Annotated in this window: 49 protein-coding genes and 3 pseudogenes (1 of these 52 cut by a window edge); 21 read left to right on the forward strand and 31 right to left on the reverse strand. The window is 58.9% G+C overall.

The annotated features are described in order from the left end of the window. Positions 1–63: 63 nt before the first annotated feature. Both B2Y33_RS01365 and B2Y33_RS01370 read right to left on the reverse strand, forming a co-directional pair. The gene (locus B2Y33_RS01365; protein ID WP_023532708.1) at positions 64–687 is read right to left on the reverse strand and encodes a hypothetical protein; all 624 of its coding nucleotides are present in this window, start codon (positions 685–687) and stop codon (positions 64–66) included. 302 nt (positions 688–989) lie between these two features. Further along, positions 990–1,883, reverse strand: a complete 894-nt coding sequence (locus B2Y33_RS01370; RefSeq protein ID WP_104926636.1) for a LysR family transcriptional regulator — start codon at positions 1,881–1,883, stop codon at positions 990–992. 176 nt (positions 1,884–2,059) lie between these two features. Here B2Y33_RS01370 and B2Y33_RS01375 point away from each other — a divergent pair, with 176 nt between their 5' ends. From B2Y33_RS01375 to B2Y33_RS01385, 3 genes are read left to right on the forward strand one after another with little or no spacing between them, the layout of a single operon-like run. After that, positions 2,060–3,088: an alpha/beta hydrolase gene (locus B2Y33_RS01375; protein WP_110606498.1), complete on the forward strand. Its 1,029-nt coding sequence runs from the start codon at positions 2,060–2,062 to the stop codon at positions 3,086–3,088. Between the two features lie 13 nt (positions 3,089–3,101). Next, positions 3,102–4,313 carry an MFS transporter gene (locus B2Y33_RS01380; protein ID WP_104926634.1) on the forward strand — a complete coding sequence of 404 codons (1,212 nt, stop codon included), beginning with the start codon at positions 3,102–3,104 and terminating at the stop codon, positions 4,311–4,313. Next, complete coding sequence (locus B2Y33_RS01385; RefSeq protein WP_104926633.1) at positions 4,310–4,750, forward strand: cyclophilin-like fold protein; 441 nt, start codon at positions 4,310–4,312, stop codon at positions 4,748–4,750. Before B2Y33_RS01380 ends, B2Y33_RS01385 begins: the two co-directional genes overlap by 4 nt. Positions 4,751–4,926: 176 nt before the next feature. Here the strand turns inward: B2Y33_RS01385 and B2Y33_RS01390 are convergent, their stop codons facing one another. The 5 genes from B2Y33_RS01390 to B2Y33_RS01410 form a co-directional block, all read right to left on the reverse strand. Then, on the reverse strand, positions 4,927–7,458 hold the full coding sequence (locus B2Y33_RS01390; RefSeq protein WP_206405093.1) for an SIR2 family NAD-dependent protein deacylase: 2,532 nt from the start codon (positions 7,456–7,458) through the stop codon (positions 4,927–4,929). A gap of 319 nt (positions 7,459–7,777) precedes the next feature. Next, a complete protein-coding gene (locus B2Y33_RS01395) occupies positions 7,778–8,227 on the reverse strand; it encodes an antitoxin Xre-like helix-turn-helix domain-containing protein (RefSeq protein WP_225806662.1) in 450 nt (149 codons plus the stop codon). Between the two features lie 397 nt (positions 8,228–8,624). Beyond that, positions 8,625–10,082: an RES family NAD+ phosphorylase gene (locus tag B2Y33_RS01400; RefSeq protein WP_206405092.1), complete on the reverse strand. Its 1,458-nt coding sequence runs from the start codon at positions 10,080–10,082 to the stop codon at positions 8,625–8,627. 229 nt (positions 10,083–10,311) lie between these two features. Then, positions 10,312–12,726, reverse strand: coding sequence for a S8 family peptidase (locus B2Y33_RS01405; protein ID WP_023532820.1), 2,415 nt, complete (start codon positions 12,724–12,726; stop codon positions 10,312–10,314). Positions 12,727–12,750: 24 nt separating this feature from the next. Then, positions 12,751–13,734, reverse strand: a complete 984-nt coding sequence (locus B2Y33_RS01410; RefSeq protein ID WP_023532334.1) for an AAA family ATPase — start codon at positions 13,732–13,734, stop codon at positions 12,751–12,753. A 618-nt stretch (positions 13,735–14,352) separates the two neighbouring features. On the opposite strand from B2Y33_RS01410, the gene B2Y33_RS01415 reads away from it, so the two are divergent. Beyond that, on the forward strand, positions 14,353–14,541 hold the full coding sequence (locus B2Y33_RS01415) for an AbrB/MazE/SpoVT family DNA-binding domain-containing protein (RefSeq protein WP_023532662.1): 189 nt from the start codon (positions 14,353–14,355) through the stop codon (positions 14,539–14,541). Between the two features lie 245 nt (positions 14,542–14,786). Here B2Y33_RS01415 and B2Y33_RS01420 read toward each other — a convergent pair whose 3' ends face one another. Then, a complete protein-coding gene (locus B2Y33_RS01420) occupies positions 14,787–15,155 on the reverse strand; it encodes a histone-like nucleoid-structuring protein, MvaT/MvaU family (RefSeq protein ID WP_023532398.1) in 369 nt (122 codons plus the stop codon). Between the two features lie 34 nt (positions 15,156–15,189). Between B2Y33_RS01420 and B2Y33_RS01425 the strand changes: the two genes are divergently transcribed. Then, positions 15,190–15,486 carry a DUF2188 domain-containing protein gene (locus tag B2Y33_RS01425; protein ID WP_232097628.1) on the forward strand — a complete coding sequence of 99 codons (297 nt, stop codon included), beginning with the start codon at positions 15,190–15,192 and terminating at the stop codon, positions 15,484–15,486. 10 nt (positions 15,487–15,496) lie between these two features. On the opposite strand, the gene B2Y33_RS01430 is transcribed toward B2Y33_RS01425, so the two are convergent. The 5 genes and pseudogenes from B2Y33_RS01430 to B2Y33_RS01445 form a co-directional block, all read right to left on the reverse strand. Beyond that, positions 15,497–16,171, reverse strand: coding sequence for a hypothetical protein (locus B2Y33_RS01430; protein ID WP_225806726.1), 675 nt, complete (start codon positions 16,169–16,171; stop codon positions 15,497–15,499). 63 nt (positions 16,172–16,234) lie between these two features. Next, positions 16,235–16,657 (reverse strand): annotated as a pseudogene (locus tag B2Y33_RS23115) (TniQ family protein); the annotation flags it as partial. Next, positions 16,657–17,544 carry a TniB family NTP-binding protein gene (locus tag B2Y33_RS01435; RefSeq protein WP_241194851.1) on the reverse strand — a complete coding sequence of 296 codons (888 nt, stop codon included), beginning with the start codon at positions 17,542–17,544 and terminating at the stop codon, positions 16,657–16,659. The gene B2Y33_RS01435 and the pseudogene B2Y33_RS23115, both read right to left, overlap by 1 nt. A gap of 9 nt (positions 17,545–17,553) precedes the next feature. Next, positions 17,554–19,431 carry a Mu transposase C-terminal domain-containing protein gene (locus tag B2Y33_RS01440; protein WP_023532294.1) on the reverse strand — a complete coding sequence of 626 codons (1,878 nt, stop codon included), beginning with the start codon at positions 19,429–19,431 and terminating at the stop codon, positions 17,554–17,556. 2 nt (positions 19,432–19,433) lie between these two features. Next, positions 19,434–20,102: a TnsA endonuclease N-terminal domain-containing protein gene (locus tag B2Y33_RS01445; RefSeq protein ID WP_197873942.1), complete on the reverse strand. Its 669-nt coding sequence runs from the start codon at positions 20,100–20,102 to the stop codon at positions 19,434–19,436. Positions 20,103–20,160: 58 nt separating this feature from the next. On the opposite strand from B2Y33_RS01445, the pseudogene B2Y33_RS01450 reads away from it, so the two are divergent. The 6 genes and pseudogenes from B2Y33_RS01450 to B2Y33_RS01475 all read left to right on the forward strand — a co-directional run. Then, positions 20,161–20,808 (forward strand): annotated as a pseudogene (locus B2Y33_RS01450) (ATP-binding protein); the annotation flags it as partial. 212 nt (positions 20,809–21,020) lie between these two features. Next, a complete protein-coding gene (locus B2Y33_RS01455) occupies positions 21,021–21,488 on the forward strand; it encodes a helix-turn-helix domain-containing protein (protein WP_027913402.1) in 468 nt (155 codons plus the stop codon). Beyond that, positions 21,485–22,060, forward strand: a complete 576-nt coding sequence (locus B2Y33_RS01460; protein WP_027913401.1) for a PIN domain-containing protein — start codon at positions 21,485–21,487, stop codon at positions 22,058–22,060. The genes B2Y33_RS01455 and B2Y33_RS01460 overlap by 4 nt, the downstream gene beginning before the upstream one ends. A gap of 179 nt (positions 22,061–22,239) precedes the next feature. After that, the gene (locus B2Y33_RS01465; protein WP_027913400.1) at positions 22,240–23,016 is read left to right on the forward strand and encodes an alpha/beta fold hydrolase; all 777 of its coding nucleotides are present in this window, start codon (positions 22,240–22,242) and stop codon (positions 23,014–23,016) included. Then, entirely contained in the window at positions 23,016–23,813 is a 798-nt protein-coding gene (locus tag B2Y33_RS01470; protein WP_028686766.1) for an SDR family NAD(P)-dependent oxidoreductase, read from the forward strand. The genes B2Y33_RS01465 and B2Y33_RS01470 overlap by 1 nt, the downstream gene beginning before the upstream one ends. Positions 23,814–23,941: 128 nt before the next feature. Continuing rightward, a complete protein-coding gene (locus B2Y33_RS01475) occupies positions 23,942–24,853 on the forward strand; it encodes a LysR substrate-binding domain-containing protein (protein WP_206405091.1) in 912 nt (303 codons plus the stop codon). Positions 24,854–25,138: 285 nt separating this feature from the next. Here B2Y33_RS01475 and B2Y33_RS01480 read toward each other — a convergent pair whose 3' ends face one another. The 4 genes from B2Y33_RS01480 to ycaC all read right to left on the reverse strand — a co-directional run bounded on the left by B2Y33_RS01480 (position 25,139) and on the right by ycaC (position 29,217). Continuing rightward, on the reverse strand, positions 25,139–26,980 hold the full coding sequence (locus B2Y33_RS01480; RefSeq protein ID WP_049695298.1) for an amidohydrolase: 1,842 nt from the start codon (positions 26,978–26,980) through the stop codon (positions 25,139–25,141). 71 nt (positions 26,981–27,051) lie between these two features. Beyond that, positions 27,052–27,870: an alpha/beta fold hydrolase gene (locus B2Y33_RS01485; protein WP_027913397.1), complete on the reverse strand. Its 819-nt coding sequence runs from the start codon at positions 27,868–27,870 to the stop codon at positions 27,052–27,054. A 37-nt stretch (positions 27,871–27,907) separates the two neighbouring features. After that, the gene (locus B2Y33_RS01490; RefSeq protein WP_059183534.1) at positions 27,908–28,474 is read right to left on the reverse strand and encodes an antibiotic biosynthesis monooxygenase; all 567 of its coding nucleotides are present in this window, start codon (positions 28,472–28,474) and stop codon (positions 27,908–27,910) included. A gap of 113 nt (positions 28,475–28,587) precedes the next feature. Continuing rightward, entirely contained in the window at positions 28,588–29,217 is a 630-nt protein-coding gene (gene ycaC, locus B2Y33_RS01495) for an isochorismate family cysteine hydrolase YcaC (protein ID WP_027913395.1), read from the reverse strand. Between the two features lie 234 nt (positions 29,218–29,451). Between ycaC and B2Y33_RS01500 the strand changes: the two genes are divergently transcribed. Continuing rightward, positions 29,452–30,879: a mechanosensitive ion channel family protein gene (locus B2Y33_RS01500; RefSeq protein ID WP_206405090.1), complete on the forward strand. Its 1,428-nt coding sequence runs from the start codon at positions 29,452–29,454 to the stop codon at positions 30,877–30,879. Positions 30,880–30,908: 29 nt separating this feature from the next. Here the strand turns inward: B2Y33_RS01500 and B2Y33_RS01505 are convergent, their stop codons facing one another. Both B2Y33_RS01505 and B2Y33_RS01510 read right to left on the reverse strand, forming a co-directional pair. Further along, complete coding sequence (locus B2Y33_RS01505) at positions 30,909–32,195, reverse strand: NAD(P)/FAD-dependent oxidoreductase (RefSeq protein ID WP_206405089.1); 1,287 nt, start codon at positions 32,193–32,195, stop codon at positions 30,909–30,911. A gap of 159 nt (positions 32,196–32,354) precedes the next feature. Further along, entirely contained in the window at positions 32,355–33,845 is a 1,491-nt protein-coding gene (locus B2Y33_RS01510) for an aldehyde dehydrogenase family protein (protein ID WP_027913392.1), read from the reverse strand. A gap of 133 nt (positions 33,846–33,978) precedes the next feature. Between B2Y33_RS01510 and B2Y33_RS01515 the strand changes: the two genes are divergently transcribed. Continuing rightward, positions 33,979–34,869, forward strand: coding sequence for a LysR family transcriptional regulator (locus tag B2Y33_RS01515; RefSeq protein WP_049695297.1), 891 nt, complete (start codon positions 33,979–33,981; stop codon positions 34,867–34,869). A gap of 136 nt (positions 34,870–35,005) precedes the next feature. After that, positions 35,006–36,400, forward strand: a complete 1,395-nt coding sequence (hglS, locus tag B2Y33_RS01520; protein ID WP_206405088.1) for a 2-oxoadipate dioxygenase/decarboxylase HglS — start codon at positions 35,006–35,008, stop codon at positions 36,398–36,400. Positions 36,401–36,438: 38 nt separating this feature from the next. On the opposite strand, the pseudogene B2Y33_RS01525 reads toward hglS, so the two are convergent. Together B2Y33_RS01525 and B2Y33_RS01530 are read right to left on the reverse strand one after the other, a co-directional pair. Continuing rightward, positions 36,439–36,750: pseudogene (locus tag B2Y33_RS01525) on the reverse strand (methyl-accepting chemotaxis protein); the annotation flags it as partial. Positions 36,751–36,776: 26 nt separating this feature from the next. Beyond that, on the reverse strand, positions 36,777–37,703 hold the full coding sequence (locus B2Y33_RS01530) for a LysR substrate-binding domain-containing protein (protein WP_027913388.1): 927 nt from the start codon (positions 37,701–37,703) through the stop codon (positions 36,777–36,779). A 154-nt stretch (positions 37,704–37,857) separates the two neighbouring features. On the opposite strand from B2Y33_RS01530, the gene B2Y33_RS01535 reads away from it, so the two are divergent. After that, complete coding sequence (locus B2Y33_RS01535) at positions 37,858–39,246, forward strand: NorM family multidrug efflux MATE transporter (RefSeq protein ID WP_027913387.1); 1,389 nt, start codon at positions 37,858–37,860, stop codon at positions 39,244–39,246. A 50-nt stretch (positions 39,247–39,296) separates the two neighbouring features. Here B2Y33_RS01535 and B2Y33_RS01540 read toward each other — a convergent pair whose 3' ends face one another. Continuing rightward, positions 39,297–40,964, reverse strand: a complete 1,668-nt coding sequence (locus B2Y33_RS01540; protein ID WP_111475526.1) for a putative bifunctional diguanylate cyclase/phosphodiesterase — start codon at positions 40,962–40,964, stop codon at positions 39,297–39,299. A gap of 291 nt (positions 40,965–41,255) precedes the next feature. Between B2Y33_RS01540 and rep the strand changes: the two genes are divergently transcribed. After that, complete coding sequence (gene rep, locus B2Y33_RS01545; protein ID WP_027913385.1) at positions 41,256–43,265, forward strand: DNA helicase Rep; 2,010 nt, start codon at positions 41,256–41,258, stop codon at positions 43,263–43,265. Positions 43,266–43,327: 62 nt separating this feature from the next. Beyond that, positions 43,328–43,900, forward strand: a complete 573-nt coding sequence (gene xpt, locus B2Y33_RS01550; protein ID WP_023532789.1) for a xanthine phosphoribosyltransferase — start codon at positions 43,328–43,330, stop codon at positions 43,898–43,900. A 60-nt stretch (positions 43,901–43,960) separates the two neighbouring features. Here xpt and B2Y33_RS01555 read toward each other — a convergent pair whose 3' ends face one another. From B2Y33_RS01555 to dadA, 5 genes are all read right to left on the reverse strand, one after another. After that, positions 43,961–45,817 (reverse strand): acetyl-CoA hydrolase/transferase C-terminal domain-containing protein, encoded by a 1,857-nt coding sequence (locus tag B2Y33_RS01555; RefSeq protein ID WP_111475527.1) that lies wholly within the window; start codon positions 45,815–45,817, stop codon positions 43,961–43,963. Between the two features lie 263 nt (positions 45,818–46,080). Further along, the gene (locus B2Y33_RS01560; RefSeq protein WP_225806663.1) at positions 46,081–46,530 is read right to left on the reverse strand and encodes a c-type cytochrome; all 450 of its coding nucleotides are present in this window, start codon (positions 46,528–46,530) and stop codon (positions 46,081–46,083) included. 109 nt (positions 46,531–46,639) lie between these two features. Next, complete coding sequence (locus tag B2Y33_RS01565; RefSeq protein WP_023532512.1) at positions 46,640–47,188, reverse strand: cupin domain-containing protein; 549 nt, start codon at positions 47,186–47,188, stop codon at positions 46,640–46,642. Between the two features lie 94 nt (positions 47,189–47,282). Then, positions 47,283–48,356 (reverse strand): alanine racemase, encoded by a 1,074-nt coding sequence (gene alr / locus B2Y33_RS01570; RefSeq protein ID WP_206405087.1) that lies wholly within the window; start codon positions 48,354–48,356, stop codon positions 47,283–47,285. Positions 48,357–48,436: 80 nt separating this feature from the next. After that, positions 48,437–49,741: a D-amino acid dehydrogenase gene (gene dadA, locus B2Y33_RS01575; protein ID WP_206405086.1), complete on the reverse strand. Its 1,305-nt coding sequence runs from the start codon at positions 49,739–49,741 to the stop codon at positions 48,437–48,439. Between the two features lie 154 nt (positions 49,742–49,895). Here dadA and dadR point away from each other — a divergent pair, with 154 nt between their 5' ends. Beyond that, complete coding sequence (gene dadR, locus B2Y33_RS01580; protein WP_003258963.1) at positions 49,896–50,384, forward strand: transcriptional regulator DadR; 489 nt, start codon at positions 49,896–49,898, stop codon at positions 50,382–50,384. A gap of 22 nt (positions 50,385–50,406) precedes the next feature. On the opposite strand, the gene B2Y33_RS01585 is transcribed toward dadR, so the two are convergent. Next, the gene (locus B2Y33_RS01585; protein ID WP_027913380.1) at positions 50,407–50,760 is read right to left on the reverse strand and encodes a YkgJ family cysteine cluster protein; all 354 of its coding nucleotides are present in this window, start codon (positions 50,758–50,760) and stop codon (positions 50,407–50,409) included. 102 nt (positions 50,761–50,862) lie between these two features. On the opposite strand from B2Y33_RS01585, the gene B2Y33_RS01590 reads away from it, so the two are divergent. After that, positions 50,863–52,155, forward strand: coding sequence for an NAD(P)/FAD-dependent oxidoreductase (locus tag B2Y33_RS01590; RefSeq protein WP_027913379.1), 1,293 nt, complete (start codon positions 50,863–50,865; stop codon positions 52,153–52,155). A gap of 6 nt (positions 52,156–52,161) precedes the next feature. On the opposite strand, the gene B2Y33_RS01595 is transcribed toward B2Y33_RS01590, so the two are convergent. Continuing rightward, the gene (locus B2Y33_RS01595) at positions 52,162–52,392 is read right to left on the reverse strand and encodes a DUF1127 domain-containing protein (protein WP_027913378.1); all 231 of its coding nucleotides are present in this window, start codon (positions 52,390–52,392) and stop codon (positions 52,162–52,164) included. A gap of 176 nt (positions 52,393–52,568) precedes the next feature. Here B2Y33_RS01595 and B2Y33_RS01600 point away from each other — a divergent pair, with 176 nt between their 5' ends. Both B2Y33_RS01600 and B2Y33_RS01605 read left to right on the forward strand, forming a co-directional pair. Then, positions 52,569–53,999 carry a PLP-dependent aminotransferase family protein gene (locus B2Y33_RS01600; protein WP_042138954.1) on the forward strand — a complete coding sequence of 477 codons (1,431 nt, stop codon included), beginning with the start codon at positions 52,569–52,571 and terminating at the stop codon, positions 53,997–53,999. Between the two features lie 57 nt (positions 54,000–54,056). Further along, complete coding sequence (locus B2Y33_RS01605; RefSeq protein WP_027913376.1) at positions 54,057–55,610, forward strand: phospholipase D family protein; 1,554 nt, start codon at positions 54,057–54,059, stop codon at positions 55,608–55,610. Positions 55,611–55,620: 10 nt separating this feature from the next. Here B2Y33_RS01605 and B2Y33_RS01610 read toward each other — a convergent pair whose 3' ends face one another. Next, positions 55,621–56,760, reverse strand: coding sequence for an MFS transporter (locus B2Y33_RS01610; RefSeq protein WP_027913375.1), 1,140 nt, complete (start codon positions 56,758–56,760; stop codon positions 55,621–55,623). Positions 56,761–56,941: 181 nt separating this feature from the next. Then, on the reverse strand, positions 56,942–57,065 hold the end of the coding sequence (locus B2Y33_RS01615; protein WP_023532569.1) for an aldehyde dehydrogenase. 1,370 nt of this gene lie beyond the right edge of the window; the window shows 124 of its 1,494 coding nt (coding positions 1,371–1,494); its start codon lies beyond the right edge, outside the window; the stop codon is at positions 56,942–56,944.

Consider the following 57,065-nt stretch of genomic DNA (forward strand, 5'->3'; position numbering starts at 1 on the left):
GGAGGGGGGGGGGGGGAAGTGGTTAAATCTCTGATCGCCCCACAACACCGCCCTTATAAACGCTTACTGACTGATGAGAGCAAAAGTCGAAACGAGTGCTAAAAACGGCTCCGGTTTGTCCGCCGACCATATTTGATCCAATAAGTCATTCAGCGCGTGCTGCGTTGAAATCGATCGAAAGCCTCCCGTCGTGCTTTCGTAGACGTACACATAAAAACCTGCCTCAATCGCCCGGGAAACCTGGCGATGCCAATAGAATCTGCCGCCGCTAGGCATGTCGCCTTCCGCAAGGATGAGGTTGTAAAGCTGGGCTATGTAGCCAAAAAGCACTTTTTGGGTAATTTCGCGGAGGGGCAAGATGTGATTAACGTCGGCCGATCGCCAGATCTGATTACGCGCAGCCAGCCGATTACCAGCTTCCGGGATGCTCACGAGTGTGACTTTGTCGTAATACGCCACTGCTGATCGGACATCGTCTACCAACGCGATCTCGAATTCATTGCTGCCAACTGCACTCAACCGATCGTCAACGCGAATCAATCGGTATCCAGGATCCGCGCTGTACCCCACCTGCTCACTGATATCACGCCACCCCTGGGCCGCAACAAGAGAAGCGTAAAGAGCGGAATTATTTGCCGTGTGGGTGAGTCGCCCCCGCAGGTCAGCGCACGGTTCAGTGAAGGTCATGGCTGTACTCAATGAAAATGATTGCTCCATTGAACATCACACAATCGGATGCTTCAAGACCCTACAATAGTTCTCGACGAACAGAGTTTTGCTGACCGGGACAAGAAGCAAATGGCGTGTAAACCCAGTTTCTATGCGCGAGCGCACGCACCCCAAGGTTGTCTAACGTCCGCTATGGGTCGAAAGCGGCTGATCGTGACTGACCGCAATCGACCCAAAGCTGCCGTTCGTTTGAGGGAATATGTCGGCCATAAGCGGACATATCGGACAATGATGTGGAGCTGCTCCCGTCACTTACGCATCTACTTCGTCAAACGCAACGCCTCAAGTACAAGAGCGAAGGCCGGGGAAGGTTGTCTGCGGCTGGGGTAGTAGAGGTGATAGCCAGAATAAGGCTCGCACCAGTCCTCCAGTACCCGGATCAATCGGCCCTCTTCAAGGTAAGGGAAAAACTCGTCTTCGGGCAGGTAGGCGATGCCCAGGCCTCCGACTGCTGCGTCAGCGATATGGGTGGTGGTGTTGAACACCAGTTGCCCGTCAACCCTCACCCTCAATTTCTTGCCTTTGCGCTCGAACTCCCATGCCTCCACTCCCCCGTAGGTGGGAAAACGGATGTCGATACACCTATGCGAAGCAAGGTCGTTAGGATGCTTGGGTGTGGGATGTTCAGTGAAATAGCTGGGGGCGGCAACCACGGCCATACGCAGATCGCCGCCGATCGGCATGGCGATCATGTCTTGCGCTACGGTACCGCCAAACCGCACCCCGGCATCGAAGCGGTCAGCCACGATATCTCGGAAGCCGTAGTTGATATCGAATTCGAGCTTGATGTCTGGATAGGTCGCCAGAAGGGGTATCAGCTTGGGCAGCAAGGTCGTCTTGATGATGTTGTCGCCACAGGTAATACGAATCTTGCCCGCCGGCTTGTCCCGCAATTCGGTCAGCGCATCTAGCTCGGCTTCGATCTCATCGAAACGGTGGCCGATGGTATGCATGAGGCGTTCACCCGCCGCCGTCAGCGAAACACTGCGAGTGGTGCGTGTAAGCAGGCGAATCTGCAACCGGGCCTCCAACGCTGACACAACCTGACTTACCGCAGATTGGGTTACACCCAGGTGTGCTGCCGCGCGGGTGAAACTGCCTTCGCGAGCCACCGTCACGAAGGCTTGTAGGTCGTTGAAATTGTGCCGAGGCATGCGTCAATCCTCTTATTCAGTAGCAGAGGTTATAGCGGCTTTTAGCATTAATTAGCTAATCAAAGTCTCAATCTTTCACGACAATGCTCTAGGCCCTCGTGTGTTTTGCACGCGAGCGGCCCAAGCAATCGTCAGAACACTCGACGATCGATCTTCAACCCGTGAGAGATGACCCAATGAAGAAACTCCTTGTAGCCCTGGGCCTTCTGCTCAGCTCGGTCACAGCCCTCGGAGCCGATATGTCCAACGGTGCAGACAATTTTTTCAAGAGCGACAAGGTGACCATGGAGAAGGTCGCCTTCAAGAACCAGTACCAAATGAAGGTCGTGGGCAACCTCTTCATCCCTAAAGGAGTAGGTATGACCGCCCGAAGCCCGGCAATCATTGTTGGCCATCCCATGGGCGCGGTTAAGGAGCAGAGTTCCAACCTGTACGCCCAGAAACTGGCGGAGCGAGGCTTCGTGACCCTGGCGTTAGATCTGTCGTTCTGGGGCGAGAGCGAGGGCAGCCCACGTAACGCCGTTCTCCCAGACCTCTACGCAGAAGACTTCAGTGCGGCTGTCGATTATCTCGGAACTCGGGCGTTCGTAGATCGGCAGCGCATCGGCGTGCTGGGCATCTGTGGCAGCGGCAGCTTCGCGATAAGTGCGGCCAAGATCGATCCGCGAATGAAGGCTATCGCAACGGTCAGCATGTATGACATGGGCGCCGCCAATCGCAACGGCCTCAAGCATTCGCAAACTCTGGAGCAACGCAAGCAAGCAATCTCAGCAGCAGCCGAGCAGCGCTATGTGGAGTTCGCCGGCGGCAAGACTCAGTACACCAGCGGCACCGTGCACGAGCTGAGGGACGATACCAATCCGATCCAGCGCGAGTTCTTCGACTTCTACCGCACGCCTCGTGGTGAGTACACGCCGGCAGGTTCCAGCTCCGAGCTGACCACCCACCCAACGCTGACGAGCAACATCAAGTTCATGAACTTCTATCCGTTCGCGGATATCGAGACCATCTCCCCTCGCCCGATGCTGTTCATCGCTGGCGAGAACGCCCATTCGCGCGAATTCAGTGAGGAGGCATTCCGCCTGGCTGGTGAGCCCAAGGAACTCTACATCGTCCCCAGCGCCGGACACGTCGACCTGTATGACCGGGTGAAACTCATTCCTTTCGAAAAGCTCACCCAGTTCTTCCAAAACGGCCTGAAGTGATCCGGTGGGCACCATGAATACCTCATTTACTGTTCACGCTGACCAGCCACTGTCCCGCCCTAGTCACTGGGGCGGGGTGTTGGCGATGACGCTCTGCGTCTTTGCCCTGATCGCCTCGGAGTTCATGCCTGTCAGTCTGCTGACACCGTTGGCAGTCGATCTGCATGTCAGCGAAGGAGCGGCAGGGCAAGGCATCGCGATCTCCGGTGCCTTTGCCGTGCTGACCAGCCTGTCGATCACCTGGCTAGCCAGAAGCATGGATCGCAAAACGCTCCTTCTTATCCTTACGAGCCTTATGGCGATATCCGGCGCTGTTGTAGCGCTCGCACCGAGCTTCACCCTCTACATGGTCGGACGAGCGTTGATTGGTGTTGTCATCGGCGGATTCTGGTCTATGTCAGCGGCAACGGCGATGCGCCTGGTGCCAGATGATCAGGTGCCCAAGGCGCTGGCTGTTTTCAACGGCGGTAATGCGCTGGCCACGGTGATCGCGGCGCCACTAGGCAGCTATCTGGGGTCGGTGGTCGGCTGGCGCGGCGCGTTTCTCTGCCTGGTGCCGGTAGCGGTCATCGCACTGGTCTGGCAATGGTTCAGCCTGCCCAGCATGCCGGCCCAGGTGCGCAAGCGAGGTGCGGCCAACGTTTTCAGGCTGCTTGGGACTCGTTCGGTGTCCTTCGGCATCGCGGCTTGCGGCGCCTTCTTCATGGGGCAGTTCGCGCTGTTCACCTACCTCAGGCCGTTCCTGGAAACGGTGACGAAGGTTGACGCCACAATGCTGTCGCTGCTCTTGCTGGTGATTGGCGTTGCCGGCTTGGGGGGGACGTTGTTGATCGGCGCCCTGCTGAAGAAGGGACTGTACCGCACGTTGATAGCTATTCCGCTGCTGATGGCGGTGATTGCCCTCTCGCTGATCCCAGTTGGCAGCGCAGTAGTGCCGGTGGCGATCCTGCTGGGCCTGTGGGGACTGATGGCCACGGCAGCGCCTGTGGGCTGGTGGAGCTGGGTCGCTCAGGCGATGCCCAACGACGCCGAGGCCGGTGGTGGGTTGATGGTGGCAGTGGTGCAATTTGCCATCGCCTCGGGTTCGATGTTGGGGGGCTGGCTGTTTGACCACAGCGGCTACCAGAGCACCTTTACTACCAGTGCGGCCATTCTATTGATTGGTGCGGCTATGACACTCATGGCCATGCGTGTACAACCAGGCCGAAGTCAGGATTCTCCATGATCAGCCTGCATTTGTGCCGTGCGGGCATCTGGCTCTGCCTGCTGCTGATGCTCAGTGGCTACGTAATTGCGGCGCCTAAGCCGAAGGAGAAACTTATGTGGATGACCATTGGTGACAAGCGCTTCGCTATTACCTTGGACGATAATGAAAGCGCACGGGCACTCGCTCAGTTATTGCCCTTGACTCTGGACATGACCGAACTCAACGCCAATGAGAAGTACGCGACCTTGCCGCAGCGGCTTCCTACCCGTGCGGCGAGGCCTGGCACCATCCGCAATGGAGATCTGATGCTATACGGCAACGATACGCTGGTGATCTTCTACCAAACGTTTGAGTCAATCTACGCCTACTCCCACCTGGGACGAGTTGATAGCCCCGATCAGCTTATCGAGACTCTGGGGAAGGGGAATGTGTCCGTTCACTTCTCTATGGACTAGGTGGTGCATCGCTAGACCTGATGAGTGTCTGATACAAGCCGTTTGCTGTCCTCCACGAACGGCAGCTATGGGTCGAAAGCGACCAGTCGGGAATGACCGCCTTCGACCCGAAGCTGCCCTTCACGAAGGGCAACAATCTGCCAATAGCAGTCATTCAGGCCGATTACAAAGGGATTTCATTCAGCTTGATCCACATTTTTCATGGCGGCTTTCATACTCTCAAAATATCGCTTTTCGAGTATACCCAGAGCCTTAAACGCCTTGACCCGCTTAGTCGGATCGTCAATGTCTAAGTTTTCGCCAGCCTTATCCAACTCAGCATGCGCAAAGTCAGCAAATTTATCGATGATTTCGGGCATCGTCATTAACATACTTGCGTCGTATTGCTGCAACGCTTTGGACGTGAAATAAGATCTCACAGCATGCGCCCGCTCCGAAACTTTTGAGCTCCATATCAGCTGCGCGAGACCGACGCCTTGCTGAATTCCTCCAAGCATTACTTCAATAAACTGTATCAGGCCGACGTGGCTAATCATGAGCTCAGCAGAATCATGATATTTTGTGTTAACCAACACATTTTTTAGCCGCCGATCTGCTGTCACGAAAATAGCTTTTTCGCCCTTTTCAAATTCGCTACTGAGCACTGAGACCTGAATAGCATCATGCTCAATCAGCAAAGGCGTTTTACCATGTGACAGGGAATTTGCATACGCCCGTTCCATGATGCTGTAGAGCTCTGAAAATACAGTGTTTTTAGGTATTGAAACGACCTCAAAACCTTGTTTGATCAACCAGGTCCTAAGCTTGGACTCATTGCTGAACGGAGCATACCGAGCTAGATAGTCCGGGAACGTGATCTCCGGGTTATTGGCGATCCAATTAGCGTAGCCAGCAATGAATACGTTCGTGTTTGTAGAACCGCTGTACATTGCATCGCTCATGGCGATGGCTTTGAAGTCATCGCCAGCCTCTCTGAAATAAGCTTCCGCTTTGGCCTTATGATTAATTATTTCATTGAGATAAACGTCTGCCACTAGGAGCTTTAGACTAACTGCTGCGGAGCTGGAGGCTTCCTTGAGCTTCGCAATAGCCTGTTTATAGAGTGTGGTGTAGGCATGCCCTTCCGCAATAATCGGGAGCACAACGCTGGCGTCGAAGTAAATCTTCCTCGGCAGGATAGCCTTGCTCAGCAGGATCGAATGAGGGGACTTGAATGCCAGTTCGATCGCAAAGCTCAATCGTCCCAACTCGGAAAGGATTTCGGCCTCCTCAACGGTCGGATGGGCAAACTGATTCTGAAGCACTCGCAGCAGCCGTTCTTTGTCAAACGTGAAGATGTCATGGGCACACTCGTTCATTAGCGATGCCACCGATATGGCCTCAGGCACTCGCCCTGCGGAAAATGCTACGCCTAAGTCCCACCCACGGCGATTAATAATACCGTCAAAGAATCGACCGATTACGGTGCGTACGTTCTCAGGCACATCCCAGCCTTCCGACACGTAAGCTCGGCTGACAGTACTTTCAACCAATCGGGCCATCACAGTACCCAAGAGATCTGACTCTTCTTGATCCCCAACCCACACATATGTGTCGTCAGCTTGATAGGCACAAAGACCAGAGTCCATTAATGAACTCAATGCGGATTCCAGTAGGTAGATTACCTCCCCACTGTTGACGCCGAGCGTGAGCCGCATTTTCTCGGTTAGCTCAGCGATACTGATAGACTGTGGAGCGCATTCTTGAAGAAGGGCGGATACGACTCCTTCTGCCACCGCAACTCTCAGAGCCTTAGAAGATCCTGCGTGTGCCCTAGCATAGCATGTGGCCAAAAATTGCTTGGTGAAGCTGAACGGAGAGTTCTTGGCTGCTTCGGCTGTAAGGCCATCCTTGGCGCTATTAAACTGCGCCAATCCAGACCATAAGGCCGCGTGATTATCTTTGGCGTCATACCTCACAACCTCAATATTCAAGTGGTGGGCCTTTTGGACGAATTCTGAGTCTATGTCGGAGGGGAGCAAAGCCAAATGTCGGCCAGCTGAGGAGCTTCCGAATTTTTTATCAAGCTCACCAAATACGTGGCGGATGGCTGGATCGTAGAAGGAAAAGCCAAGAAACAGGACGTTTCTGTGCGAAAAACATGTGCGCAGCAATTCCAGATACGTCTCATCCTTTAACAAGTTCTCAAAGTGCTGCTTGGATAATACTATGCATTCCGGGTGCTCGACAGCGCCATGGATTCTCGCAACGAATTGCTTTTCTTCCCACTGAGCCTGTTTAAAAGATGCGTCCCCGTACTTGTAGTCTCTTGGACGTTTACCTTTGGCGGTCCCGATGGCTTGAAGAATACTCTCATCAAAGTTTGTCGTGAGACACCCTTTAAATGGAATGCTTGCTACGTCAGAGATTGCGTTCGCATCGTATTCTGACAATAGACTGGATATCAAATTGTACTTGTCGCCTGTATTCATGTCATCGCTCAACATGAAATAGTCTACTGCGGTGGTGAGATCGCCTTTTTCAGCGCGCTTTGTCATCATGTCAGCTGTGGCGGAATCGAAAGGCCTGACGCCCGCGGCGAGGTCACGAATAAGTCCCCGCCACGTAGGTAAACCCGCTTTGACCGATACACCTGCCCCTGTGAATAGGATCGGATCAGTAGCCTTTTGAAAGAATTTTTTCAAAGCTTCAGCGATGACATCGGACATGTACTTCAATCTCCCTTTGACGCTCAGACTTCCTGACGAATCTGATTATTGGCGAATGCCGAGCCCTGATCAGATGGTGTTTACCTGACTGTCAAAGCCTGCTTATTGGCACAATCATGTCACAGGGTATTGGCAATTTGCCATCACTTGAGGTGATTTTTATGACACTAGTCTCCTGACTTGCATCCGCACGACCGTGAGTGCCATAACATCACTTTCCCACCACAGGATCGACTGCGGCGTATCTGAGCGGGCGGAGCCCCCCACTGCTGCCCGCCAGTTGTGTCTAAGAAATCCGGGGTAATGCAGTATTCCCCATTCAGTGAGTCGCGTCGGTTAGCCCACCGCTGTTCAGGAACTGGAAACTCATTGCTGCTTGATGGCAAGGTAGTTTTAGTTGCTCGACATGCCTGAAGGTTTCGTAGAGTGAAATCATGCTTCCTTGCGACATGAACTCAAGCGGAGAGCCCCCTGCAAAGAAATCATTTTCGTTCTTGAGTCGCGGAAAGCTGCGCACGTTTGCCTGGTTGGTAAAAATCGTTCGCAATGTGGCATGGATGCCCAACACCAAACCTATGCGCTGTTGCTGATCTCGATCCAGTCGGCGACACTGGTGACCATCTGCTATCACGCGCCGGTATGTCGAAAGGGAAATGCGAAGGATCTTGCACGCTTGCGCGGGCGTTGCCTCCCAAGCGCTGATAATTCGCAATGCCACCCTCAAGCCGACCGAGGATTGCTCTGGGGACAGACGCATACTGCTCACCATAACCTTATCGATCTGTATCGACAGTCTACTCCGCTGAGCGCTCTGAGATCATTCTCAGCCGAAGGCTCTGCGTCAGGTGGCCTCTGCGCCAAAATCAATCGATATGGTCTTCAGCTTTTTCTTCCAGGTGTTTAGGGCTGGTCAAAAGAAGGGGCAGCAGCTTGGGCTATGTTAATCTGTCTCTCAAAGCGCCTGATCAAGCCACTGAAAATTTCTTGGCGTGCCGGTGTACCTGCCCCCAGAGAATGACGTAGTCCGCAACAGCTAGTCGAACCTCAACCTACCGAAGGCCCACCTCACCCTTGTTGAGCTGCTCATCTAGTTCAGGACCTGAGAGATGCTGCAAGTGTTTGTCGTCATGGCCAAAGTTCCATCAGCGCTGCGTCGAGGCCACAGGCTAAAAATCTCCTGGCAGCGAATCGATCTCCGGATTATCGGAGTGAGTGCCATGGCTCACAAAAACTCGGTCTTGAGAGGTCTCTACCCGCACCGCTTTCACGGCGTGCACGATGATCGAATCCATCACGAGCCTCAGTGAGGTCTCCCTTTCACGTTTATACAACCAGTTAGGTTCGAAGCCAGTGAATTCCGCTTCCTTCCTCTCGATTGGTTTTTCCGGCTGACTGACGTGGATGGAGTAAGACGGGTAGCTATCCTCCGTCTCTGGATCAAAGTCAATCAGATCTGCCCTGACACGGGTGCCACTCGGGTATTGCAACGGTTCGACAAGGGAGGCCTTGTGGAAAAGAACGACATTTTCACCCACACCGTCTTGGACTGAAGGAAAAACGATACCGTCCAGCGATGGCTCATCGAGCGATGCGAGATAGTCGGCAACCGCCTGGGTCATCAAATACTCGCGGTCTTGCTCGTTTGGCATGACAGGCATAGTCAGCAGCTTGGTCAGCGTTCTCAGAAAAGCGACGCGCTCTACTTCTTGCGCATACTCTGGATCGAAAAGACTACCTTTGCAGGTGATCGACTCCAGAGTTCGCAGATCCAGCAACCGAAGTGGGCGAGTGAAAAGAAAATGAGCAACAACGACATTGCTACCAACCGCAGGCCGGATCTCTGCAAGAGCAGAACCCGCATCCTTGGCACCATAGAAAACTGAGATGCCAGAGGCATTCATGCGGTTGGCGCGAGCGATAGAGCCGTCAGGTGGGCCAAGCTCTTGCACCGGGTTCTCTAAGGCTTTTTTTAGGGCGCTCTGACTTTGAAACTCTCTCGCCCGATATACCCCCTGAAGCTCACTTTCTGGGCCTGCGTCGATGATCGCGACACCGCCGTGATAAGTCCTAGCTTGGTCTAGCCCGGCGAAGACACTTTGGAATAGCTTAAGCACATCTCGGTTGCAAAGCCTGCTTTCGTATTTCAGCGCGGATTCCAGTCGACGCCACTGGAAATGCCAATGCATGCTACTGGCACCAGCCCTTTCGTAGTAGGAGCCAGGATCGAACTCATCCTCACCTTCCCAAGGATCGCCAGGGGAGTATGACCCGTGTCGCTCACTCAAAATTGAGAGTAGGTCCTCACCCACTTCAGTTTCGCAGCATGTGATCTCGATGATGACATCAAGGACAGGTTGGCCATTTCGGGTCCAGAAATAGTCAATCTCGCGATCTTTAATGAGTGCAAACTCATAATCGCTTGGGTCAGATGGGGTACGCTCGAAATGGTTCTCGAACGCCTCCTCGACGAGATCCGCAAGCTCAAAAATGGAGATGCAGGGAACGGCAGCTTCATGACAATAGCTGCAGACCTTCTCTTTTTTGCTATCAATCACTTGGTGCAGAAAACCTTCTGCCACGCACGATGCGCAGACCTGATTGCATTCATCATCATGCTCGCGCATCGCGGGCCACTCTCCTGTGTGTGATAGATCCAAAGGGCTTGGTTAGAGTATCTATGCTGGTAGCGCAGCCCCCAACAGAAAGACCTGAAGCGTGTCGTAAGGCACTAGACTATTGCGATAGCTATCGCCCTGATGCTCCTCACTGTCCGGGCATCGCTCCGCCGGCTACCCGGACAATGGTCGCGCGCGCCCCAGAAACTGAAGCGGTCACGACCGAATGAGGTGACTGTTAAAACCCGACCCGCTGACGAGCCTCTTCGCGTGCGCGTAGCTGAATCTCAAGCGTCGCTTGGATCTCGGTATACAACTGAGCCTGTTCGTTATCACGGTCAGCTACAGTCACAACCAGCGCGTATGGTTCTTTATCCAACACATCCTGGTGATTCCAATCGCGGTCTTGGCGAGTCACTACGACGAACCACTTCTCTTTGGGATTACGCTGCCTGAAGGTCCATTTCGACGACTGAACAGTACCCCGGCTTCTTTGCTGAGAGCTGATGTCGCGGTTACCTGTGGCGTCGTCCTGCCGAGACTCCGCTTCCTTCTGCGTGTCCTTGTTGAAGAAGGCTTGAACCTCATCAAGCGAAGTCCCTTTGACCAAGCGATAGCTGATCTGCGTGGCGAGATACTCGAGGCGGGTCGTCCGCACGGCAGGGGAGTAAGCGAGCGTTACGGTGAGCTCTCGAGTGCCTCGGGCGCTTCGAAGATAGGAGGCAGGCAGAGGTAACTCGTAAAACTGACATGAGTCCTTTTCAATGGTCTCCTCGCACATGAGAACCACGCAGTTGTCCGAAGAGCGGAACAGATCACCTTCGTTCACCAACCCGTAACCGCTCACTTCGCGAGCGATCTCTCGATGGAGAGTTGCCTTATTATCCTTGTAACTCTGTGCCATCTCCTCCGGGAAGGTGCTCTCAACTTCTCTGGGCAGCGCTGCATGATTCACCAGCATGGCCCTCAGCAGATTAGCGGAGGCGTCCGGATATTCGTTTAGCAGGCGGCCACCCAGGTGCGTGATGTAGGGTGCCGAGAAACTGGTTCCACTGGTTTCCTTGAACAGGGTACGGCCCTGGAACTCGTGATTCATGGTCAGGACACCTAATCCTTTCATGTCCGCTCGCCACTGATAATCACGTAGGTGCACCGGGCAGGCCAAATTACCACCCGGAGCGACTAGATCAGGCTTGAACGCACCTTTGACAGACGGGCCGTGCCGCGTGAATGGCGAAGGTTGGTTTTCGCAAGCAGGGCTTAGCTGAGAGATTTCTGGGTAACGTTGACTGTCAAAAGTCGCATCATGTCGGGCAACACTTCCCACCGTCAGCACATTCAACGCAGGGGCCGGATCGATGATCACGCTACGTTCGTGCAGAAGGTAGTCAGGGTACTCGTCACGCCAGCTGTTCAGGGGAACGGCTGGGTCTTCGGAACCGGAAAAATTACCGGTGGACACTACGAACAGCACGTTGTGTTTGCGAGCAAGCACATCGAGGATGTACGCCAACCCTCTGACATGAGAGCCATCGTAGGGAGCATTGGTGTTACCCAACGATAGATTGAAAATCCTGCAGCCCAGTCCGACGAAGTGCTCCACGGCCTCCGTCAGCGTTGCTTCGACGGTTTGCTCGTCATACACAGCGTGATTTCTATCCGGACACTTGCGCATGACCTTACCGTTGTAGAGCCAAAATTCGGGTCGCCAGTAATTACCTCGGTCACAGGCTTCCACATCCCCATACAGAGCGATGCCCGCTACAGCTGTGCCATGGCCTACCTCGTCGAACTCGTCCTGATCTGCCACAAAGGACGCGCTCTCGCCAATGGCCATTTTGAGCAGCGGGTGACCTGTGTTGATACCACTGTCCAGAATGCAGACACGTGCCGCATCTTTATGTGGTCGTGGGATATCCAACGGAAGCTCCGCAATATCACGGTTAAGTTGGGGATAGGTGATGCCGGTCTGTGGAATGAGGTCTACCATTCGCACATCGCTATGATCCAAAAGCATTGCTGCTTGAGCTGCATTCACTTCGACTCGGTACATCACCAGGCTGTCAAAGTTGAGCTTGTGGATGGTCGCAATTTTCGACTCTTCGAGCCATTTTTCAAAGGCAGCGCAGAGGCGAAGGCGCATAGGGCTGTTGCTAATCTGGTGCGGCCATAGCTCAACGTCGAGTTTGAAGGTATCGCCATCAGGCAACCCGACGTTCCGCAATGCCCAGCTCTTACGATCATCGGCAGACCAAGCATCAATGCCCTCAATCGCCTCCAGGATCTGTTTGTAAGTAAGCTCTTCACCCGCCATACCAAGCTTGTTCAGGTGATCCTGAAATATAGCCAGGCCTGCCTCGGTTGCGAAGACCACGCAGATCTGCTTACCCTCTTGGCTGATGAATTCCAAGCCGTGCTTTTGGAGGCTGTCGAACGTCATCGCACCGTCATAGCGGAGCTTGAGAACAAAGGGAGAGTTCTCCGCAGACCGCAGTTGCTTACGTGCAATGCCTTCCGCAGTCGCAAAGTAGCCGTTTAGCTTCTGACCGTGACCTTGCAAGTCCTCGCGTTTTTTGAACTGGGGTGGCGGCTTCGTCCGTCGTTGATTATCCCGGTTCTCACGAGCGAAGCTCAGGTGCTTATAGGTCGCCAATTGATCATCCTTGAAAGCTACGGATTAGTGTTTTCGCAGCCCCTCACGCACCAAGGCGTTACGCAACTCTTTGATGGTGAGGAACTCTTGATTCCGCAATATCATACGCTTTACGGCACGCCTTACAACACGCTCAACGTCTGCGCCACTTTTGCCATCAAACTCTGCAAGCATTTCAACGTCATCTAGCTCGAACTGGCGGCGAATACCTCGCAACTTGAGTTTCAATAATGATTCAAGCTGTTTTCGGTCTGGCAACGGGAACTCAATAGCGTCATCAAACCGGCGCCAAATTGCTGAATCCAGGATATTTTCATGATTTGTCGCGGCGAGGATCAAGCTTTGACCATCGTAGGCATCCATCATTTGCAAAACCGCATTCACAACTCGACGAAGTTCACCATGCTCTGAACCATCGCTGCGCTCTTTACCAATGGCGTCAAACTCATCAAAAAGAACAACCATTTGATGCTTTGAAATAAACTCAAAGACCTTTCTTAAGTTAGCAGCTGTCTCGCCCAGAAAAGACGAAACTAATGCGTCCAGTCGTACAATTGCCAACGGACGATCGAGTTCGAAAGCTATGACTTCGGCTGCAAGAGTTTTACCGCAACCTGGTGGTCCGAAGAAGATCACCTTACCAGAAGGCTTCATCCCATAACTACGAAGGACATCGGCTCGGCGATGCTCTTCCAGCATCTCCTCGATCATAATCGAACTGCTTTCTGGAAGTATTATCTCTTCTAGCGACCGTTTTGGCGTGCTGATATCGAGTAAGGGCAAGCCCCGTTCTTTGTCGACAGGGATTTCGGCAGAAAATTGCGGCTTGCGAGCAGATTTAACATGCATATCACCACCATAGAGGATCTGTTCTAAGTCATTTGCCAGCAAGTGATGCTGCTTTTGCCGCTCTTCTTCAATTATCGCTTCGGAGGCACGACGAAACGCCGCAGGGTCTCCGAGAGTACCTGCTTTAAATAGTTGCCGAAGAATCTTGCCATTAGCCATTTAACATGTCCTGCATTTAGGTTGTTTCTCAGAGCGGTCAACTCATGAAACTAATTCTTGCCCTAAGCAGTACAACTAACAGGCTGAATCAATAAGAGCTAACATATTTGGACTCCCTTCCAAAAATTTGGTTATTAAGTGCAAAAACTCTTACACTAACGTCTATGTAGAGTATCGCTTATGGTGGCTATTTGTCCAGTACTGCCAGCAGAGACATAAGAGTTTTCGAGTTCAATCGACGAATGGTGCCAATTGCTGCAACCTGCCGTTGATGCGGCACATGCGGTTGCTGGCCCACAGCCCGAACTAGAATTGGCACATTCGAATACAGAAAATCGTACAGCTTGCGATTCGGAGGTATTCCGGTCTGGGCCTTTCCTAGGAGCCAAGTGAATTGGAGGCCCATTAGCATAGGCGCTACGGGTCATCAGTAGGCTCCTGGTACCGGCTGGACAAGCTGATCACCACGCCCTGAGTAAGCGAGGATGATGCGATTGTGACGGAGCTCCAGCGGATCTAATGCGCTCTGAATCATCCACTCTACCGATGGGCCCACGCGTCGTCCTTGGCCGGCGTAGTAAAATGCAGCTCTTCGGAACCGAAGCGGAGGCGTTACAGATGAGCAAGCCAATGCCAGTTATCGTGAAGTGCCAAGACCCTGGAGACGATACCGGTGATGTCATCGTCGAGCTTCCTACAGAAATCTTGGAGGAAATCGGCCTCACTGTCGGAGACGAACTCAGCATTGAGCTCATTGAAGGTTTGATCGTGCTGAAACCCGTTCGGGCAATGGGACACGCACGATGAGAACAGTAGAGCCCTATCTAAACAGAGGTGGCTTCGATCGCAGCTCAATCCGTACCCAAGCTGCGAGTTTTCCCAACTGATTTGGACACGGCCGCCAGTGCAAAGCAGCGGCCGCAGAGACTGGCGAGCTGTCGATAAGCAGACTCTCATGCGCTGGCGTGAGGCCATTCATGCCAGAGGCTTCTTAGCCTTGTCGAGGCAGCGTAGCGGTAGACGCAGCGTCACCGCGCAGCCATCTGAAGTATTTAATCAGCAAGCCAGCTATCGACTATTTCGGTACCGTATTCTGCTTTCCAGGCTTTCAGCAGCCTATGATTTCCGCCTTTAGTTTCAATAACCTCGCCGGTGTGGGGATTCGTGTATCGCTTGACCTCTCGTGCTTTGCGCTTTGGCTTCTCCCCGATTGGTGCGGGCGCACGTCGCGTCATGGCCTGTGGATCCAAGATGGCTACGATGTGATGCAAGCTGAAGCCATACCCTGCCAAGAGTTCGCGAAGCTTTTGTTCAAACTCGATTTCACGCTTCAACCCTTGGTCGTTCTTGAGCGACTCCAGCTCAGCCAATTGAGCGGCCAGTTGCTGTTCCAACGCACGAAATTCTGCTAGGCGGGACATTTGCTACTCCTTTTCATCGATGAGCTATTATCAAATGTTGGACAAGATCACGTCCAGCTTGCTGACATTATTATCTATGGAGATGGCGGAAATGAGTAAACCGCAGGACAGGACGATTTCTCAGAGACCAGACGGGACATGGGAAAATAAGCGCAATGATGCCGAAAGAGCATCAAGTGTCCATGATACTCAAGCGCAAGCACAGGAGGCCGCAAGAGACATGTTAAAAAATCAGGGTGGTGGAGAGCTTACCACCAAAGGCCGAGATGGAAAGATTCGTGCAAAAGATACAATTGCCCCAGGTAACGATCCGCGTAATATCAAAGGATAGGACAATTGCCTCAAGGCTTAGCGCCTTGAGGCAATCCAGCCTGAACCATCCACATTTTTAGAGCTGACTTAGCACTATCACGCTTGAGCCCAAGCAGGTTTCCAAGTGACTTCCAGCAAACTAATTCGCCATTGGCTTGCAACCACTTCACAGCAGATTCAACTTCTTCGTAAGAATGACTAACCGCGGCGGTGTTCAAATGCTCGTCTATCACAGACATCACCCAGAAGGGCACCTCACTATAAGTTTCTGAAAACCTAGAACGCGTGAATCCAGCCTCAGAACATACCTCGCAAAAGCGCTCTGGCCATTTCTTCAGCAACCAGACCACTGTCAACATCAAATTTAGGCGAAATTGAGCGCTTTGATACTCAAAGTCCTTGCCCTTATCGGGCGACAGTGGCAGATGGAGCAAGATACCAAGTTCGTGTCGAAGCCGTCCGCCATTGCGACCACCTAAAGCGCCTACAATTGCGCGGACACCCTTGAATAGGAGAAACTCGTTTCCACCTGCCAGGTCAAGGTAGTGTTTTTGATCACAAGAAAGGGTTAGTAATAGGTCGGCATAGCCATCTACCAATGATGAACTTGCATCCACTACAGGAACGGTAATCATAGAAAAATCAAAATGGCAATGATGGCAGAATCTTCCAGCCTCCCGCTTCACATTCTTGAAGCGTCCCATCCCATGCTGATGAAAGACTATCGGTGCTTGGCAGTTAGGACAATACTCATAAAGACTGCAACGGTGCAACTCACACATAGCGGCAAGAGATGTACGCCATAACTTTCGATAATAAGGGAAATCATCACAGCTGAGGCATGCTGGACAGAATTGCATACCCGGACGCTTCCGAGTTCGATGATAGATTCCCGCAGGCATCAACCATGGTGCATCTCCATTAATCGGTAGATGCTCGTATAGGCGACCTTCGTATGAAGTCAAGCACAGACTCGTCACCCGTTTCAAAGTCTGCCCGGTTGCTTTAGCAACAGTATTGAGCAGGCCTTGGGGCGGGTGCCGATCAATGTCGCGGGTCCATATTTGCCCATGATATTGCAAAAGAGAGTAGTAAAAAGTGTGTACGGGGAGCCCATTTTCAAGTGCAAGACGGACAAGCCAAGACGAGAGAATTTCGCCTGGCCTGGGATGCGTATGAAGCGGCAACATTAAATTTCCGACAGACTATTTTTTCGGTCACTTGGCGAGACATACTTGCAATCAATAACGGCTTGAATAGTAATTTTTTCTTCGCCGTTCATGATGGCCCGCTGCGCCAATTGCTTCAACAGCTCTGCCAGTTCGCCAATCGTGCCCTCACACTTAGCATAAAGAATTGTCGCCAACTCCTTATCATGGAGATTCGATGCTTCTCGCAATGGGAGAGTACGCTCAAAAGACATCAAAAGCTGCCTGAATGCCTTATCGCATTTCCACTTGGGAATCACTGCAGTTCGAAATCTATTTTCTATCTGCTCATCGATTCGCATAATGCGCGGAAGCCGTGCATCACCACAGGCAACAATTGAGATCCTTAGTGTATTACTGAGATATTTCAACGATGTGAGCACCTGATGCTGCTTGATAGACCCCACGACTGCAAGATTATGCAGCTCATCAATAATTAACACTTTGACCTGAATGCTGCGCATTACTGAGATTACACGACTTTTTTGGGCCTCAACTGAACCTGGTATGGACTTCTCATAAAGCGCTCTCAGTATCTCGGCGTAAAGTCCTCCCTCTGAAGGAGTACCAGGACACTCGACATAAAGCACTGGGACAATAATGTGCTCGCCCTCTGGGTTTTCATCCACAGGGTGGCGTAAATAGAACTCTCGACAAATACTTGACTTACCGTTATTAGTCCGCCCGACAATTGAAAGGTTAGGCATACGATCAACGCGCGGGTAAACTAATAGCTCTTCGAGTTCGTCAATGATTTCCTGAGCACGCGGGTATCCGAACCAGCGCCGCTCTCTCATCCACTTGATACGCGCATCTTGAGAGCGATCTACAATCGAAGCAGTTTTGGGTTGAAGATGTGGATAGCTCATTGCGCGCTCCTAGTGAATTTCATCAAACGGTAGGATGACTTCATCATCTTCGCTCGCAGCTGCCTCGTGATTATCGGCAACTTCGACAACAGTTTTTGAAGCTCCGTGTGCTTCAGCCCAAGATCTCCTGCGTTCTGACATACGACGCTTTCGTTTGTCAGCAGCGCGTTGCTGCTTTGCTAAACCTGTTTTTTCGATAGCTCTCGCCTCAATTTCACGCATCATCTCATAGCCAGCAAAAATCATATCTTCGTCTATTTCTAAAGATGGATCATCTTTGAGTCGGTTCCGGCAAGCGTTCAATTCCCACAAGCTTATGGCTGGGCGACTCCCATTGGCGTATGGGATGGGATGATAAGCCATGCCCTCGTCATCATAGAAATAGATAACACTTAAATTACGTGGATCGTATGCAAAAATATATTTCTTACTTTTTTTGGACGCCCCATCCTTGATACCGATATAGGAACGCAGTACTGGAGCGTAGTAATGGATGTGATTGATTGTCACGCCGCTTTTCTGAATAGATCGATTTTCAAAAGGCATGAAGTCCAAGCGAAACTTATCCTCATCTTCGATTGGAGCCGGAAATCCTACGCCCAATTGAGTATCTGTACCATGCACGTAACGGTAATACATGCTAATCGGCGCAATGCCATCAATTCCTTTATGCGGCGAGTGATGATATTTTGATGAAATAAAAGCCGCAAACCAGTGATCGAATTCTCCAAGGGTCATGCAAGCTTTTCCATCAGAATCGTAGTCAAGCTTCTTTACCACATTGGAAAACGTAGTTCCTGGAATAGTATGCACTTGCGACATGAATGTTCTGAACGCTCGCTCGATCTGCGGGCCATAATTCGGCTGACCTCTTGGCCGCCACTCAAGAATTATATCGTGCTCATCGCAGGCACGCGTTAGCATCTGACCGCGAAACTCTTTTGCGTTATCTACGTGAATCTTCACCATTTTTCCGTGGATCGGCCATTCAACATCTATGTTTCTTTTGGCCAACCAAACGTCCTTTCGCATTACTGCATGCGCAATACACAATCCAGCCGACAGAGCACCTGGAGGGTCCAACGAGAGGTAGTACCCAGTAACAAGCTTCGTTGCGACGTCGATAGCTAAGGTCAAATGAGGACGCCCTATTGGTAAGCGATGCTCTTCATCCACCAATATTATATCTACAGGTGTATGGTCGATCTGGACTACAGCGTTAGGATAGTCTGCACCAGGAAAGCTACCGCGTAATGGCGAATAGATCTCTCTCGCCCTTTTGACGCCTAGTCGTTTCTTGTCATTTTCGCGAGGTGGCAGATTGGCGACTCGTTTGCCAATAGTATTTTTATGAGGTGGCTGTAAGTTTCTTTTTCTACACTCAGCACATATTGCATCGTAAAGGGCTTTAACACTTGGACGCTCTAGGACTTGGTAAACACTATCGATTTGCTCAGTAATAACCTCTTCCAGCTCTGTCGACAAGTTGTAACTTCCCTTGTCCGACCTCGCGGACCGCATTAGCCCGGTTAGAAGTTCAGTTTCTCGATAGCGCTCAATCCACCTGTAAATGGTCCGTACACTTTTCCCTGCAGCTTTTGCTACAGCCTCATAGTCAGCGTCGCTTTTGTCACCCGAATTGAGCAGTGGTTTGAGCAGCCTGAATTTCGCTCGTAGATTCTCCCATTGGTGCTTGTGAATCGCTCCAAGAGAGATCAGTTTTTGATTTGTGCCAGGTGGATTTATCGATAAATCAACCAGAAGTACCGATTTGGTTTCTTTCGTATCCAGATATTTAACAATTGCGCTATCCAGACCTATGATCTCGAGAACAATCAATTCTCGCCCAGAGTTAAATGCGCGCTCACCAACCTTAATGGTCTTCACAGTCACTCTCCATCAAGCCATATTTCAGACTTCATGGTAAGCGGGGCATTAAGGTTGCATCTTATCTTGCCTATCGCTACCAAAGTCCACATTGGCGCTATCAAGTGGGCACGCTTATTTTGGTCAACAGCCATCGACTCCAAAAGAGATGAAACTGTCGTTCTGCGCAACTGATCTAGTTTATTTATTATTACTTCAGCCACGGCCTGATCAAGAGCAGCATTTTTATACGGCCAAAGAAACTTTATATTTGTCAGATATGGAGTTCTAATTTCCTTCTCTGTCAATACCATAAACTCCCAACCCACGCTTGCGCAGTATTTCTTAGCGGCCCTAAACTTCGGTATTAGCTTGCGCCAATCCTTCCGAAAGTCTTCGCGGTGCTTGATCTCGAACAGAAGCGGCTTGCGCGCATCGCTGCCTTCACTGAAATGAATAAGCCCATCAGGGGTGTATCCTTCAACTTCCCGGCTTTTACCACGGAACTCGATCTTGAGCGGTTGCGGCGTAAAGGATGTGAATCCCCCCTCGAATCGAATAATTTCCATGAAATCTCGCTCCAGCGTTGACTCATAGTGACCTAGCTTGGGGACGATGCCGGTCACACTGCGGCTCTTGATGCCGATCTTACGAGCCGGCATGGTCAAAGGAGCTGGTGTTTTATTGATCATTGTCAAATACCGGTGTTTAGTAGGTTATATTTTGACATTTATCGATGTATCTTACAGCGGAAGCCGGCCGCAGCCCGGGGAAATCACCTTGGCCCACCACGGGGTGCTGTTTCTGGACGAGTTGCCCGAATTCGAGCGCCGGGTACTGGAAGTGCTGCGTGAACCCCTGGAATCTGGCGAGATCGTAATCGCCAGGGCGCGGGATAAAGTGCGCTTTCCCGCCCGCTTTCAGCTCGTCGCTGCCATGAACCCCTGCCCTTGCGGCTACCTGGGCGACCCTACAGGGCGATGCCGCTGCAGTACCGAGCAGATATCCCGTTATCGCAACAAACTGTCAGGCCCGCTACTGGACCGGATCGACTTGCACCTGACCGTGGCGCGCGAGAGCACCACGCTCAACAACCAGCCTTGCGGGCAAAGCAGCGCCGACGTCGCCCTTCAGGTCGCGCACGCCCGGGAGGTGCAACAACGTCGGCAAGGGTGCGCCAATGCATTCCTCAACCTCGATGGCCTGCGCCAGCACTGTAGCTTGGCAGCACCTGATCAAGCTTGGTTGGAAGGCGCCTGTGAACGATTGACGCTGTCGCTGCGAGCAGCACACCGATTGCTCAAGGTCGCCAGAACACTGGCAGACCTCGAGGGATGCACGGCAATTGGCCGGGCGCACCTGGCTGAGGCCCTGCAGTACCGTCCCGGGAGTGGTTGAGAGGCGAACGCGGTAGCTGGAAGCACTTGACCAGGCCGGAGCACCTCACCTCCTGTACATCGCATCAACCTCCAGGTGGGTAGACGCTCCTCCCCAAGCACTACTCGCCGTTTCGTTTGTTTCGAATATTGTGCATTTCGTTTGTTTCGAATATAAATTGGCTATCTGTCGTACTAGGCGCCGGAATTCTTTTTAACGACTGGAGACAACCCATGACTACCGCCGATCTCGCTCAAGCCATCCTTCCAGATGAAAAAGCGATCACCGCGGCTATTGAGTCAAGCCGCCAGATTGCCGCGTTCGTCTCAACCAAGTTGGATACTCAGCGCATTGAGTTGGTAGATGAAGCCCAGCAACGGCAGACTGTTGAACTGCCAACGTTCGCGCTCAGATTGCTTGGCGACATACTCAACGAGCTGGCCTTGGGCAACACCGTAAAGGTGGTGCCTATCCATGCGGAACTGACCACCCAGGAGGGCGCCGATATGCTCAACGTCTCGCGTCCTCACTTGGTCAAGCTGCTGGATGAGGGGCTAATCCCACACACCAAAACCGGCAGCCACCGCCGTGTAAAATTTACTGACCTAATGGCCTACAAGGCCGATCGTGATAAAGCAAGCCAGGCCGCCATGGATGAACTGGCTGCACAAGCCCAAGAACTTAATATGGGCTATCAATGAGGCACTCACCTTTTACAGTTATCTACGACGCCTGCGTGCTTTATCCAGCACCATTGCGTGACCTATTGATGCATCTGGCTCTGACTGGCGCGTATCGCGCGCGCTGGTCCGAGCAAATCCACGATGAATGGACACGAAACGTGTTAAGAAACCGTCCCGACGTGTCAGAAACACAACTTTATCGCACAGTCGGACTCATGAATCGGGCGATTCCTGACTCTCTGGTAAATGACTACGAGCCACTTGTGCAGGGGCTTGACCTTCCAGACGAAGACGATAGACACGTCTTGGCAGCAGCGATCAAATGTGGCGCCTCGGTGATTGTCACGTACAACCTCAAAGATTTTCCGGCCGAGATTCTGAAACGTTTTGAGATCGAGGCGTTGCATCCCGATGTATTCCTCTCCGACATCTGGGACCTTGATCAGGCAGCTGTGCTCAAGGCCGTCCAGAAGCAGCGCGCAGCCCTTAACAATCCGGTTTACTCACCCCGCGAGCTGCTGGACATCCTCCTCAAGCAGCGGCTCCCAGAGACCGTCAAGCACCTCTCGAACTACGAGCTGCTGATCTAACCATCTTGACCGGACGCACCTGGCTGAGGCCCTGCAGTACCGTCCCGGGAGTGGTTGAGGGGCGAACCCTGGTGCCCGCCCCCCGGCAGAAACAAGGCTGTCCAGCGCCCTCAATGCCTGAATGAACTTCCCCAGCCGCTTCGCTTTCCATCTACAAAGCGAACGATTTCAGGTGCTCGATGCTCCCACACAGCCAGCAAGGCCGCGGTCCCGTTACCTTCGTGTTGATGCATTTTCTGGGTGGTTCGCACCGAACATGGTCCGCCACGGTCCCTTACCTAGACCGAGCGCATGCCTGCATCGCCCTGAACACACCCGGGTACGGCGATGCCAATGCCGTCACCGGCTATACCGTTGAAGAAATGGCCGATCAGGTCGATGCGAGCATCCGTGAGCTTGGGCTCAAGCACTGCATCCTCGTTGGCCACTCGATGACCGGCAAAGTCGCGGTCGTGCTGGCCGCTCGTCGCCCGGACTACCTTCGGGGCCTGATCCTGGTGGCCCCATCGCCTCCCGGCCCCCAGCCGATGAGCGATGAAGACCGCGACCAGCAACGGGCCTACACCGCCAGCCGGGAGCAAGCCGAAGCCTTCGTCGACGACTCGAGCTACCACAGGCTGCCCGATGCGCTGCGCGAAGTCGCCATCGCCGACGCCCAGGCCGTCAACCTTGACGCCTGGCGTGCCTGGGTCGATCACGGCAGTCGCGAGGACTGGAGCGATCGCATCGGCCTGCTGCCCTATCCGGCCCTGCTGATCTGCGGCGCCGATGACCAGCAGGTGCCCGACGCCCAAGAGCAGCGGCGCACCACCTTGTCGCACTTCCCCAACGGCACCTTGCTTACCCTGCCCGGTGCGGGCCACCTGATGCCTTACCAGACCCCTCAGGCATTGGCCGAGCCGATGCTTGATTTCGCAAGACCAATCGCTGCTGAACTTTCCCTGGGAGATCGTTGATGGATTTAGGTTTGAAAAACCGTGTGGCCCTGATCAGCGGTGCAGCTGGCGGCATTGGCCTGGCCACTGCCCACCTCCTCGCCGAGGAAGGTGTGAAGCTGGTGTTGACTGACATCGACCAGGACAAGCTCGAAGATGCCGTCAAGGCGCTGGGTGGCGCGCCCTTGCTCATCGCGGCGGACATGACCAGTCAGGACGAGGTGGATAACTTGGTCCGGCAAGCCGAAGAGCGTTATGGCCAGGTGGATATCGTGGTGCATACCACGGGGGTAACAGGCGCCAAAGGCGACCCGCTGGAAATGAAGGACGAGGATTACCAGGAAGCCTGGGATACCGACTTCTTCACCGCCGTGCGCGTGGCGCGGGCCACCGTTCCGGCGATGCGCAAACGGGGCTGGGGGCGGTTGGTGTGCATCACCTCCGAGAATGCCGTGCAGCCTTACTGGGAAGAGGCGGTGTACAACGTCGCCAAGGCCGCACTGGCCGCGTTCATCAAGAACCTGTCCTACAAGGAAGCGGCGCATGGGGTGCTGTGCAACACGGTATCGCCGGCATTTATTGAAACCAACATGACCGATGGCATGATGAAGCAGCGCGCCGAAGAGAAAGGCGTGAGCTTCGAGGAGGCCATCGAAAGCTTCCTGGAAGAGGAACGACCCGGCATCGTACAGAAGCGCCGAGGCAAGCCAGAAGAGGTCGCGGCCGCGATCGCGCTGCTGGTTTCGGAGCGGGCTTCGTTCATCAATGGCAGCAACCTGCGGGTCGATGGCGGCTCGGTGCAAAGCGTCCAGAACTGAACCTGCACTGGCGCTCGGGCCAGGGCAAGCACGCACGCGCTGCGGCCCAAGCGCCAGATGCGGCATCCAGCTTCCAGGAACGTTAAACTGCGCAGGCCGCCCTTGGCGGGTTCTGTGGAGACGCATTCTTGGAAGACCTCAACTCGCTCTACTACTTCACGCAGGTGGTCGAGCACGGTGGCTTCGCCCCGGCGGGTCGGGCGCTGAACATGCCCAAGTCGAAACTCAGCCGACGCATTGCCGAGCTCGAAGAGCGTCTGGGCGTGCGCTTGCTGCAGCGCACCAGCCGCCGCTTCGCACTGACCGAGATCGGCCAGGCTTATTACAACCGCTGCCTGGCCATGCGCGTCGAAGCCGAGGGTGCGGCCGAGATCATCGAGCGCAACCGCAGCGAACCACGAGGGCTGGTGCGCATCAGTTGCCCGACCACCCTGCTCAACGCTTGGGTCGGGCCGATGTTGACGCGCTACATGCTCAAGTACCCGCAGGTGGAGCTGTTCATCGAAAGCACCAACCGGCGCGTCGATCTCTTGGATGAAGGCTTCGACATTGCCCTGCGTGTTCGTTTTCCGCCGCTGGAAAACACGGACATGGTGATGAAGGCGCTGAGCGACAGCACCCAGTGCCTGGTAGGCCATCCCCACCACCTGGCGCAATTGCCCGACGGTTTCGATCCTCAGCTACTGGGCACGCTGCCCAGCCTGCATTGGGGCAGTGCCCAGCGGGAGTATCACTGGGAGCTGTCCCGAGACGGTGACAACAACCAGAGCATCGTCATACCGCACATGCCGCGCATGGTCACCGACGACCTGTTCGCCCTGCGCCATTTCGTAGTGGCGGGTATCGGCATTGCGCACCTGCCACGGGTGGCCGTGCGTGACGACCTGGCAGCGGGCCGCCTGGTGGAGTTGCTGCCAGGCTGGTACCCGCGCAGTGGCATCGTGCACGCGATCTTCCCCTCACGACGCGGCTTGCTGCCTTCGGTGCGGGCATTGATCGATCACCTGGCGGACGAATTTGCGCTTTGCGACATGGCTTGAGGTTCGAGCCTGCAACGCCCATGGCGAGCGCCCAAAATGTCCCGCCGCTACAGTTTCAGGGGGAGTGGGCGGCTGGTGATGGGGGCGCTCACTGATCGCGATGGGCCGCAAAGCGGCCCCGGCAAGATGAGCTGCCAAGCTGAAATCTTGGTGCCGCTGTGCGGCCCATTGCGGTCGGTTCGTCGCCCCGGCAAGGCCGCTTTCACAGAGTTAAGCGGGTTGAGGCCTGCGCTGTACTTGCAGGCTGGCTGCGACGGGTTGCTGCACAGCCCTCAGCATCTCGGCCTAGAAGGCAAAGCACGAGCAACCCAACGCGCCCCAGAACCCCTGGAAGTCATTGACCGGCACGCTGGAATGCCGGGCCTTTTCATGGCTGTGGGCATGGACACCGCACGGGCCCGAGCACTGGTGTGCCATGGCTGCCAGCGAGGGGGTGCCCACGCGCCAGTGGCCGGGCACCTTGGCGACCGGTGACCACTCAGGCAACACAGGCACCTGCGGTGGCCCCAGCTTGTCGAACTCGGCGGCGCCGTATACGACCTTGCCGTCTACCAGGGTGAGCACCGACTCGATACCCTTGATCGCCTCTTCCTCCACCGAGAAGAAATCCTGCGACAGCGCCGCCAGGTCGGCGAGCTGACCGACCTTGATCTGCCCCTTCTTGCCCTGCTCACTGGAAAACCAGGCACTGCCTTGGGTGAACAGCTGCAAGGCCGTGTCCCGGCTCAACCCTTCGGGATACAGTGCCATGCCGCCAACGGTCTTGCCGCTGACCAGCCAGTACAGCGAAGTCCACGGGTTGTAGCTGGACACGCGGGTCGCATCGGTGCCCGCCCCTACCGGCACCCCCATCTCCAGCATGCGCTTGATCGGTGGTGTCTGCTGCGCCGCTTGGGCGCCATAGCGGTCGACGAAATACTCGCCCTGGAAGGCCATGCGGTCCTGAATGGCAATGCCGCCACCCAGGGCGCGTACCCGCTCGATGTTACGGGGCGTGATGGTTTCGGCATGATCGAAGAACCACGGCAAGCCGTTGAACGGTACGTCGCGGTTGACCTTCTCGAACACGTCGAGCATGCGTGTGATCGACTCGTCATAGGTCGCATGCAGACGGAACGGCCAGCGTTGCTCGACCAAGTGCCGCACCACCGGCTCCAGTTCTTGCTCCATGGTCTGCGGCAGGTCCGGGCGCGGTTCCAGAAAGTCTTCGAAGTCAGCCGCCGAGAACACCAGCATTTCGCCCGCACCGTTGTGACGCAGGAAATCGGTGCCACTGTGCAGCTTGACGCTGGCAGTCCACTTGCGGAAATCGTCCAGCTCTTCCTTGGGCTTCTGGGTAAACAGGTTGTAGGCGATGCGCACCGTCAGTTGACCCTTGTCGGCCAGCTCCTGGATCACCGAATAATCGTCCGGGAAATTCTGGTAGCCGCCACCGGCATCGATGGCGCTGGTCAGCCCCAATCGGTTCAGTTCGCGCATGAACTGGCGCGTGGAGTTGACCTGGTATTCGAGTGGCAGCTTGGGGCCTTTTGCCAGCGTGGCGTAGAGAATCATGGCGTTCGGCCGCGCGATCAGCATGCCCGTGGGGTTGCCGAACGTGTCACGCTGGATTTCCCCGCCAGGCGGATTGGGCGTGGTCTTGTCATAGCCCACAGCCTTGAGCGCTGCACGATTGAGCAACGCCCGGTCGTACAGGTGCAGCAGGAACACCGGGGTATCCGGGGCAGCCTGGTTGATTTCCTCGAGGGTGGGCATGCGCTTTTCGGCGAACTGGAACTCGTTCCAGCCACCCACCACCCTGACCCATTGCGGGGTCGGCGTACGTGCGGCTTGGTCCTTGAGCATGCGCAGGGCATCGGCCACCGACGGCACCCCTTCCCAGCGCAGCTCCAAGTTGTAGTTGAGGCCCCCGCGGATCAGGTGCAGGTGCGAGTCGTTGAGCCCGGGAATGACGGTGCGCCGGCGCAGGTCGACAATCTGAGTGGCCGTTCCTTTGTGGGCCATGGCCTCGGCATCGCTGCCCACGGCGATAAAACGGCCATCCTTGATGGCCACGGCGGTGGCGTTGGGGTTCTCGCGGTCGACGGTGTGCAGCTTGCCGTTGAACAGAATCAGATCGGCGTCCATAGGGCCTCCTTGGAATGGAGTTCATAGGTCAGGCGCAGCGGCGTCGTCGCGACGCCGCTTGCCTGTCTGGCTCAGCGCTGGAGAAACGCCAGCAGATCTTCGTTCAGTTGTTGCGCATGGGTCACTGCGAACCCATGCGGCGCACCGGCATACACTTTCAACTCGGCGCCGGCGATCAACTGCGCGGCGCGCTTGCCGGTGGTTTCGAAGGGCACGACCTGGTCGGCGTCGCCGTGAATCACCAAGGTGGGCACGTCGACCTTGGCCAGGTCCTGCCGGAAATCGGTCTGCGAGAACGCCGTCACGCAGTCCAGCGTGGCCTTGAGCGAGGCCAGCAGCGCGATGTTCAAGGTCTGCGTCTGCACGCCCTGGGACACCTGCTGCCCCTGGTTCAGCCCGTAAAACGGGGCCGCGAAGTCGGCGATGAACTGGGCGCGGTCGGCCCGCAGCCCGGCCTCGATCCCTTCGAACACCGACAGGTCCACCCCGTCCGGATTGTCTGCGCGCTTGCCGAACACAGGCGTGACGGCCCCCAGCAGCACCAGCCCGGCCACCCGCCCGGTACCGTGGCGACCGATATAGCGGCTGACATCACCGCCCCCCATCGAAAAGCCCACCAGGGTGACCTCACGCAGGTCTAGGTGCTCGATCAATTGCGCGATGTCATCGGCGAAGGTGTCATAGTCGTAGCCGGTCCACGGCTGGCTCGACCGCCCAAAGCCACGGCGGTCAAAGGCGATGGTCCGGTAGCCGCGGCTGGCCAGGTACTCCATCTGCGTGTCCCACATGTCGGCATCCAGCGGCCAACCATGGCTGAACAGTACCGGCTTGCCAGTACCCCAGTCCTTGAAATAGATCGAAGTGCCATCACGCGTTTGGAACGTGCTCATATCGGTATCTCCTAGTGGTACGTGGAAAAAGGCTTGTTCAGCCGCGCAGCCAATGGGCGCAACGGCGGGTGACCCAGGGCATGATGTAGAACACCACAGGCAAGATGACGAACAGGTTACCGATCAGGGTGCCTCTGACCGGGCCAGCCAGTTGTGGCAAACGTTCGAATAACGGGGCCAGCAGGTGCGGCACCACCAACGTCATCGGGCAGATCACCAGGTACGTCAGCACCGCCTGTTTCCAACGCGGTGGTGGTACGGCGCGGGTGCCGGGTGGTGTGAACCAGAATTCCGGGTCCTCATGGACCTGAGGGCTGTCACCACCGTCGAGCAGCGGCAGCACGTCCCGGACCATCGCCTGGCGTTCTGCTGAGTTGACCCACGCCTGCAACAGGTCGGCGTTGGCGAACCGGACCACGGTGGTGAAGTGTAGACCGCCCTCATCGGGTCGAATGACATTGACGTCCAGGTGCCCCGCCTGGCGGCGGGCGGTGCCTACCGCATGCTTGAGCCACACTTCGTAGTCGTTCAGTGACGCGGCGCGGACCTTGTGCTGGATCACCAGGGTAACCACGTCGCGGTTGTCTTGGGCGGCGGTGTTCATCTGCATTCCTTGGGCTGAGCCTGCCCGCTTGCGCTGGGCAACAGTGGATGGGCTGAACGTTATCGAGGTGTGCGGCCCGGCGGGCACCGGCCGGGGTGCCCGCGGCGATGGGGTTACTTGCTGGCGTTGAAGGCGTTGTAGCTGGTCATCAGGTTGCGGTAGTCAGGGATATGGTTGGAGCACAGCGCGGCCAGGCCCTCGACGTCGTTGCGCCAGTCACGATGCAGTTCGCAGGCTACGCCGAACCAGGTCATCAACTGCGCGCCAGCACGGCTCATGCGGTCGTGGGCGGCATCGCGGGTCATGGCATTGAAGGTGCCGGACGCGTCGGTCACCACGAACACCTCGAATTCTTCCTCCAGGGCGGCCAGGGCCGGGAAGGCCACGCACACTTCGGTGACGACACCCGCGATGATCAGCTGCTTCTTGCCAGTGGCTTTCACCGCCTTGACGAAGTCTTCGTTGTCCCAGGCGTTGATCTGGCCAGGACGCGCAATGTAAGGCGCGTCCGGGAACAGGGCCTTGAGCTCTGGCACCAATGGGCCGTTGGGGCCTTGCTCGAAGCTGGTGGTCAGGATGGTCGGCAGGTTGAAGAACTTGGCCAGGTCCGCCAGGGCCAGCACATTGTTCTTGAAGGTGTCGGGCTCAATATCGCGCACCAGCGACAGCAACCCAGCCTGGTGATCGACCAGCAGAACGGCAGCGTCGTCTTTGTTCAGGCGGTTGTATTTGAATTGAGTCATGGCGGTAGCTCCAGTAGTCGTGATTTGCAGTAGGTGGGGTGTTTCGCGTTGATGGGAGAAGATTAAAACCATCCAGTTTTCGGCGGTAGATAGCGTTTTTTGGCTTTAGCGTTCTATTTTATGAACGATGGTTCAGCGCCCTGTAGGGCCGGTTCTATGCAACGCCATGCCCATTGCCTCCTGCGTGAACCTGCTCTATTACTACCGGCAGCCCTTCCCTGTCCCGAGACCATCATGCTGGCGTTCATCCAGTCCTCCCCACTGCTGCTCGGCACCACCTTGTTGTTGCTCGACTTGATCGTTTGGCAGCTGATCCCGGCACAGCGCCATGCCTGGCGAATAGCCGCGCGGCTGACCCTGTTCCTGCTCTTCAGCCTGGTGCTGGTGGCGGCAGGGATGAGCCCGCTACAGCCCGCGCCCTGGGCCGACGACGTTGCCCGTAACTTGTTGGCCACGGTGCTTGCCATCGCCTGGTGGCTGTTTGGCGCGCGCACCGTCACGGTGGTTTTCGGCCTGCTGTTGGTGGCGCGCGGCAGCCACGGCGGCCGGTTGCTGCAGGATGTGCTCGGGGCGTTGATCTTCATCGCCGCGGTGGTAGCGGCAGCCGGCTATGTACTGCAATTGCCCGTCAAAGGGCTGCTGGCCACATCGGGAGTGATGGCCATCGTCATCGGCCTGGCCTTGCAGAGCACCCTGGCGGACGTGTTCAGCGGCATCGTGCTCAACACCACGCGGCCCTATCAGATCGGTGACGCCGTTTCCATCGATGGCACGGAGGGCAAGGTGCTGGACATCGACTGGCGCGCCACGCGGCTGCTCACCAGCAGCGGTAGCCTGGCGGTCATCCCGAACTCCGTGGCTGCAAAGGTCCGCTTGCTCAACCATAGCCGTCCAACTGATGTGCATGGCGTGTCGATCAGCGTGGTCGTGCCTGCAAGCGTGCGCCCTGGCAAAGTGTTCGATGCGCTGGAAAAGGCGCTGCGCGGTACCCGTGCGCTCCTCCCTTCACCTGCCCCCAAGGTGGCCGTGAAAACCGCGACGCTCGATTCGGTGGAATACGAAGCCAGCGGTTTCATCGCCGATATGAGCGCCAAGAACGCTACGCGCAACCAGTTGTTCGACCTGGCCCATCGGCACCTGGAAGCGAACGGGGTCATCTGGAACCAGGACCTGGCGACGGCGCCGCGTAGCCGTCAACGGGAGGTGCTGGACGAAGTGCGAGTGTTCCGCGCGCTGAGTGATGAAGAGCGCGACGCACTGAGCCAGCACATGACCGCCGTTGAGTACCTGGCTGACACAACGATCCTGGAGGTGGGCAAGCAGTCCGAGCATGTGCTGGTCATAGGTCGAGGTGTCGTATCAGCGGCGGTGCTGGAAGATGGCAAGCGCCTGGAGGCCGGACGCATGGGCCCAGGTGAAGTACTGGGTATCGACGGGCTCGTCGATGAAGACGACTCGCTGGTGGAGTTCAGAACCTTGACCAGTTGCCTGCTGTATCGCATCGACAAGCAACGAGTCAAAGCGTATCTGCAGCAGCACGGCGATGTGCAGACCGCCTTGGGCAAACTGCAACGCGTCCGACGTCAGGGTCGCGATTCGCTGCTCTTGCACAAGCCTGCCTCCATCAAGAAAGGCGGTTTCCTGAGCTGGCTGCACAAATGACGCGTCACCTGCCGTTGTGGAGCGTTGCCTTACAGCACCACGCGCAGGCACTGGCCGGCGTGGTACAGCGAGAACCCGGACTCGTAGAACGCGGTGCGCAGTGAGGTCGCGCTCACGCCTTTCATGGTCGAGAACGGTATCGGCAGGCTGGCGGCTTCCCCTTTGGACAGAAACTCGGCGAACGCTCGGCCAATGACGGTGCCAGTGGTATTGCCGCGCCCGTTGTAGCCGGTGACCGCCACCAACCCTGGGGCGGGTTCGAACAAACGCATCAGGTGGTCGGGCGTAAAGTCGATGCAGCCGGTCCAGTGCATGTCCCATTCGACCTTGCCAAGCGTCGGGTAGTAGTGACGCTGGATACGGTCGGCCCAGCTGCGCACGAACCACGCGGGTTTATTGTCGACCCGGCCCAGGCTACCGAGCAGCAAACGGCCCTGATCATCGCGACGAATACTGCTGAGCACGGTGCGGGTATCCCAGGAGCCTTGGCCGTGAGGGAGTACCTTGTCGGCCTGCGCGCCCTGCAATGGCTTGGAGGCGACCTGGTAGTAATAGCCTTTGAAGAATTGCTTTTGCAGGTTGCTCCAGTCCCCTTCGGTGTAGGCGCCTGTGGAAATCACCACCTTCTCGGCGCGAACCGAACCGCGTGCAGTCTGCACACGCCAGCTGTCACCTTCGCGCGTCAGGCCCTGGACTGCGGACTGCTGGAACAGCTTGCCACCCAGGCGCACCACGGCAGCTGCCAGGCCCTGGGTGTAGCCCATCGGGTTGATGGTGCCGGCGCGCCGGTCCAGCAGGGCGGCGGAGATCTTGTCGGTGCCGCAATATTCCTGGCACTGTGCGCCGGTCAGCAGTTCGACATCGGCACCGCGCCGTCGCCATTGCTCGTGACGGGCCTGCAGATCGGCGATGCCGGTCGTGTTATGTGCCATGTGCAGGGTGCCCTGGTGCCGCGCCTGACAGTCGATGCCCAGGCGTTCGATCATGGCGAACACATCGGCCGGGGCCTGACCCAGCACCGTGTTCAACCGGCTGCCTTGTTTCTGACCCAGGGTGGCCTCGACATCATCCGGGCGAATCCAGGTACCGGCATTGACCAGACCGACATTACGGCCGGAGCCGCCGTGGCCCACTTTCCAGGCCTCCAGTACGATCACCGACTTGCCCTGCTCGAGCAGGTGAATGGCTGCTGACAATCCGGTAATGCCGCCGCCGATCACGCAGACATCGGCGTGGTGCTCCCCCGCCACGGCCTGGACAGTCACGCTCGGCACGGTGACGCATTCCCACAAGCATTCTTGACGCAGTTCGGACATGGCCCGGCTCCCGCAATTTATTCTTGTTCGAGACCGCCGTGCGGCCTTTCGCAGCCAAGCCCGCATGCTCAGATAGCGGTGCAAGCACACCGATCCTGATGGCCGCGGGCTTGGTCGCCCACCAGGGGCCGTGCCCCTGGTTCTACACCATTACGCTGATCAGTCGAACACGATGCCTTGCGCCAGTGGCAACTCACGGGAGTAGTTCACGGTGTTGGTCTGACGGCGCATATAGCCTTTCCAGGCATCTGAACCGGACTCACGGCCACCACCGGTCTCCTTCTCACCCCCGAACGCCCCGCCGATTTCGGCACCGCTGGTGCCGATGTTGACGTTGGCGATACCGCAATCGCTACCAGCCGCGCTCTGGAAACGCTCAGCCTCGCGTAGATCGGTGGTGAAGATGCAGGACGACAAGCCCTGCGGGACTTCGTTGTTCAGCCGCAAGGCTTCGTCGAAGTCATCGTAAGCCAGTACATAGAGAATCGGCGCGAACGTTTCATGGCGCACCACCTCGCTTTGCCCAGGCATTTCGGCAATGGCAGGCGACACGTAATAGGCATTGGGATACTGGTCGGCCAACTGACGCTCGCCCCCGAACACTTGGCCCCCTTCGTCGCGAGCCTTGGCCAGGGCGCCTTGCATGGCATCGAATGAGGCCTTGTCGATCAGGGGCCCAACCAGGTTGTCCTTGCGCGGGTCGCCAATGCGCACCTTGCCGTAGGCGGCCTTGACCCGAGCCACCACTTCGTCCTTGATCGAACGGTGCACGATGAGGCGGCGCAGCGTGGTACAGCGTTGCCCGGCAGTGCCGACTGCCGAGAAGAGAATGCCCCGCACGGCCAGGTCCAGGTCGGCGCTGGGTGCAAGGATCATGGCATTGTTGCCGCCAAGTTCCAGGATGCTGCGCCCGAAACGTGCGGCTACACGCGGCCCGACTTCACGGCCCATGCGCGTGCTGCCGGTGGCACTCACCAGGGCCACGCGGGGGTCATCGACCAGGGCTTCGCCTGCTTCACGGCCACCGATGACCAGCTGCGCGAGACCTGCCGGCGCATCGCCGAAGGCTTTCAACGCCTTGTCGAACAACGCCTGGCACGCCAGGGCGGTCAATGGCGTTTTCTCGGAGGGCTTCCACACCACCGAGTTGCCGGCCACCAGGGCCAGGGCGGTGTTCCAGGACCAGACCGCCACCGGGAAGTTGAATGCGCTGATCACACCGACCACACCCAGCGGGTGCCAGCTTTCGCGCATGTGGTGACCCGGGCGTTCGGAGGCGATGGTCAGGCCGTACAACTGGCGTGACAGCCCCACTGCAAAGTCACAGATGTCGATCATTTCCTGCACTTCGCCCAGACCTTCCTGGGTGATCTTGCCTGCCTCGATCGAAACCAGTTCACCCAGGTCTGCCTTGTGCTCGCGCAGCACTTCGCCGAACAGGCGCACCAGCTCACCCCGGCGAGGGGCTGGCACGCTGCGCCATGCCTCGAAGGCCTGCTGAGCCTGCTCGATGCGCGCGGTAGTCTCGGCTTGACCGAGCAGTGTCACCGAAGCGATCTGGCTGCCGTCGATGGGCGTGTGTACAGCGTAATCGCCTTGCGTGTAAGCCTGGGCAGCAACCCCCAGGCGCTCGAGCAATCCAGCAACCATTGGTGTTCTCCTACATCGGTGGACAGGTTGGATATGATGTGGATCAGTATTAATCCGATCAGTTAAGCGCAACAAACGACCTTTATTCCGCATATCATTCCGTCAGGTAATGACTCGAGCCTTTGAGAACGCTATGTCAAAACGTCTGGTGCCTTCCATGACCGCCCTGCAGTGCTTCGAAGCTGCAGCCCGTCACTTGAGCTTCACCCGAGCCGCCGAAGAGCTGCACTTGACCCAGAGTGCGGTCAGCAAGCAGGTCGCGCAGCTTGAAGACCTGTTGCGTCACCATCTTTTCCTGCGCATTCGCCGACGTTTACAACTCACGCCAGCCGGCAGCCTCTATCTGGCCGAGGTGAACAAGATCCTCACGCAGGTCGATATGTCCAGCCGCTATGTGCTGACCTACGGGGAGCAGACCGAGATCCTGAAGGTCGCGACGCAGCCGAGCTTTGGTGTGCGGTGGCTGATCCCCCACCTCAAGGGCTTCGGCCGGCGGCACAGCAACATTCACTTGGACATCCGCAACGAAATGGAGCCCTTCTCGCTGTTGCAGGGCTCGGCCGACGTCGTGTTCTTCTACGGCCAGGGCACCTGGCCGGGGGCCAGCTGCATCGAGCTGTTCGGTGAAGAAGTGGTGCCGGTGTGCTCGCCAGAGTTACTGGCCGGCCGTGACCTGGCCAGTGCCGAGGCATTGACCGACCTGGTGTTGCTGCAAAGCACTTCACGGCCGGAAGCCTGGCACGAATGGTTCCTGGAGCAGGACCTGCAAAGCGTCAGCGCCTACCACGGCCCACGCTTTGACACCTTCTACATGGCACTGAGCGCTGCCCAGGCCGGCTGCGGGGTAGCGCTGGTGCCGCGCTACCTGGTCGCAAAGGAGTTGGCCGAAGGCAGCCTGGTCATGCCTTGGAACCATGCGATGCGCAGTGCCGGCGCGCACTACCTGGCGTACGCCGAACATGCCGCAGAAGTGCCCAAGGTGCGGGCGCTGGTGGATTGGATCGGTGAGCAGTTGCAGGCCTGATGCTCTAGACAGGCGTAGCGCCCTAGACCGCCTACGTCGATCAAAAAAGGAATGACACACCTACTTTTTTTCGCTTGTAGACCGGGTGCATTCCCCGCTTTCATGTAAAGGTCAGCCATCAACCAGGAATCCAGCGATGCCCGCCCATGATTTCGTCAGCCCCGACAGCATCCGTGCGCAGTTTTCTGCCGCCATGTCGCTCATGTACAAACAGGAAGTGCCGTTGTACGGCACGCTGCTTGCGCTGGTGAGCGAAATCAACCAGCAGGTGATGGCCGAGCAGCCAGAAGTGACGCAGGCGCTGCGCTGGACCGGGGAGCTCGAACGGCTGGGCCATGAACGCCACGGGGCCATCCGAGTAGGTACGGCCCAGGAGCTGGCGACCATCGCGCGACTTTTTGCGGTCATGGGCATGCAGCCGGTGGGCTACTACGACCTCAGCAGTGCTGGGGTGCCGGTGCACTCCACCGCGTTCCGTGCCGTGCACGAGCAGTCGCTGCACGTCAGCCCGTTCCGCGTCTTCACCTCGCTGTTGCGCTTGGAGCTGATCGACAACCTGCAGTTGCGGGAAATGGCCAAGGATATCCTGGCCAAACGCCAGATCTTCACCCCTCGCGTACTCCATCTGATCGAGCAGCACGAACGCGATGGCGGCTTGAATGCCGCAGATGCTCAGGCTTTCGTACAGCAAGCCCTGCAGACCTTCCGCTGGCACCACGACGCCACCGTCACCGCCGAGCAATACCAGCAGCTGCACGACCAGCACCGCCTGCTTGCCGATGTGGTCGCGTTCAGGGGTCCGCACATCAACCACCTGACTCCGCGCACCCTGGACATCGATGCCATCCAGCTCGGCATGCCAGCCAAGGGCATCACGCCCAAGGCCGTGGTCGAAGGCCCCCCTCCCCGCCGCCACCCAATCCTGCTGCGCCAGACCAGCTTCAAGGCCCTGCAGGAAAAGGTCGCATTCTGCGGTCAGCACGGTAGCGAAGGCAGCCACACCGCGCGCTTTGGGGAAATCGAGCAACGTGGCGCGGCGTTGACACCGAAGGGGCGCCAGCTCTATGACAAGCTGCTCGACACGACGCGTGTCGCATTGGGGGGTGCGCCCGTCGAGGCCAATGCCGCACGGTACATGGCGATACTCACCGACACCTTCGCCGCCTTCCCGGACGACCTGGCGCAGATGCGTGAACAGGGCCTGGCGTATTTTCGCTACTTCGCCACCGAGAAAGGCCTGGCCGCGCGCGATAAGCAAGGCAGGCCAACTACCCTGCAAGGGCTGATCGACGCAGACCACGTGCATTTCGAGGCGCTGGTGTACGAGGATTTCTTGCCGGTAAGCGCCGCAGGGATCTTCCAGTCCAACCTGGGCGACGATGCCCAGGCCGAGTACGGCAGCAACGCCAACCGCGCGGCCTTCGAAGCGGCGCTGGGGCTGCAGGTGCAGGATGAACTGGCGCTGTATGCGCAAAGCGAGCGCCGCTCGCTGCAGGCCTGCGCCCAGGCATTGAACCTGGTATCGGTGTAAGGCGACAGAGTGAAGGGGCACGTGGGTGCCCCAGCGTGTCAGCGGAAGCGGTCCACTTCCTGACGCAACTGCGCAGCCAATCCTTCCAGCTCCCGCGCTGTGAGTGCCAGCTCGTTGGCCACCTCGCGCTGCTCACCGTTGGCCTGGGCGATGCTCTGCAAATTGCGGCTCAGCACGGTCGCTGTGCTGCTCTGCTCCTGGGTCGCCGTACTGATCACGGCAAACTGCTCACCCGCCGCACGGCTTTGTTCGTCGATGCGGGCAAGTGCTTGCGCGACCTTGTCGTTACGCTCAAGGCCGTCCTGCATCAGCTGGTTACTCTGCTCCAGTGTGGTGATGGCGTGCCCGGTGTCGGACCGGGATATAGCGCTCGCAATCAAAGGGCTGGCAGGATCACCACCTCGGGTAGCGCCATGGCAGCCACCTCTGCTTGCAGGAAGGCACTGAGGCGGCGCAGCCGCTCGCCGCCCGGTCGGGTCCGCGGCCATACCAGGTAGTAGTCCAAGCCGCTGGGGACCGCCGTGGGCCATGGCAGGCTCATGCGCCCCTGCGCCACATCTTCGGCCACCATAATCAGGTCGCCAATCGAAACACCGTAGCCACGGGCCGCTGCAATCATGCCCAGTTCCAGCGTGTCGAACACCTGGCCGCCCTTGAGCGAAACCCTGCTACCCAGGCCCAGGCGTTCCAGCCACACTCGCCAGTCGCGCTTGTCCATTGTGGGGTGCAGCAGTTCGCTGCTCGCAAGGCGCGCCGCGCACCAAGGCCCGTCATCCAGCAGCCCTGGTGCGCCCACCGGCACCAGCAGTTCGGGGAACAGCTTGCGCACCTCCCACTCCGCCGGGAACACCCCATCGCCCAGCAGCACCGCGCAATCGAAAGGTTCCTGGTTGAAGTCCACATGGTCGACGTCCATCCAGGCACTGGTCAGTTGCACTTCATTGCCAGGCTGCAGCCGACGGAAGCGGCTCAGCCGGGCCAGCAACCAACGCATGGTCAGGGTGGACGGCGCCTTCATGCGCAGCATGTCGTCTTCACCGCGCAACGTGTCACAGGCACGCTCAAGCGCGGCAAAGCCTTCGCGCACACCCGGTAGCAGCACCCGCGCCGCTTCGGTCAGTTGCAGGCTGCGGCCACTGCGCGTGAACAGGCGGCAGGCAAAGTGATCCTCCAGCGTGCGAATGTGCCGGCTGACCGCGCTTTGGGTAATGGACAACGCTTCGCCAGCACGGGTGAATGAGTTCAACCTCGCCGCGGCTTCGAATGCACGCAGCGCATACAGGGGCGGCAGCTTGCGGGTCATGAGATTCCTTGTTCGGTGGAGAAGCGGCGACCTGCGCATCATATCGCCATGATTAAAACTCATGCCAATGATCGCATTTATCCTTTTGTTAAAAGCTGACCCAAGCCTCAGAATCGCCCTTCGTCCGCCATTGTCTTTGCCAAGGATCACATCCATGCACGTCGCACCTACGCTCGAGCTCAAGGCATTACTGCGCTTGGCAGGCCCACTGATCGCCTCGCAGCTGGCGCACATGCTCATGGTACTGACCGACACCCTGATGATGGCACGCATCAGCCCGCAGGCCCTGGCCGGGGGCGGATTGGGCGCGGCGGGCTATTCGTTCGTGTCCATCTTCTGCCTGGGCGTCATCGCGGCGGTTGGCACCCTGGTAGCCTTCCGCAGGGGCGCCAATGACATCGAGGGCGCCACACGGCTGGCGCAAAGCGGTCTGTGGCTGGCCTGGGGCCTGGCCCTGTTCGCGGCGCTGGTGCTGTGGAACCTCGAACCTGTCCTGCTGCTCTTCGGGCAACAGCCTGACAACGTGGCCTCGGCGGCCGAGTTTCTCACCCTGCTGCCGCTGGCTTTGCCGGGCTACCTGACCTTCATGGCCTTGCGCGGCTTCACCAGCGCCCTGGGCCGCTCTACGCCGGTGATGGTCATCAGCCTGGTGGGTACCGTACTCAACTACTTGCTGAACGTTGCACTGATCGAGGGCATGTTCGGCCTGCCCAAGCTTGGCCTGATGGGCATCGGCCTGGTCACTGCGGTGGTCTCGATGGGCATGGCCATTGCCCTGGCGCTGTATATCCGCTGGCACCCGGCCTATGCGGCCTACCCACTGCGCAAAGGCCTGTCACGGCCATCGCTGCCAGCGTTGGGCGAGCTGTGGCGGCTGGGCCTGCCGATCGGCGGCACCTACATGGTGGAGGTAGGGCTGTTCGCCTTCGCGGCGCTGTGCATGGGCGTGCTGGGCAGTACCGAGTTGGGCGCGCACCAGATCGCCCTGCAGATCGTGTCGACCGCCTTCATGGTGCCCACTGGCCTGTCCTATGCCGTGACCATGCGCGTGGGCCATTACTACGGCGCGGGCAACTTGCTCGCAGCGCGCAGCGCAGGCCGGGTGGGTATCGGCTTCGGAGCCATGCTGATGTTCGCCTTCGCTGCCCTGTTCTGGTTGCTGCCAGACGCACTGGTAGGGCTGTTCATCGACCGGGCCGACCCGGCGTTTGCCGCCATCTTCCAACTGGCGGTCCAGCTGCTGATGGTCGCCGCCTGGTTCGAGCTCTTCGATGGCGTGCAGACCATCGCCATGGGCTCTATTCGCGGGCTGAAGGACGCCAAGACCACGTTCCTGATCGGGCTGGTGTGCTATTGGCTCATCGGGGCACCCAGCGCCTGGTTGTTCACCTTCGTCTTCGGCGGGGGCGCGGTGGGCGTCTGGTGGGGGCTGGCATTAGGGCTGGCGTGCGCCTCGGTGGCACTGACCTTCGGCTTCGAGTGGCGGATGCGGCGGTTGCTACGCCACGCCGGGACAAGCGCCGCAACGGCCACACCTGCCTGATGTCAACGACTTGATGTGGATTTGCGCATTGGCCAAGGGGGCGCGGCTGGCTAGCCTGCAAACCCCACCTGGCGATGGGACGCCTGGCGCAGGAACGGGATCAGCGCGTCTACCGGCAGGGGCTTGCTGACCAGGTAACCCTGTACCTGGTTGCAGCCAAACCCGCGCAGCAACGCTAATTGCGCTTCGCTTTCGACGCCCTCGGCCACCACTTCGAGGTTGAGGTTGTGGGCCAGGTTGATCATGGCATGCACCAGCTTGCGGTTCTCTTCGCGCATTTCCATCTGCGCAACGAAACTGCGGTCCACCTTGAGCAAGGTGATCGGCAGGCTGTTGAGGTGCACGAACGAAGAAAACCCTGTGCCAAAGTCGTCCAGCGAGAAGCGCACGCCCAGGCGCCCCAGTGCATCCATGGTCTGACGCACCCGCTCATTGCGCCGCATCACGGCCGTTTCGGTCAGCTCGAATTCCAGCCAGTGAGCATCGACACCGTACTCGGCGATCAGCCGGCTCAAGGTCGCCAGCAGCTGGCTGTCCTGGAACTGCCGGAAACTGAGGTTGACCGCCATGTGCAATGGCGCAAGCCCTTGGGTGTTCAGGGCCTGCATGTCGCGCAGGGCACGGGCGATGACCCAGTAACCCAGCGGCACGATCAGCCCGCTCTGCTCGGCCAGCGGCACGAACTCACTGGGCGGCAGCAAGCCCCGTTCGGCGTGGCGCCAGCGCACCAGCGCTTCGAGACCGACGACCCGCCCATCCGCCAGGTTCAGGCGCGGCTGATAGTGAAGTTCCAGCTCGTCACGGCGCAAGGCCCGGCGCAGCTCGCTTTCGAGATCGGCCAGGCTGCGTGCGTGGCGATTGATGCGCTCGTTGAAGACATGGAAGGTACAGCCCTGGATGGCCTTGGCCTGGCGCATGGCGATGTGCGCATGCCACATCAGCGGGTCGGCGCCGCCCTGGGCGCGGGCGTGGGCCAGCCCCAGGCTGCAGCCGAGCAGCAGGCTTTCGCCATCGACCCAGTAGGGCTCGGCCAATGCCTCCACGATGCGCTCGGCCATCCACTCGGCCCGCCCTGGGTCACGGCGGGTGTCGATCAGCAAGGCGAACTCGTCACTGCCCAGGCGTGCCAGCTGGTCGCCTGCTTCGAGCTGATGCTTCAGACGTAGCACCACCTGCAGAATGAGGCGATCCCCACTCTGGTGCCCCAAGGCGTCATTGACGTGGCGAAAGTTGTCCAGGTCCAGATGCCCCAAGGCAACGCCGCGCCCGTCATGGTCGGCCAGGCGCGTGGCCAGCAAGGCCTGAAAGCCCTGGCGGTTGGCGATGCCGGTCAAAGGGTCTTGTTCGGCCAAGCGCTGCAGGGTGGCCACCAGTGCACCTCGCTCGCGCACGTGGCGCAGGCAGCGACGCAGGCTGTCGCCATTGAGTTGGTCGCTCACCAGCCAGTCACTGACGCCGCCTGGCGCCGCCTCGGGTTCGCTGTGCAGCAGCAGGATGGTCGGCAGGTCACAGCGACCGGGTGCTGGCCGCAAGGCCGGCGTGGTCAGCACCACGGCCTGCCGGTCGCGGCTGAACAGACTGTCGACGGCATCCCAGTCGGGTGCCGTGAGCAGTACGGCCGTGCCCTTCAAGGCCGGCATGCACGCGTGCAGCAAGGCCGCCCACTCGGGCTCACTGGCCAACAGCAGCAAACGCATAGGTTCGACAGGCGCGGACAAGACGGCTCCTTAAAGCTCGACGATGCAAACGTTGACCGATAATGAGCCCAACGCAATTAATGGAAATGATTTTCACTCTTAAAAGCGGTTTTGGACAGCCTGGTCCGACGTATTTTGTCGTGCATCCTGCGCGAAAGCGGACAAACCGGCAAATACGATTTTTTCAGGCGCAAGTATTAGTGACGCTAATGATCGTTTCGAAAGTCTGACTCGAACGTCAGACGGTCACGCCACGAACACGCATGCCTGTTAGAATGCGCGGCTATTTTCTGGCGACCCCCGGTTTCTAGCATGTCCCGACTCAATCCCCGGCAGCAGGAAGCCCGTGACTATGTCGGCGGCCCTCTTTTGGTGCTCGCCGGTGCAGGTTCGGGCAAGACCAGCGTCATCACGCGCAAAATTGCCCACCTCATCCAGAACTGCGGTATTCGCGCCCAGTACATCGTGGCCATGACCTTCACCAACAAGGCCGCCCGCGAGATGAAGGAGCGGGTTGCCAGCCTGCTGCGTCCGGGCGAAGGCCGAGGGCTGACGGTCTGCACGTTCCACAACCTGGGCCTGAACATCATCCGCAAGGAGCACGACCGCCTGGGCTACAAGCCTGGGTTCTCGATCTTCGACGAATCGGATATCAAGGCCCTGCTGTCGGACATCATGCAGAAGGAGTACTCCGGCGACGACGGCATCGACGAAATCAAGAACATGATCGGTGCCTGGAAGAACGACCTGATCCTGCCTCCCGAGGCCCTTGAGAAGGCACGCAACCCGCGCGAGCAGACCGCTGCGGTCGTCTACACCCACTATCAGCGCACGCTCAAGGCGTTCAACGCCGTGGACTTCGACGACCTGATCCTGCAGCCGGTCAAGTTGTTCCAGGAAAACCCCGAGGTGCTCGAGCGCTGGCAGAACCGCGTGCGTTATCTGCTGGTCGACGAATACCAGGACACCAACGCCAGTCAGTACCTGCTGGTGAAGATGCTGATCGGCATGCGCAACCAGTTCACCGTCGTGGGCGACGACGACCAGTCGATCTACGCCTGGCGCGGCGCGCGTCCTGAGAACCTGATGCTGCTCAAGGAGGATTACCCCTCCCTGAAAGTGGTCATGCTGGAGCAGAACTACCGCTCCACCAGCCGCATCCTGCGTTGCGCCAACGTGTTGATCGCCAACAACCCGCACGCATTCGAGAAACAGCTCTGGAGCGAGATGGGCGTTGGTGACGAGATCCGGGTGATCCGTTGCAAGAACGAGGACGCCGAGGCCGAACGCGTGGCGATGGAAATCCTCACGCTGCACCTGCGCACCAACCGTCCCTACAGCGATTTCGCCATCCTGTACCGCGGTAACTACCAGGCCAAGCTGATCGAGCTGAAGTTGCAGCACCACCAAGTGCCTTACCGTCTTTCCGGCGGCAACAGCTTCTTCGGCCGTCAGGAAGTCAAAGACCTCATGGCCTATCTGCGCCTGCTGGTAAACCCTGACGACGACAACGCCTACCTGCGGGTCATCAACGTGCCGCGCCGGGAAATCGGCTCGACCACCCTGGAAAAGCTCGGCAACTATGCCACCGGCCGGGGTGTCTCGATGTATGCCGCCAGTGAGGAACTGGGGCTGGGCGAGCACCTGGATGCGCGCTACACCGAGCGCCTGCAGCGTTTCAAGCATTGGCTGGACGGCGTGCGCCACAAGGTGGCGCTGGATGATCCCATCGCCGCCCTGCATGAAATGATCCGCGACATCGACTACGAGAACTGGATCCGCCAGCAGACCGCCAGCGATAAGGCAGCGGAGTTTCGCATCAGCAACGTCTGGTTCCTGGTCGAAGCGCTGAAGAATACCCTCGAGAAGGACGAAGAGGGTGACATGACCATCGAGGACGCCATCGGCAAGTTAGTGCTGCGCGATATGCTCGAACGCCAGCAGGAAGAGGAAGAAAACGCCGACGGTGTGCAGATGATGACCCTGCACGCGTCCAAGGGCCTGGAATTTCCCTACGTGTTCATCATGGGCATGGAGGAGGAGATCCTGCCTCACCGCTCCAGCATCGAGGCCGACACCATCGAGGAAGAGCGCCGCCTGGCTTACGTGGGCATCACCCGCGCACGCCAGACGCTGGCGTTCACCTTCGCCGCCAAACGCAAGCAATACGGGGAAATCATCGACTGCACGCCTAGTCGCTTCCTCGACGAGCTGCCCCCCGAAGACCTGTCCTGGGAAGGACTGGACGATGCCCCGGTCGAGGTCAAGGCCGCACGCGGCAACAATGCCCTGGCCGACATCCGGGCGATGCTCAAACGCTGATCAACCATTACTCTTAAACACTGCCGCTGTTTGCGGCCATTTTTGTTCCGAGGAATACCATAGTGGAAGCACTGCATCAGAAGATTCGCGAAGAAGGCATCGTGCTTTCCGACCAGGTTCTCAAAGTCGATGCGTTTCTCAACCATCAGATCGACCCGGCGCTGATGCAGCTGATCGGTGACGAGTTCGCCCGCCTGTTCGCCGATGCCGGCGTGACCAAGATCGTCACCATCGAGGCGTCGGGTATCGCGCCTGCGGTGATGACCGGGCTGAAGCTGGGTGTGCCGGTGATCTTCGCACGCAAGCACCAGTCGCTGACCCTCACCGAGAACCTGCTGACGGCTTCTGTGTATTCGTTCACCAAGCAGACCGAGAACACCGTGGCCATTTCGCCGCGCCACCTGAGCAGCAGCGACCGGGTGCTGGTCATGGATGACTTCCTTGCCAACGGCAAGGCGTCCCAGGCGCTGATCTCGATCATCAAGCAGGCCGGAGCGACCGTGGTAGGGCTGGGGATCGTGATCGAGAAATCGTTCCAGGGCGGGCGCGCCGAGCTGGATCGCCAAGGCTATCGCGTGGAGTCGCTGGCGCGGGTGAAATCGCTGGAAGGCGGTGTGGTCAGCTTCATCGAGTGAGGCGGCACTGGCTCGCTTACATCCGGGCCACAAGGGGCTGCGCGGCAGCCCCTGTCGTCTTCAGGTCGCCGCCAGGCCTGCCAACAGCAACCGTTGGTACAGCTCTTCCTTGAGCCCCTGAGGCTGGTCAAGCTGCATCCGTGCCAGATGCCGCTCATACCCTTGGGGCCCTGGCGCGTCCAGCGCGGCTTTGCCCAGCTCAAGCGCCTCGCTGAGCTTGAACTTGCTTTTCAACCAGTTCAGCGCCCGTAACAAGTCCTGCTCTTCAGCCGTGAAGTCGGTCCCCATGGGGTACTCCGGGAACAGCTGTGGATGCTGCGCCCGGACCGCGGCCAGGCGCTGCGGCGTGTTATCGGCAAAACGCCTGTCGAGCTGAAAATCTTCCGCCAGCTTGCCAGCGTCCCTGGCCTGCTCGATGAGGCTTTGCTGGAACCGGGAGTCACACACCGCAAGCAATCGCGCAATGACCTCACTGTCGGTCTGCCCCCTGAGGTCAGCGATGCCATATTCGGTCACCACGATATCGCGCAGGTGGCGGGGAATGGTGCAATGGCCGTAGTTCCAGAAAATGTTCGATGAAACCTCGCCACCCGCTTCGCGCCAACTGCGCAGCAGCAGTATCGAGCGGCCACCTTCCAGCGCGTGCCCCTGGGCAACGAAGTTGTACTGCCCACCTACCCCGCTCAGCACGCGCCCGTCTTCGAGCTGATCGGCCACACCCGCGCCGAGCAGGGTCATGCCGAACACCGTATTGATGAAGCGTGCGTCCTGTCGCTGAGCACGCTTGAGCTGTTCATCACCGTAGAGCTCATTGACGAAGCCGATACCGGTCATGGCAAACCGCGCACGCTGCTCCAGGCTCATGTCGCGCAGGCGCTGGTAGAACGCTTGCGGGCCGAGGAAGAACCCTCCGTGCAGGACTACCCCCTGCTCATCGACAGCACGCCGCAGCAAGCCGGCTTCGGCCAGCGCCAGCAGCCCGTTGACGAACATCTCGCTACAGCCATACAGCCCATGCTCGAAGGGCGCGAGCCCGCCTTCCCGCTCGATCAGGGCCTGCGCGGTACTCGCGCCAAGGCTGTCGAGCGCTGCGCGGTAAGCAACGTTATCGCTCTGGCGAGCGAGCAGCGCGGCGGCAACCGCATCGCCCATGGCACCAATCCCGATCTGCAAGGTACCCCCGTCACGCACCAGGCTGCTGGCATGCAGGCCGATGCAGTGGTCCTGCGTGGTGACCGGCATGTTGGGCGTTGAAAACAATTGGCGCTGCTCGGCTTCGTCCAACAGCAGGTCGAAGGCATCCATTGGCAGCTCGGCATCACCGGGCATGTACGGCAACTGCGCATGCACCTGGCCCAGCATCAGAATGGTCTCGCCAGCGGCGCGGCGGCGTTCGACCATGGGTAACAGGTCCAGGGTGATGTCCGGGTTGCAGGCCAGGCTCAGGTGGACGGGCCGCTCCGGCGTAGCCGCCACCAGTTGGGCGATCAGGTTCAGGCCCTTGGCATTGATGTCTCGCGCGGCATGGCTGTAGTTGCTGCTGACGTAATCCTGTTGGGCCGATTCACTGGCAAGCAGGCTGCCGGGCTGCATGAAGAACTGTTCTACGCGAATGTTTGGCGGCAGGCTGTCATTGCGCAGGTCGGCCAGGTAGTGAAGCTCTTCGTAGTCGCCGAACACGCGCTCCACGAAGGGCTCGAGCAAGCGTCGCTGCAAGCCATCCCCGAGCGCCGGTCGACCCAGGGAAAGGGCCGTATAGATCGTCAGACGGCGTTCGGGCAATTCGCGGATGCGGGCATAGAGGGCGTTGACGAAAGCATTGGGTTTGCCCAGGCCCAGCGGCAGGCCCATGTGGATATGGGTTGGCAGGCGTGACAGGATCTGTTCGACGGCCTGGTCGATGGAGCTGAGGTGCATCGAGGCCTCCTGGTTCGTGCTTGGGTTCAGGAGGTTCGACAGGCAGGTAGACAGGTTGGTTGCCTGGACGGTAAGAGGAAGCCGCAGCCACCTGGGGTCTGGATAACTCGGTGGTCTTCAGCCACAGCGTAGGTCCACGCGTACGCGGTGCCTGAGCGCTCTCGCCGGGGCGCCGGACCGGCCGCGATGGGCCGCGAAGCGGCCCCGGCAAGGCAAGAGGCGAAGCTAGAATACTGGGACTGCTACGCGGCACATTGCGGTATTTACAGGCCAGACATCTTCTGAATAGCGGCCTTGAGCTCATCATCCGAGCAATCCGCGCAGGTGCCCTTCGGCGGCATGGCGTTGATGCCCGTGATGGCCTTGGCCAGGATGCCATCCAACCCACCCTGGTGGTCGGCACGCTCCTTCCAGGCTGCGTTGTCGCCCACTTTCGGCGCGCCGAGCAGCCCCGTGCCATGGCAGGCCGTGCAATGCTTGGCGATGATGTCATCCGGCGTCCTGGCAGACCCGGCACCCGTGCTAGCGGACACGGCCATGCCCTTGCATTCCTGGCCCTGGATACACACCTTGCCGACCGGCTCCAGGCGCTTGGCGATATCGTCGTTGGTCGCAGCGGTAGCGGTGATTGCCCACAGGGCCAGTACGGCGGCCGGGATGGCCAGCATCTTCTTGACTTGATTCACGCGAACACCCTCATGGTGGCTAATCATGCTCGCGGCCACGGATCCTCGAGCGCCGAAAAGTATAACGACAAGCCCGAGGCCGGGAAACGACCCTACGCAGGAAAGGGGTATTGACGCGTCAATGCACTGCGCTGGATCAAAAGTTCGAGGGGGTAGCGGCACTGATCAAGCGTGCTGGCTGTTCGAACGGGTTGCGAAAACGGTGCGGGCGGGTGCTTTCGAAGTAGTAGCTGTCGCCTGCTTCGAGAATGAACAGCTCGGTACCGACCACCAACTCCAGGCGGCCTTCGAGCAGGATGCCGGTCTCTTCGCCATCATGGGTCAGCATTTCGGCGCCGGTGTCGGCGCCAGGCGGGTACACCTCGGTCAGAAAAGCGATGGCGCGGTTACGGTGCGATTTGCCAACCAGCTTCATGGTCACCGCACCATCGGAGATGTCGATCAGTTCGTGGGCCTTGTAGACGATTTGCGCAGGGCTCTCGGGTTCGAGCTCGACGGAAAAGAACTCGACCATGGACATGGGAATGCCGCTCAGTACCTTGCGCAGCGAACTGATCGATGGGCTCACACTGTTCTTCTCGATCATCGAGATGGTGCTGTTGGTAACGCCCGCGCGCTTGGCGAGTTCACGCTGGGACAGGCCCTTGAGCGTGCGGATGGCTTGCAGTCGTTCGCCGACGTCCAAAGCTGGAGCCTCCTGAGACGGGTATGCGGGTGGATGTGAACGATATCATGGCAACGCCGTTCAGTATTTACAACACACCACCCGCCCTGACGCCTTAGTCCCCAACGTATTCCCGGGGCACCCGCTTGAGGTTGCAGAAGATCTGGTAAGGGATAGTACCGGCCTGGCTCGCCACCTCAGTGGCATGGACCTGCTTGCCCCACAGTTCGACTGGGCTGCCGACCGTCGCTTGGGGCACGTCGGTCAGGTCGATGCTCAGCATGTCCATCGACACGCGACCAATGAGCGGGGCTCGACTGCCGGCAACGATGACCGGCGTGCCGTTGGGCGCCTGGCGCGGGTAACCGTCGGCGTAGCCCATGGCAACCACGCCTACACGGGTGGGCCGCGTGCTGACGAACGTGGCGCCGTAACCCACCGGCTCGCCGGCCGGCAGCTCCCGCACACTGATAACCCGCGACTGCAGTGTCATGACCGGCTGCAGGCGTTGGGCGTGTGCTTGAGGCATGTCGAACGGCGTGGCGCCATAGAGCATCAGGCCTGGCCGTACCCAATCACCGGCTGCCTGGGGCCAACCCAGCACGGCTGGGGAGTTGCGCAGGCTGCACTCTGCAGCCAAGCCCTGGCGCGCGGTTTCGAACACGGCAATCTGCTCGCTTGTGGCCTTAGCATCCAATTCATCGGCACGGGCGAAATGGCTCATGAGCACGATGCGCCCTACCTTGCCGCTGGCCAGCAGGCGTTCATAGGCATCGCGATAATCCTTGGGATGCAGCCCTACACGGTGCATGCCGGTATCGAGCTTGAGCCAGACGGTGAGTGGGCTGTGCAGCGGGTTTTTCTCGATGGCCTCCAACTGCCAGGCCGAATGCACGACGCACCACAGGTCATGTTCGACGATCAATGGCAGCTCACTGGCTTCGAAGAAGCCCTCCAACAGCAGTACTGGGCTCCTGATGCCGGCCGCACGCAGCTCCAGTGCCTCTTCGATGCAGGCCACGGCAAACCCGTCCGCCTCGGGCTCGAGCGCCAACGCGCAGCGCACGGCACCGTGACCGTAGGCGTCGGCCTTGATCACGGCAAGCGCCTTGGCGCCGGTCAGTTCACGGGCGAGACGGTAATTATGGCGCAGGGCCTGGAGGTCGATCAGGGCACGGGCGGGGCGCATGCGGCTGCCTTAAAAGTCATACGGGTTGAAATCGAAGCTGGGGCACGCGCAGGTCATTCGCGAGCACCCCAATGGATGGTTTACTGCTGATGGGCAGGCGAACCATGCCCGTGACGGGCCACTTCGCGGCTGCTGCCATAGCGCGAGATGTCCAGCCCTTGTGCACTGATCTGCGGTTTCTTGCGCGCGATCAGGTCAGCCAGCAGGCGACCCGAGCCACAGGCCATGGTCCAGCCCAGCGTGCCGTGCCCTGTGTTGAGGAACAGGTTACTGAAGGCGGTTGCACCCACGATGGGGGTACCGTCTGGCGTCGCGGGACGCAGCCCGGTCCAGAAACTGGCTTGGCTCAAATCACCGCCGCGAGGATAAAGGTCGTTGACGATCATCTCCAGCGTTTCACGTCGACGGGGGTTGAGCGACAGGTCAAAGCCCGCGATTTCAGCCATGCCCCCAACCCGGATACGGTTGTCGAAACGAGTGATGGCAACCTTGTAGGTCTCGTCGAGGATGGTCGAGGCAGGCGCCATGTCGCCGTTGGTGATGGGCACGGTCAGGGAGTAACCCTTCAACGGATAGACCGGCGCCTTGATACCCAAGGGCTTGAGCATCTGCGGCGAATAGCTGCCCAATGCCAGCACATAGCGGTCGGCGGTTTCGAGCTTGCCATCGATCCAGACACCGTTGATGCGGTCACCTGCATGATCCAGACGCTGGATATCCTGCCCGAAGCGGAACTCCACGCCCAGGTTCCGGGCCATTTCCGCCAGCTTGGTGGTGAACAACTGGCAATCGCCGGTCTGGTCGTTAGGCAGGCGCAGGGCGCCGGCGAGGATGCCCTTCACACTGGCCAGGGCAGGTTCGACGCGGGCGATGCCATCGCGATCGAGCAATTCATAAGGCACGCCTGATTGCTCGAGCACGGCGATATCCTTGGCAGCTGCATCGACCTGGGCCTGGGTACGGAACAGCTGGGTAGTGCCCAGGCTACGGTTCTCGTACGCGATTCCGGTTTCGGCGCGCAGTTCGTCGAGGCAGTCGCGGCTGTACTCGGACAACCGCACCATGCGCTCCTTGTTCACGGCATAGCGGTTGGCCGTGCAGTTACGCAGCATCTGCGCCATCCACAGGTACTGGTCCACGTCACCGGCCAGCTTGATGGCAAGCGGAGCGTGACGCTCGAGCAACCACTTCACGGCTTTTAGAGGCACCCCTGGCGCCGCCCACGGCGAGGCATAGCCGGGCGAGATCTGGCCGGCGTTGGCGAAGCTGGTTTCCATGGCCACCGCTGGCTGGCGGTCCACCACCGTCACTTCGAACCCTTGCCGGGCCAGGTAATAGGCACTGGCGGTTCCAATCACGCCGCTACCAAGTACCAGAACTCGCATCGTTTCTTTCCCCTCGCGCACTGCCGCAGTGTGTTGTTGGACTGCCATTGATGGGCGAAGTATAGGAATTCGTGAGCAGTGCAATTCACTATATAAAAGCCTATTATTGGCGAGAATTCTCGGCACAATGGCCTTTCACGGAGGGGCATCCCCTATGAGAACCCAGCATCAAAGTAAGCGTGAGCTGGACAAGATCGACCGGAACATCCTGCGCATCCTGCAGAACGACGGGCGTATCTCCTTCACCGAATTGGGCGAGAAGGTCGGCCTCTCCACCACGCCGTGCACCGAGCGCGTACGTCGGCTGGAACGTGAAGGCATCATCATGGGCTACAACGCGCGCCTGAACCCACAGCACCTCAAGGGCAGCCTGCTGGTGTTCGTGGAAATCAGCCTGGACTACAAGTCTGGCGATACCTTCGAGGAGTTTCGTCGGGCAGTGCTCAAGCTGCCGCACGTGCTCGAATGCCACCTGGTTTCCGGCGACTTCGACTACTTGGTCAAGGCGCGCATTTCGGAAATGGCTTCGTATCGCAAGCTGCTTGGCGACATCCTGCTCAAGCTGCCCCACGTGCGTGAGTCCAAAAGCTACATCGTGATGGAGGAGGTGAAGGAAAGCCTCTGCCTGCCAATCCCGGACTGACGCCGGGCTCTACCACGAACGCCTAGACCAGCACTTGCCGGGTGGTAGCAATGAACTGGTGCACCAGCTGCTCGGCCGCAGGGTCGATCATGGGTTCGGGCCCACGACCGCGTGGGCAGGCCAGGCGTGGGGTGGTGCCGAACAGGCGGCAGATCATTGGCCGCTCTTCATATACCGTGCAGCCCTGGGGCCCCAAATGCACGCAGTCCAGGCGCTCCAGGGCAGCGTCCTGTTCGGCCTGGGATTTGCGCGGCAGCCGAGCCATCTCTTGCGCCGAGGTAGTGACCGGTCCGCAGCAGTCATGGCAGCCGGGCTCGCATTCGAACGACGGGATGAGTTCGCGCAGGAAGTGGATTTTGTGGCGATCGCAGGACATGACTAGGCACAGGCTGAAAATGTTCGCCCATTATAGGCCGGTTGCCCGCCCTGGGCCTGCGGCTTATCCTCCCGTTCCAGCCCATGCACCAGGACGCGTCCAATGATCCACAGCGCGCAGCACGCCGCTTCTTATTACGCCGCCAGCAGCGCGCCTCACCCTGATCATGCCTTTCTGCAGGGTGATCACACCGCCGATGTGTGCATCGTCGGCGGTGGCTACTCTGGTCTGAACACGGCCCTGGAGTTGGCCGAGCGTGGCTTCTCGGTGATCCTGCTCGAAGCGCGCAAGATCGGCTGGGGCGCCAGTGGGCGCAACGGTGGGCAGTTGATCCGCGGGGTCGGCCATGGCCTGGAGCAGTTCCTGCCGGTCATCGGCGAGCAGGGCGTTCGCGACATGCAACGGATGGGATTGGAGGCCGTGCAGATCGTGCGCGACCGTGTAGCGCAGCACGCCATCGCCTGTGACCTGGTCTGGGGCTATTGCGACCTGGCCAACAAGCCGGCGCAAATGGCGGGCCTGGCCGAAGAGGCCGAACACTTGCGCAGCCTGGGTTACGCCCACGAACTGCGGCTGGTCGCAAAGGATGACATTCACGACGTGGTGGGCTCGCAGCGCTATGCAGGCGGGCTGGTGGACATGGGTTCTGGCCACTTGCACCCCCTCAACCTGGCCTTGGGCGAAGCCGCGGCAGCCGCGCGCCTGGGCGTGAAACTCCACGAGCAGTCCGAGGTGACCCGCATCGACTATGGCCCCCAGGTGCAGGTACACACTGCCCAAGGCCGGGTCCGGGCGCAAACGCTGGTCCTGTGCTGCAACGCCTACCTCAATGGGTTGCACGGTGAGCTGGGCGGCAAGGTATTGCCCGCCGGCAGTTACCTCATCGCTACCGAGCCGCTGGGTGAAGCGCGTGCACGTTCGCTGCTGCCACAGAACATGGCCGTGTGCGACCAGCGGGTGGCGCTGGACTACTACCGCCTGAGCGCAGATCACCGGTTGCTGTTCGGCGGCGCTTGCCATTATTCCGGGCGCGACCCAAAGGATATCGCCGCCTACATGCGGCCCAAGATGCTGCGGGTGTTCCCTCAACTGGCGGACGTCCGCATCGACTACCAGTGGGGTGGCATGATCGGGATCGGCGCCAACCGCCTGCCCCAGGTAGGCCGTCTGCCCGATCAGCCCAACGTCTACTACGCCCAGGCCTACGCAGGCCACGGGCTGAACGCGACCCATCTGGCCGCCCGGCTGCTCGGGGAGGCCATCAGTGGCCAGCAAAGCGGGCGCTTCGACCTGTTCGCCAAGGTGCCACACATGACGTTCCCAGGCGGCAAGCACTTGCGCTCACCTTTACTGGCATTGGGCATGCTGTGGCACAGGCTCAAGGAGCTGGCCTGAAAGCGGTCAAGGCCTCCAGAACGGCTTGCGGCCTTCCGAGCGCGCCTCTTGCCAGCTGAGCCCCACATCACGCAATTCATGGTCGCTCAACTGGAGCAGCGCCCTGCGGGTGTGCCAGCGGCGCAGCATCAACTGCAAGCGACTCGAAGCCTTTGGCGTAGCGTGGGTTTCGCTTCGCTGCAGGGCCTCTTTATCGCCTACCGACGGTTCAATGCGCACATCGCTCAAGCTTCCCATCGCTGCTGTCTCCCTTTCGATGACAATGTGGGGACAGCATGCAGGGTGCATGGCCTGACAATACAGATCCAAAAAAGCGTTATTATTTGGATACAGATCGGGCTTCCAGGTAACTGAATGCAGCCTTTTCAATCAATCTGTATGGTGCGTTACCCGGCGCAGCCCAGGAGTATGACGTGACGCTCTACCTGAACCTTGCCGAGGTACTCGGCGCGCGCATCGAACAGGGCCTCTATCGCCCCGGCCAGCGGCTGCCATCGGTGCGCGCACTAAGCGTGGAGCACGGGGTAAGCCTGAGCACCGTGCAACAGGCCTACCGCATGCTCGAAGACAGTGGCATGGTCTCGCCACGGCCAAAATCCGGCTATTTCGTGAGCGATCACCGCCACCTGCCGGCCTTGCCTGCGGTCAGCCGACCCGCCCAGCGCCCCGTGGACATCTCCCAGTGGGAGCAGGTACTGGAACTGGTGCGCAGTACTCCGCAGCCAGGGGTGATACAGCTTGGACGGGGCATGCCAGACATCGAGAGCCCTACCCTCAAGCCGCTGTTGCGCAGCCTCGCCCGACTCAGCCGTCGGCAGGACATGCCCGGGCTGTATTACGACAATATCCACGGCAACCTGGCCTTGCGTGAACAGGTGGCACGCCTGGCCCTGGACTCCGGTTGCAGGCTCTCCCCCTCGGAGCTGGTGGTGACGACAGGCTGTCACGAAGCCCTGTCGTGCAGCATCCGCGCCGTGTGCGAGCCTGGCGATATCGTTGCGGTGGACTCGCCCAGCTTCCATGGCGCCATGCAGACGCTCAAGGGCCTGGGCATGAAGGCGCTGGAGATCCCCACGGACCCGGTGACGGGCATCAGCCTCGAGGCGCTCGAACTGGCCCTTGAGCAGTGGCCGATCAAGCTCATCCAGATCACCCCAAGTTGCAACAACCCGCTGGGCTACATCATGCCCGAGGCTCGTAAAAAGGCCCTGTTGAAGCTTGCACAGCGCTACGACGTGGCCATTCTCGAGGACGATGTCTACGGTGACCTGGCCTACACCTACCCTCGGCCACGGACGGTCAAGTCATTCGATATGCAAGGCCGCGTGCTGTTGTGCAGTTCATTTTCAAAGACCCTTGCCCCTGGCCTGCGTGTCGGTTGGGTAGCGCCCGGACGCTACCTGGAGCGGGTCCTGCACATGAAGTACATCAGCACAGGCAGCACCGCCAGTCAGCCTCAATTGGCGGTAGCGGACTTCATCGCCAACGGGCACTACCAGCCCCATGTGCGACGGATGCGTAGCCAGTACCAACGCAGCCGTGAGTTGATGAGCGACTGGGTGACCCGGTATTTCCCACCCGGCACCCGCGTAAGCCGTCCGCAAGGCGGCTTTATGCTGTGGGTGGAATTGCCGGAACATTTCGATACCTTGCAACTCAATCACGCCTTACTGGAACAGGGCGTACAAGTGGCCGTGGGCAGCATCTTTTCCGCTTCCGGCAAGTTCCGTCATTGCCTGCGCATGAACTTCGCCGCCAGGCCTACAGCGCAAATCGAGGCGGCGGTGCGCAAGGTGGGTGAGACCGCCCAACGCTTGCTGGACGAGGACATCGTCGCGACGTAACTTTGCGTTGCCTGCCACTGTCCAACCCCAAAGCCCTGCTGCACAGGACGTCCACCGTTGAAACTCCAGCGAGCCCTACCCTTGCTGCTGACGCTGCTGCTCGGCGTCGGCGGCTGCGCCAGCGTCGATACGCCGCGCCAAACCAGCCAAGCCCTGCCGGCCGATGGCTCGGCGTTCGGCCGCTCGGTGTTGCGCCAGGCAGCACCTTATGAAGGCCGTTCCGGCTTTCGCCTGCTCCCCAACAGCAACGAGGCTTTCCGGGCGCGCGCCGAGCTGATACGCAATGCACAGGCCAGCATCGACGTGCAGTACTACATCGTCCATGACGGGCTCAGCACCCGCGCCCTGGTCCATGAACTGTTGCGGGCGGCAGACCGGGGGGTGCGGGTACGCATCCTGCTGGACGACACCACCAGTGACGGCCTGGATGCAATCATGGGCACCCTCGCCGCCCACCCGAACATCCAGATCCGCGTGTTCAACCCCCTGCACCTGGGACGCGCCACCGGGGTCACGCGCGCCATGGGCCGGTTGCTCAACCTGTCGCGTCAGCACCGGCGCATGCACAACAAGCTGTTCCTGGTGGACAACAGCATGGCCATCGTCGGCGGACGAAACCTGGGCGACGAGTACTTCGATGCCGAGCCCAACCTGAACTTCACCGACATCGATCTGCTGGGTGTGGGCCCTATAGCAGAGCAGTTGGGACACAGTTTCGATCAGTACTGGAACAGCGCCCTGAGCCGCCAGATCACCGACTTCCTCTGGCACCAGCCCAATGCCAGCGACCTGCGCACCAGCCGCCATCGGCTGGAGGTCTCGCTGGCCGAAGCCAGAACTCGGCGCAAGGTCTTGTATGACCGCCTGATGGCCTATCAATCCCAGCCGCGGTTGGACACCTGGCGCAACGAACTCATATGGGCCCATGCCCAGGCGCTGTGGGACGCACCCAGCAAGGTGCTGGCCGATGACGAGCCTGACCCACAGCTGCTGCTGACACGGCAACTTGGCCCTGACCTGCGCGATGTGCGTCACGAACTGATTCTGGTCTCGGCTTATTTCGTGCCCGGCGAACCAGGGCTGCTTTACCTCACTCAGAGCGCCGACGCGGGCATTTCGGTAAAGCTGTTGACCAACTCGCTGGAGGCTACCGATGTGCCTGCCGTACACGGCGGTTATGCCCCTTACCGCAAGGCATTGCTGGAGCACGGGGTGAAGCTATACGAAATGCGCCGCCAACCCGGGGACCCCAGCGCGGGCAAGCTGAGTTTTCATGGCAGCTCCAATTCCAGCCTGCACAGCAAGGCGATCGTGTTCGACCGTCACAAGACGTTCATTGGCTCGTTCAATTTCGATCCGCGCTCGGTGTTGTGGAACACCGAAGTCGGCGTGTTGGTCGACAGCCCCGAACTTGCCGAATACACCCGTGCGCTGGCGGTGCAGGGCATGGCACCGGCCCTGAGCTACCAGCCTGAGCTCGTCGGCGGCAAGCTGGTCTGGGTGACCGAGGAGGACGGACAGCGGCGGGTGCTCACGTCAGAGCCTGGTAGCCTGTGGCGGCGGTTCAATGCCTGGATCAGCAAGGCGGTCGGGCTGGAAAAGATGCTCTAGCGCTGCGCAGTCACGCCGCCGCAGGCTCGAACGCTCCGGGCCGCCGGGTCAGCACCACAAGCCCAGCGGCGCCTGCTGCCATCAGCAGCGGCAAGGCGTGCCCACTGATCCACTGGCTACCTGCGCCGGCCAGCAACGGCCCCAGCAGGCAACCGATGCCCCACAGCTGGGCCACGTGGGCATTGGCCCGCACCAGGGCATCGTCTCGGTAGCGCTCACCGATCAACACCAGCGACAAGGTGAACAACCCACCGGCGCTTGCGCCGAACAATACCCACACAGGCCAGATCGCCCAGGTGTGCAACAGCAGGGGGATGGCAAGGCTCGACCCCAACAATGCCGAGGCGCAACCGGTGAACAGCGCGCGCCGCGACATGTGGTCCGCCAGTGCGCCAATGGGCAACTGCAGCACCGCATCGCCGACCACCACCGTACTGACCATGAACAACGCGATTTCCGTGCTCAAGCCCTGTTGCAGGCAGTATATCGGCAGCAGGGTCAGGATCATGGCTTCGAACGAAGCGAACAATGCGATGGCCCAGGCGATCACGGGCAGCCTTCTGCAGAAGGCAAACAGGTCGGCAAAGGTGACATTGCATGCTTGCGTAGAGGGCGCGCCACCGCGGCCCAGCAACAGCAAGGGCGACACCAGCAGCAGACCGGTCGCCGCCCAGAAGCCGAAGTCGTCGTCCGACCCCAGCATGCCCAGCACCAACGGCCCTGCCAGTTGGCTCAGCGCATAGCTACTCCCGTACAGGGCTACCAGCCGTCCGCGCCACTGCTCGACCACCAGTTGGTTGATCCAGCTCTCACCCAGCACGAACACCACGGTCAACGCCATGCCGATCAACAGCCGCAGCAGCAACCAAAGCGGGTAGCTTGGCAGCAGGGCCAACAGGCCGATGGACAATGCCCCGCCCCACAGGCACAGGCGCATGGCCGCAGGCACGCCTACCCACCCGGCAAGACGGCTGGCTAGGCTGGCGCCGGCCAGCACGCCCAGAGCAGGCATGGCGGCCATGACGCCAATGGCGAAGCCGCCATACCCCCAGGCCTCCAGACGCAAGGACACCAACGGCATGCTCACACCCAATGCGAGCCCGACGCTCAGCACCGACGCCAGCACGGCAAAATAGGTTCCCCAACGCATGACGGCCTCCCAGGCAGCATTGTTGTATGACAGAAACAACGAAGCCGGGACGGTATGAGCCGCCCCGGCCAGTGGTGGAGTGTCCGCCCCGCGTGCAATCGAGCTGCCTCAGGCCCTGCTCAGCTCGCAACAGCGATACCAGGCCCTTGGAAGCCGAATTGCCTGCTACAGGCTGCTGGAATTACAGCTTGATCCAGGTGGCCTTGAGCTCGGTGTACTTCTCCAGCGCGTGCAGCGACTTGTCACGGCCGTTGCCCGACTGCTTGAAGCCACCGAATGGCGCGGTCATGTCGCCGCCATCATAT

It is taken from the genome of Pseudomonas sp. UBA5666, from assembly GCF_002420785.1.
Lineage (GTDB): Bacteria > Pseudomonadota > Gammaproteobacteria > Pseudomonadales > Pseudomonadaceae > Aquipseudomonas > Aquipseudomonas fulva.

What these genes read in the sequence shown, in the direction of transcription:
- B2Y33_RS01365 (WP_023532708.1), bottom strand. Translation starts at nt 687, where the DNA reads ATGACCTTCACTGAACCGTGCGCTGACCTGCGGGGGCGACTCACCCAC.
- B2Y33_RS01370 (WP_104926636.1), bottom strand. Translation starts at nt 1,883, where the DNA reads ATGCCTCGGCACAATTTCAACGACCTACAAGCCTTCGTGACGGTGGCT.
- B2Y33_RS01375 (WP_110606498.1), top strand. Translation starts at nt 2,060, where the DNA reads ATGAAGAAACTCCTTGTAGCCCTGGGCCTTCTGCTCAGCTCGGTCACA.
- B2Y33_RS01380 (WP_104926634.1), top strand. Translation starts at nt 3,102, where the DNA reads ATGAATACCTCATTTACTGTTCACGCTGACCAGCCACTGTCCCGCCCT.
- B2Y33_RS01385 (WP_104926633.1), top strand. Translation starts at nt 4,310, where the DNA reads ATGATCAGCCTGCATTTGTGCCGTGCGGGCATCTGGCTCTGCCTGCTG.
- B2Y33_RS01390 (WP_206405093.1), bottom strand. Translation starts at nt 7,458, where the DNA reads ATGTCCGATGTCATCGCTGAAGCTTTGAAAAAATTCTTTCAAAAGGCT.
- B2Y33_RS01395 (WP_225806662.1), bottom strand. Translation starts at nt 8,227, where the DNA reads ATGGTGAGCAGTATGCGTCTGTCCCCAGAGCAATCCTCGGTCGGCTTG.
- B2Y33_RS01400 (WP_206405092.1), bottom strand. Translation starts at nt 10,082, where the DNA reads ATGCGCGAGCATGATGATGAATGCAATCAGGTCTGCGCATCGTGCGTG.
- B2Y33_RS01410 (WP_023532334.1), bottom strand. Translation starts at nt 13,734, where the DNA reads ATGGCTAATGGCAAGATTCTTCGGCAACTATTTAAAGCAGGTACTCTC.
- B2Y33_RS01415 (WP_023532662.1), top strand. Translation starts at nt 14,353, where the DNA reads ATGAGCAAGCCAATGCCAGTTATCGTGAAGTGCCAAGACCCTGGAGAC.
- B2Y33_RS01420 (WP_023532398.1), bottom strand. Translation starts at nt 15,155, where the DNA reads ATGTCCCGCCTAGCAGAATTTCGTGCGTTGGAACAGCAACTGGCCGCT.
- B2Y33_RS01425 (WP_232097628.1), top strand. Translation starts at nt 15,190, where the DNA reads ATGTTGGACAAGATCACGTCCAGCTTGCTGACATTATTATCTATGGAG.
- B2Y33_RS01430 (WP_225806726.1), bottom strand. Translation starts at nt 16,171, where the DNA reads ATGGGACGCTTCAAGAATGTGAAGCGGGAGGCTGGAAGATTCTGCCAT.
- B2Y33_RS01435 (WP_241194851.1), bottom strand. Translation starts at nt 17,544, where the DNA reads ATGAGCTATCCACATCTTCAACCCAAAACTGCTTCGATTGTAGATCGC.
- B2Y33_RS01445 (WP_197873942.1), bottom strand. Translation starts at nt 20,102, where the DNA reads ATGATCAATAAAACACCAGCTCCTTTGACCATGCCGGCTCGTAAGATC.
- B2Y33_RS01455 (WP_027913402.1), top strand. Translation starts at nt 21,021, where the DNA reads ATGACTACCGCCGATCTCGCTCAAGCCATCCTTCCAGATGAAAAAGCG.
- B2Y33_RS01460 (WP_027913401.1), top strand. Translation starts at nt 21,485, where the DNA reads ATGAGGCACTCACCTTTTACAGTTATCTACGACGCCTGCGTGCTTTAT.
- B2Y33_RS01465 (WP_027913400.1), top strand. Translation starts at nt 22,240, where the DNA reads ATGCTCCCACACAGCCAGCAAGGCCGCGGTCCCGTTACCTTCGTGTTG.
- B2Y33_RS01470 (WP_028686766.1), top strand. Translation starts at nt 23,016, where the DNA reads ATGGATTTAGGTTTGAAAAACCGTGTGGCCCTGATCAGCGGTGCAGCT.
- B2Y33_RS01480 (WP_049695298.1), bottom strand. Translation starts at nt 26,980, where the DNA reads ATGGACGCCGATCTGATTCTGTTCAACGGCAAGCTGCACACCGTCGAC.
- B2Y33_RS01485 (WP_027913397.1), bottom strand. Translation starts at nt 27,870, where the DNA reads ATGAGCACGTTCCAAACGCGTGATGGCACTTCGATCTATTTCAAGGAC.
- B2Y33_RS01490 (WP_059183534.1), bottom strand. Translation starts at nt 28,474, where the DNA reads ATGAACACCGCCGCCCAAGACAACCGCGACGTGGTTACCCTGGTGATC.
- ycaC (WP_027913395.1), bottom strand. Translation starts at nt 29,217, where the DNA reads ATGACTCAATTCAAATACAACCGCCTGAACAAAGACGACGCTGCCGTT.
- B2Y33_RS01500 (WP_206405090.1), top strand. Translation starts at nt 29,452, where the DNA reads ATGCTGGCGTTCATCCAGTCCTCCCCACTGCTGCTCGGCACCACCTTG.
- B2Y33_RS01505 (WP_206405089.1), bottom strand. Translation starts at nt 32,195, where the DNA reads ATGTCCGAACTGCGTCAAGAATGCTTGTGGGAATGCGTCACCGTGCCG.
- B2Y33_RS01510 (WP_027913392.1), bottom strand. Translation starts at nt 33,845, where the DNA reads ATGGTTGCTGGATTGCTCGAGCGCCTGGGGGTTGCTGCCCAGGCTTAC.
- B2Y33_RS01515 (WP_049695297.1), top strand. Translation starts at nt 33,979, where the DNA reads ATGTCAAAACGTCTGGTGCCTTCCATGACCGCCCTGCAGTGCTTCGAA.
- hglS (WP_206405088.1), top strand. Translation starts at nt 35,006, where the DNA reads ATGCCCGCCCATGATTTCGTCAGCCCCGACAGCATCCGTGCGCAGTTT.
- B2Y33_RS01530 (WP_027913388.1), bottom strand. Translation starts at nt 37,703, where the DNA reads ATGACCCGCAAGCTGCCGCCCCTGTATGCGCTGCGTGCATTCGAAGCC.
- B2Y33_RS01535 (WP_027913387.1), top strand. Translation starts at nt 37,858, where the DNA reads ATGCACGTCGCACCTACGCTCGAGCTCAAGGCATTACTGCGCTTGGCA.
- rep (WP_027913385.1), top strand. Translation starts at nt 41,256, where the DNA reads ATGTCCCGACTCAATCCCCGGCAGCAGGAAGCCCGTGACTATGTCGGC.
- B2Y33_RS01555 (WP_111475527.1), bottom strand. Translation starts at nt 45,817, where the DNA reads ATGCACCTCAGCTCCATCGACCAGGCCGTCGAACAGATCCTGTCACGC.
- B2Y33_RS01560 (WP_225806663.1), bottom strand. Translation starts at nt 46,530, where the DNA reads ATGATTAGCCACCATGAGGGTGTTCGCGTGAATCAAGTCAAGAAGATG.
- alr (WP_206405087.1), bottom strand. Translation starts at nt 48,356, where the DNA reads ATGCGCCCCGCCCGTGCCCTGATCGACCTCCAGGCCCTGCGCCATAAT.
- dadA (WP_206405086.1), bottom strand. Translation starts at nt 49,741, where the DNA reads ATGCGAGTTCTGGTACTTGGTAGCGGCGTGATTGGAACCGCCAGTGCC.
- dadR (WP_003258963.1), top strand. Translation starts at nt 49,896, where the DNA reads ATGAGAACCCAGCATCAAAGTAAGCGTGAGCTGGACAAGATCGACCGG.
- B2Y33_RS01585 (WP_027913380.1), bottom strand. Translation starts at nt 50,760, where the DNA reads ATGTCCTGCGATCGCCACAAAATCCACTTCCTGCGCGAACTCATCCCG.
- B2Y33_RS01590 (WP_027913379.1), top strand. Translation starts at nt 50,863, where the DNA reads ATGATCCACAGCGCGCAGCACGCCGCTTCTTATTACGCCGCCAGCAGC.
- B2Y33_RS01595 (WP_027913378.1), bottom strand. Translation starts at nt 52,392, where the DNA reads ATGGGAAGCTTGAGCGATGTGCGCATTGAACCGTCGGTAGGCGATAAA.
- B2Y33_RS01610 (WP_027913375.1), bottom strand. Translation starts at nt 56,760, where the DNA reads ATGCGTTGGGGAACCTATTTTGCCGTGCTGGCGTCGGTGCTGAGCGTC.